The sequence below is a fragment of the Mesorhizobium sp. C264A genome (genome assembly GCF_040324515.1).
Lineage (GTDB): Bacteria > Pseudomonadota > Alphaproteobacteria > Rhizobiales > Rhizobiaceae > Mesorhizobium.
The window spans coordinates 1,973,377-2,028,847 of the sequence record NZ_JAMYVY010000001.1 but is presented as its reverse complement, the minus strand read 5'-3'; the positions used below and the strand labels follow the sequence as shown (position 1 = coordinate 2,028,847).

Here is a 55,471-nt window from a genome sequence, read left to right as displayed (position 1 = left end):
GGGCGCGCCGCAAAACAGCATTATCGGCCATGTCCATCTGCGCGTCGGCCGGCCGGAAGATGCCGAGGCCTGGTGGCACGACGAATTTGGCTTCGACACGGTCGCTAAGTATGGAGGGCAGGCGGTGTTCCTGTCGTCGGGAGGCTACCACCATCATATCGGTGGCAATTCGTGGCACAGCGCCGGCGCCGGCCGCCGCGATCCGTCCCGCTCGGGTCTGGCCTGGGTCGAGATGCGGTCGGACAAGACAACCGCTGAAACCACGCGGGAAGATCCGTGGGGCACGGTTATCCGCACCGTGCCGGGCGCCGCCGGCTGAGCGCCCGCTCGGTTCTTACAAGGAAGTGGCGGCGTAGCCCGTCAGCAGCCCATGCGCCCAGCTGTCGAAGCCGGTGGCTGTCGCGCGGGTGGACGCCTCGGTCCAGTCATAGCTGACCGTATGATGGCTGAACGACCATTGTCTGTCCTTGCGCGTGGCAAGGGCATAGCGGGCATCCGGACTGCCGGTCACAGTCAAACCTGGGAATGCCTGGACGCCGACACTGCCGGGATTGAGGATTGTCCGGTTGTCCGACAAGCGCACAACGCGCGGCGTATGTGTATGGCCGCACAAGGTCAGCCCGGCGCCGGCGCTGCCCAGCTTGTGCCTGATCTGCTTTTCATTGGACGGGTGGAAGTGGCTGCCTCCGTCTTCCTCGAGCAGGAACACGTCGTCGTCACTGGGGCTGCCATGGCAAAGCAGGATGTCCTGGGCAGGCGACAGGGTGACCGGCAATGCGGAGAGCCAGGTCAATGACGCCTGGGACAGGCATTGGTGGGTGAAAGCATCGACGTCTTCCAACCCGGAAGCAGGCGGCTCGACCAGCACACGGTCGTGATTGCCGCGCACGGTCGGCCAATTCTGTGCCATCAGATATTGCGCGGTTTCTTCAGGCCATAGCGGCCCGGAGAGACAATCGCCCAGATTGACGATGATGTCGGGAGAAGCGTCTTTGATCTGCGCATGAACCGCCTCAAGCGCGCGCAGATTCCCATGGATGTCGGAAAGGACAGCCAGCCGCATGGAAGATCCTATCCGAAAACCCGCTTGAAGATCGTGTCGACATGCTTGGTGTGATAGCCCAGGTCGAATTTCTCGCGGATCTCGGCTTCGGGCAGCGCTGCGGTGACTTCCTTGTCGGCCAACAATTCCTCAAGGAAATCAGCGCCATGTTCCCATACCTTCATGGCGTTGCGCTGCACCAGGCGGTAGGCATCCTCGCGGCTGACGCCGGCTTGCGTCAGCGCCAAAAGCACGCGCTGCGAATGCACAAGGCCACGGAACTTGTTCATGTTCTTCAGCATGTTGTCGGGATAGACCAGCAATTTGTCGACGACGCCGGTGAGCCGCGACAGCGCGAAATCCAGCGTTACCGTGGCGTCCGGCCCTATCATGCGCTCGACCGAGGAATGCGAGATGTCGCGCTCGTGCCAGAGCGCCACATTCTCCATCGCCGGCAGCGCCATGGAGCGCACCATGCGGGCAAGGCCGGTGAGGTTTTCGGTCAGCACCGGGTTGCGCTTGTGCGGCATTGCCGACGAGCCCTTCTGGCCCGGCGAAAAATACTCTTCCGCTTCCAGCACCTCGGTGCGCTGCAGATGGCGGATCTCGGTCGCCAGCCGCTCGACCGACGAGGCGATGACGCCGAGCGTGGCAAAGAACATGGCATGGCGGTCGCGAGGGATGACCTGCGTCGACACCGGCTCCGGCTTCAGCCCAAGCTTTTTCGCCACATGTTCTTCGACATAGGGATCGATGTTGGCGAAGGTGCCGATCGCGCCCGATATGGCGCAGGTGGCAATATCCTCTCGCGCGTGCACCAGCCGCTCGCGGCAGCGTGAGAACTCGGCATAGGCCTGCGCCAGCTTGACGCCGAACGTGGTCGGCTCGGCATGAATGCCGTGGCTGCGGCCGATGGTGACGGTGTCCTTGTGCTCGAAGGCCCGGCGCTTCAGCGCGGCGAGCAGGCCGTCGAGGTCGGCCAGCAGGATATCGCTGGCGCGGCCGAGCTGCACCGCAAGGCAGGTGTCGAGAACATCCGATGAGGTCATGCCCTGGTGGATGAAACGCGCATCCGGCCCGACGAATTCGGCGAGATGGGTGAGGAAGGCGATGACGTCGTGCTTGGTGACGGCCTCGATCTCGTCGATCTTGCCGACGTCGAATTGGGCGGCGCCGCCTTTTTCCCAGATGGTTTTGGCGGCTTCCCTGGGAATGACGCCGAGCTCGGCCAGCGCATCGCAGGCATGGGCCTCGATCTCGAACCAGATGCGGAAGCGGGTTTCCGGCGACCAGATGGCGACCATTTCCGGCCGGGAATAGCGAGGGATCATCCGTCAGTCCTGATATGTCGGTGGTTAAGTGCGCCTCCTATCAGAGGCGGACCGAATGCTCAACGCTGCTGGCGTGCAAACCAAACGCTGGCGGCGGCAAGCGCGATGAATCCGAGCGGAAAATAGAGCCTGATACCCAGCACCACGAACTGGTAGAGCGCCGTCAGCGAGGTGAAGACCAGTTCGAACGCCCACCGGGCGGTGAAGGCCTCCGCGTGCCATTCGGCATAATAGGAGCGGTATTGCAGCGCAAACAACCCGCCGGTGAAGGCGAGCGTCGTGGCAAGCAGGCAGACGAAGGCGGCGGCGAACGCCACCTCCCAATGCCGGTCGAGCGAGACCAGCCGCGCCGCGAACAACCCGACGGGAAAGGCCAATGCCGCGCCGGTCGCAAACAGCAGGGCGACGAAGCGGATCTTTTCCGGGGTCTCCCAATTGTCGAGCCAAAGACCGGTCAGCGCGCTGGCGCCCATGGCCATCGCCCACAGCAAGGCGCCGAGAAGCGCGGTGCCCGTCGATGGTACGGCGCGGCTGACGCGATTTCCGGCGCGCTTGCGCCAACTGGATTGATCGAGCGATGTCACAGGCGTCCGGTCACGGCGATCCAGCGAAAATCCGGCCCTTCGAAGCCGTATTGGCGCACCGCGATCAGCACCGCATAGGCGCTGATGCCGTCCATCGAAAATGTCTGCACCGCGCCGATCCTGTAGCCGTTCGGGCAGCCACGGCTTTTCGGGATCGATTTATCCTCATGCAGCAGATGGGTCTGGCCGCCATCCCTGGCCTCGATCCGCAGCAAGCGAAAACCGTTGATCTCGCCTTGGCTCTGGCAGCTTTCGGTGTCGTTCATGCCGATCTCGTCCAGCCGGAATTCCAGCGGCGGGTCGACCGGCGAAAAGATCGGCCGTGGGTTGACCACCATGCGGAACGGGTCGGCCGACAATTCGGTCACCGGGTTGAAGCCGGCGGTGATGCCGCGGTTGGCGGTAAGCTCGGCCTGGGCAATGATTGCTTCGCCTTTTTGCCTGGCTTGCTGACGGGCCGTCTCGAGCGAGGCGGTCTCATCCTCCAGCCGGACCCGGATTGGCGTGCCCTTCAGGAACGTGTCGTCGGCGGTGTTGATGTAGTGGCGATTGGCATAGGGAAAGCCCGAACCGTCTGCCACACCATATTCCTCGAAGGCGAAGACGCTGCCATCCTTGCTGAAGCCGAGGATTTCAAGCTCGGCGACATCGCCCGCTTGGGCGGCCATGGCGGATGCCAGATGGACCAGCAGGCAAACGCCAATCAGGACGAGATTTCGCATCGGGGTTCCGCTCCGCCTGCCGTGGTTCGATCGTTCCCTATCACGAGACAGTCAAAACATCGTGCTATTCGAAAGGCGATGCATCCAATTTCGCCTCTGTTTGTTATCGTCGATCGTTTTCAAAAGGAGAACACCCCATGACTGAGGCCAGCAAGATTCGCGAGCATATGGAAGTGGTCGGCGCCGACGGCGTTCACATCGGCACCGTCGACAGGGTCGATGGCGAGCGGATCAAGTTGACCAAGGCCGACAGCGGCGAGGGCGCCCATCAGGGGCATCACCACTACATTCCCTTGAGCCTGCTTGCCGAGGTCGAGGGCCAGAAAGTCTGGCTGTCGGCAAATTCGGATGTCGCGGTCAGCTTCGAGGAAGAGGAGTCCGACCCGACCTGACTGAAAGTCAGCGCGACGACCACACCGCAAACAGATCGCCATCGGCCGGCGTCGCGGCGTGGATGCCGCGGCTGATGGCGCGCGCCATGGTGGCGCCGGCGGCGGCAAAGAAATCGACGGCATCGTCGGCGCTGAGTTCTATGCCGCTCTTGCCGGTCGCCAGCGCGAACACCAGATCGCCGTCAGCCGGCGTGTGCACGGGCCAGATGGCGCGCACGAAGCCGTCATGCGCTGAAATGGCCAGCCGCTTGGCTGCCGCCTTGGTCAGCACGGCGTCGGTGGCGATGACGGCGATGGTGGTGTTGCCACCGGCCTCGGCTTGTCCACCGACACGCTTGTCGCGGTGTTTCAATAGGATCCGCCTGGCGTCGTCCGGCATCGGCGAGGGATAGCCGAGGCCTCCGAATTCATCGCCGATCTCGAAGGGTGCTGCCCAGAAATAGCGGGTCCGCGCGATCGTTACCGAGCCGGTCGGGTTGGCGGCGGCCAGCGCGCCGATGGTGATGCCGCTGTCGAGCACGGTCGAGGCCGAGCCGAGGCCGCCCTTCAGCCCGGAGCTTAGCGCGCCGGTTCCAGCGCCGATTGTGCCGAGCGGAAAGTCGACTGTTGCCGCCTGAGCTGCTTCGTAGCCGAGGTCGCGGTAGGGCGGATAACGCCCCCAAGCCTTGTCGCCGCCATTGCGCAGGTCAAACAGGATCGCCGCCGGCACGATCGGCACGCGAAAGCCGCCGACATCGATGCCTATGCCGTTTTCACGCAACGCTGCCTGAACGCCGGAGGCGGCGTCGAGGCCGAAGGCCGAGCCGCCCGACAGCACGACGGCATGAACCGCCTCGATGGAATTGTGCGGTTCGAGCAGGTCGGTCTCGCGCGTGCCCGGCGCGCCGCCGAGGATCTGCACGCCACCGACCGCCGGTTCGTCGCACAATACGGTGGTGACGCCCGATTTCAGCCTGGCATCCGACGCGTTGCCGACGCGCAAGCCGGCGACATCGGTGATCAGATTGCGCGGCCCGGTGCGAAACATCAATTCGTCTCCGCCGGCACGAAACGCGTCCCGTCGAAGCGGAAGGCGCGATAGAGGTTTTGGCTCAGATCGCCTTTGTCGTCGAACCGTAGCGGGCCGATCGCGGTGGTGAAATCATGCCCGGTTAGCGCGTCGGCCAGCCCCTTGCCCGAGGTCTCGGGCGCGGCCGAGGCCGTCTTGGCAATCTCCACCGCCGCATAGGCCGGCAAGGCATAGCCATCCGGCGCGATGTTTTTGGCCGTAAACGCCGCCAGCACCTTGGGATCGGCGACATCGGCCCATTCCGGCGGCGCGATCATCAGCGTGCCGATGGCGTAAGGCACATCGCCGGGTGGCGTGCGCAAATTCTCGCCGCCGGCAAAGACGATGCCGGCCTCGAGCTGGCCGGCGTCGCGGCCCATAATGGCGATGTCGTCGCCGTCGCCACCGGCAAAGACATGCGTCGCGCCTGATTTCTTCAGCCGGCCGATCAGCCCGATCTGGTTGTCGAGCTGGGGCCGGAACGTGTCTGTGAAGACCGGCTTCAGCGCCGCCTGTTCGGCCGCTGCGCGCAGCGTCTCGGCGATTTCGCGGCCATAGATGGTCCCGTCATCGACGATGGCGAACAATTCGCTCTGCCACAGCCGGGTCAGGATGCCGGCCACGGCATTGCGCTCGTCGTCGCCGCGTGGCCCCAGCCGGTAGACCGGCCAGCCGGTTTTGGCGCGGCGATCGGTCAGGCTTTCGGTGCGTACGCCAACGGTGATGACCGGTATGTCAGCGTCCTTGAGGATCGGCAGCGCCGCCTGGATCGCCTCGGTGCAGAGGAAGCCGACGACGATATCGACCTTCGCAGCGGCGAATTCCCTGGCGGCGGCAGCCCCGCCATCGGCGGTGCAGGCATCGTCGACCGTCTTGATCTCGGCGCCGTTGGCTTCTGCTGCCAGGGCAGCACCCGCCTCGATCTGCTTGCCCAGGATCGCCGACGGACCGGACAGGGGCGCGGCGACGCCGACAAGCAGCGTCTGCGCGCCGGCGCTTGCCGGCAGCAGCCAGAGCAGTGCCGCTATTACAGCTGTTGGGGGTCGCATTCTGACGACGAATTCCTCCGTGCCGGTCGCATGCTTCCAGCGTCTCTTGTGCCAAGACTTAAAGGCTGCCCGCCCCAGGCGCAACACGGGAATTGCGGATTGGCGTCAACCACTTCGCTTGTGGCCTATTGTGTGCCGCCATATATAACGCTTGGGTTCCCGCTTATGGAAAATCATCGGTGTTGAAGTTGAACGACATAGGGCCTCAGGCCTATCGCGACGCGATGGCGCATTTTGCCGGCCACGTCCATGTGGTGACCACCGACGGGCCCGCCGGCAAACGCGGCACGACGGTGATTGCCGCCTGTTCGGTGTCGGACACGCCGCCGACGGTTCTCGTCTGTCTCAACCGCGAGAATGCCAAGAACGAGCTGTTCGTGCAAAACGGCCGGTTTGCGCTGAACACGCTGGCTTCGCACCAGCAGCCGCTATCAGTGGCGTTTTCAGGCCTGACCGGGCTGTCGGCCGATGAGCGTTTCGCGCTTGGCGAGTGGGATGTCATATCGACGGGCGCGCCTACCCTGAAGGGCGCTCTTGCGGTTTTCGACTGCGAATTGATGGACACCAAGGATCTCGCCACCCATCGTGTGCTTTTGGCAAGGTGACAGGCCTGCGCATGGGCGATAATTTGCGGCCGCTGATCTACCACGCCCGCGACTACCACGTGCTGCAGAGCGGAGCAGAGGCGGCAACGGAGAAAGAATGACCGAGCTGAAACCGCGCCCCGCGCCGCGGACGATCGACGAAACGCTCGATCTCCTGACCGGCGCGGACTATGTCGCGGACCGCTCGCTCGCAACGGTGCTGTTCCTGTCGCTGCGCATGCAGCGGCCGCTCTTCCTCGAGGGCGAGGCCGGCGTCGGCAAGACCGAGATCGCCAAGGTGCTGGCGCAGGCACTCGGCCGCCGGCTGATCCGCCTGCAATGCTATGAAGGGCTCGACGTCTCGTCCGCTGTCTATGAGTGGAATTACGCCGCGCAGATGATAGAGATCCGCATGGAGGAGGCGGCAGGCTCGGTCGACCGCTCCGACATGGAGCGCAATGTCTTTTCCGAAAAATACCTGATCCGCCGGCCGGTGCTCGATGCGCTGACCGGCAAGGCGGGTGCGGCCCCGGTGTTCCTGATCGATGAGCTCGACCGCACCGACGAAGCCTTCGAGGCGTTCCTGCTCGAAATCCTGTCCGATTTCCAGGTGACGGTGCCCGAGCTTGGCACGATCAAGGCGGAGGAGCCGCCGATCGTCATCATCACCACCAACCGCACCCGCGAAATCCACGACGCGCTGAAGCGGCGCTGCCTCTATCACTGGGTCGACTATCCCAATGCCGAGCGCGAGCTGGAGATCGTGCGCCGCAAGGTGCCGCAGGCCAACAGCCGACTTTCCGCGGAAGTGGTGTCGTTCATCCAGAAGCTGCGCCGGGTCGAGCTGTTCAAGGCGCCGGGTGTCGCCGAAACCATCGACTGGGCCGGCGCGCTGACCGAACTCGACAAGGTGGCGCTCGATCCCGAGACCGTCTCCGACACGATCGGCGTTTTGTTGAAATACCAGGACGACATTGCCCGCATCGGCGCGGGCGAGGGCCGGCGCATCCTCGACGAGGTCAAGGCCGAACTGGCGGCGGCGGAGTAGGGCAGTGAAGGCGCCGGGTGCTTACCCCAAAGAGACCGACCCCAGAGAGGCGACGGAAGACGGGCGCATCGCCGACAACATTGTCTATTTCGCCCGCACGTTGCGCAAATCCGGCATGCGGGTCGGGCCGGCTTCGGTCAAGGATGGGATCGAGGCGGTGCTTGCAGCCGGCATCGGTTCGCGCGACGATTTCTACTGGACGCTGCATGCCGTGCTGGTGTCGCGGCACGAGGATCACCCTGTTTTCGACGAAGCCTTCCGGCTGTTCTGGAAATCGCGCGAGCTGATCGAGAAACTTCTGGCGATGTTCTCGCCGGTGGCGCCCGACACCAGGGAGAAGCAAAAGCCGCGCGCGGCAGAAAACCGCGTCAGCCAGGCCATGTTCGAAGGCCACGAGAAGAATCGGCCGGTCAGGGAAATCCCGGAGATCGAAGTCGACGCCCGGCTAACCTTCTCCGGGAATGAAGTCCTGCGCGGCAAGGACTTTGCCCAGATGAATGCCGACGAGATGGCAGACGCCAAGAAGGCGATTGCCCGGCTGCGGCTGCCGTTCGACATGGTCCGTACCCGACGCTTCAAGGCAGACCTGCATGGCCGCCGTATCGATCCACGCGCCATGATGCGCTCGGCCGCGCGCACCGGCGGCGAACTGATCCTGCCGAAATTCCGCTCAGCCCGCGAAGTGCATCCGCCGCTGGTGGTTCTCGCCGATATCTCCGGTTCGATGAGCCAGTACACGCGCATCTTCCTGCACTTTCTGCATGCGCTGACCGAAAAACGGCGGCGCGTGCACACCTTCGTCTTCGGCACGCGACTGACCAATCTCACGCGGCAGATGCGCCATCGCGACCCCGATGCCGCCCTTGCCGACTGCTCGGCGGCGGTGAAGGACTGGTCGGGCGGCACCCGCATCGGCGATACGCTGGCGGAGTTCAACAAGCACTGGTCACGCCGCGTGCTCGGGCAGGGCGCGGTGGTGCTTTTGATCACCGACGGTTTGGAGCGCGACGATGTTTCCGGCCTGTCGGAGGAGATGGATCGCCTGCACAAAACCTGCCGGCGGCTGATCTGGCTGAATCCCCTATTGCGCTTCGACGGTTTCGAGGCCCGCGCCCGCGGCGTCAGAGCGATGCTGCCTCATGTCGACGAGTTCCGCTCGGTGCACAATCTCGATGCGCTGGCCGACCTCTGCGCCTCGCTGGACAAGAAATCCGCCGCTTCGGTCGATCCGCGTCGCTGGCTGGACGCTGGTGTCAGGCGCGCCGCATAGCCATATTGGATTCCGAAAACAGGCTCCCAGAGAAAACAGACTTTGAGGCAAGCGATCATGGACAACAGCATCTATCTCGATGAGGCCCGCGACCCCTTGATCATCGCGGAAGGTTGGATGAAGGACGGCAAGGATGTTGCCATCGCCACGGTGGTCGAGACCTGGGGTTCGGCGCCGAGGCCGGTCGGCAGCCACTTGGTCATCGACGCCGAAGGCAATTTCCACGGCTCGGTCTCGGGCGGCTGCGTCGAGGGTGCTGTGGTGAGCGAGGCGATGGACGTCATCGACTCGGGGAAAGCGAAGATGCTGGAGTTCGGCGTTGCCGACGAAACCGCCTGGCAGGTCGGCCTGTCCTGCGGCGGCCGCATCAAGGTCTATGTGGAGCGGCTTGGTTAGGCATGGATCCCTACGCTCTCAAAACGCTCAATGCCGAACGCCGGGCCCGCCGCGCCGCGATCCTGGTCACCGATCTCGGCAACGGGCGCGACCGCATCGTGCGCGAAGGCGACCAGGTTGCCGGGGAACTCGGGCAAGCGATCGCCAAGGCATTTCGCACCGGCAATTCCGGTTCGGTCGAGGCTGAAGGGCGCACCTTCTTCCTCAACGCGCATTTGCCGCAGCCGCGCCTGGTGGTAGTCGGCGCCGTCCATATCAGTCAGGCGCTGGCGCCGATGGCCAGGATCGCCGGCTATCCCTTGGAGATCGTCGATCCGCGCACCGCCTTCGCCACCCCGGACCGTTTTCCCGATGTAGCCCTGCATGCCGAATGGCCGGAGGATGTGGTGAAGCGCCAGCCGCTCGACAGCTATACGGCGCTCGCCGCCGTCACCCATGATCCGAAGATCGACGATTTCGCACTGAAGGCCGCGCTCGACGCCAACTGTTTCTATGTCGGCGCACTCGGCAGCCGCAAAACACACGCCAGGCGCGTCGAGCGCCTGCTGGCGCTCGGCGCCAGCGCCGACCAGATCGCCCGCATCCACGCACCGATCGGTATCGACATTGGCGCGGCGAGCCCGGCCGAGATCGCCGTCGCCATCCTGGCGCAGACGATCCACGCCTTTCGCTCGCGCGGTCTCGAAGCCAAAGGCGCGGCGGCGTGAAGTTCGGGCCGATCCCGATCGATCAGGCGCAAGGCGCGGTGCTGGCGCATGCCACGACGGCCGGCGAGCGGCGTTTCCGCAAGGCGCACAGGCTGAGCACGCAGGACGTGGCGGTGCTGAAGGCGGCCGGCATTACCGAGATCGTCGTGGCGGTGCTTGCCGCCGATGACCTCAGCGAGGATGCGGCGGCCGAAAAGATTGCTGCCAGCATGGCCCACCGCAACATCGAGGCAAAACCGGCCGCGACCGGCCGCGTCAACCTCCATGCCAAGGCCGCCGGTCTCTTCACCGTCGATGCCGCCATGATCGACGCCATCAATGCGGTCGACCCGACCATCACCATCGCCACGCTGGCGCAGCACGCACCTGTCGAGACGGGGCAAATGGTGGCGACGGTCAAGATCATCCCGTTCGCTGTTGCCACGGCTCTGGTCGACAAGGTGACGAAGATCTGCGCCGGCGGCGAGATCTTCGCCGTCAACGCCTACCATCCGGTGCGCATCGGCGTCATTCAGACGATGCTGCCCGGCATCAAGCCCAGCGTGCTCGACAAAACGCTGCGCGTCACCGAAGCGCGGCTGGCACGCTCCGGCGCCCGGCTGACGACGGAGCGCCGCACGCCGCACGAGATTGCGCCCGTCGCCGATGCAGCGGCCGCGCTGGCGCGCGACAACGACATGGTGGTGATCTTCGGCGCCTCGGCGATGAGCGATTTCAACGATGTCGTTCCGGCGGCGATCGAGGCAGCAGGTGGCACGGTGATCCGCGCGGGCATGCCCGTCGATCCCGGCAATCTGCTGGTGCTGGGCACGCTCGACGGCAAGCGCGTCATCGGCGCGCCCGGTTGCGCCCGCAGCCCCAAGGAGAACGGTTTCGATTGGGTGCTCGACAGGCTGATCGCCGGTCTCGACGTCACCGCCAAGGACATCGCCGGCATGGGCGTTGGCGGCCTCTTGATGGAAATCCCGACCAGGCCGCAGCCGCGCGAGCCGCTGCCGGCGAGAGCCGGGCTGAAGGTCGAGATCGTGCTTCTGGCCGCCGGTCGCTCCAGCCGCATGGGCGGGCCGAACAAGCTTCTGGCGCTGTTCGACGGCAAGCCGCTGGTGCGCCGCACCGCTGAACGGGCGCTCGATTCCAAGGCTTCTGCCACCGTTGTCGTCACCGGCCATCAGCGCGAGCGGGTGCACGCCGCTCTCTCGGGCCTCGACGTGATCTTTGCCGACAACCCGGATTTTGCCGACGGCCTGTCCTCGTCTCTAAAAGCCGGCATTGCCCGCGTTGGAGCCGAGGCGGCCGGCGCCATGATCGTCCTCGGCGACATGCCGGGCATTTCCTCGACCGATCTCGACAGGCTGATCGAGGCCTTCCGTAGGGACGGCGGCCGCTCAGTGGTGCGTGCCGCCCATGACGGCCGCCGCGGCAATCCGGTGCTGCTGCCACGCGCGCTGTTTGGAGGCATCGCCCACCTCGAGGGCGACACCGGCGCCCGCCATCTGGTCGAGGCCGAGGGACTGGATGTCATCGACGTCGAGATCGGCGACGGCGCGTCGATCGATGTCGACACCCGCGAGGCGCTCGAAGACGCCGGCGGCGTGCTGCAGGATTGACAAAGCGAAGCCGAAAAACGCATGCCTTTAGCATGGCTCTCTCTTTACTTGCCTCAGCGCTTCTACCCCCCTCTGGCCTGCCGGCCATCTCCCCCTCAAGGGGAGAGATCAGCAGCCTCGATGGCGGCGTCTATCCTGCAGCTTTGAAGATTGGCGGAAGGCGGCGTGATATCCAATCTCCCCCTTGAGGGGGAGATGGCCGGCAGGCCAGAGGGGGGCGGCCGCGCTCCATAGCCTTCTGATTTCGCTCTTTTTCCTGTTCTCTGCCGCCCACGCCGACGCGCTCGAACTAAAACCCTACAAGGATGACCTCTTCGCCTATCCGGCGACGCTCTCGTCCACGGACAAAGGCGCCTACACCGTCATCGACTATCGCGAGATGCGCGACATCAACGACCGCGACGAAGTGCCGGAAAAGCGCGTGCAGGCTAAGTATACCGACACCGGCGTGCGCAAGGTGCAGCGGGATTTGATGCTGAAAACCGATGCCGGCGATGTCAGGCATGTCGCCGTAGGCAAGACCGAAGGCGCCGGTATCATCGTGCTTTACCTGCACGGGCAGGGCGGCAGCCGCAAGCAGGGCGTCGACGACTTCACCTTCGGCGGCAACTTCAACCGCATCAAGAACCTGATGGCCGGCAATGGCGGCCTCTATCTCTCACCCGATTTCACCGATTTCGGCGACAAGGGCGCGGCCCAGGTCGCAGCGCTGATCGGCCACTATGCCGAGGCCTCGCCGGACGCGAAAATCTTCGTCGCCTGTGGCTCGATGGGCGGCGCGCTGTGCTGGAAGCTGGCCGGCCGCAGCGATACGGGACGGCGCATCAACGGGCTGCTGCTGCTCGGCTCGCTGTGGGATGACAGTTTCCTGTCGAGCCCGGCCTACAGGCGCCATGTGCCGGTGTTCTTCGGCCAAGGCAGCAAGGATCCGGTCTTTCCCGTGGAGAAGCAGGAAGCCTTCTTCCGCTCCATCACTGCGAACTCGAAAGCCTATCCGACCCGATTCGTCCGGTTCGAGACCGGCACCCATGGCACGCCGATCCGCATGGTCGACTGGCGCCAAACGCTGAACTGGATGCTGTCGAAGGCGCCCTAAGGCATATCGCCCAGGGGTGCCCCTTGGTTTTGGCAATCATGGTTCGGCCGATATCCTCTTAGGTGTAGGCTGATATGATCCAACAGATCGGAAGCACAGCGATGGACGCCCACCCCTTCAAGATCCAAATTCCGAACGAACAACTTGAAGATCTCCAGCGCCGGCTTAGCGCAACACGATGGCCAATTTCGCTAAGCGAAGCGGGCTGGAACGATGGGGGCCGACCTGCCATTCATCAAGCGCCTTGCGGACTACTGGCGAGACCGCTTCGACTGGAGAGTGCAAGAGGCGCGGCTGAACCGGCTGCCGCAATATCTGACGAGGCTGAACAACCTAGATGTCCACTTTGTCCACCAGCCAGGCAACGGACCGGCGCCGCTGCCGCTGATCATAACGCATGGCTGGCCCGGCTCGTTCATCGAAATGGAACACGTCATTCCATTGCTGGCAGACCCAGCTGCCCATGGTGGTGACCCGGCCGACGCTTTCCACGTGGTAGTTCCCTCTTTGCCCGGATACGGCTTTTCGCAGGCGCCGACGGAACCAGGCTTCCATTCCGGCCGCATCGCGGAGTTATGGGTACAGTTGATGCGCGGGCTCGGCTACGACCGCTTCGCTTCCCAAGGAGGCGACATCGGCGCAGGCGTTTCCGCCTGGATGGCACGGCTCCATTCCGAAAGCGTGCTTGGCGTCCACGTCAATTACATTCCCGGGAGCTATCGGCCACCCTTGGGTGCAGGTCTGCCACCTGTCACCGTTGAGGAGCAGGCCTTTCTGGAAAAGGCCGCGGCCTGGACGGCAACGGAGGGCGCCTATGCCCATCTGCAGGGCACGAAGCCTCAGACGCTTGCTTATGCTCTGACAGACTCGCCGATCGGTCTCGCAGCCTGGATGATCGAGAAGTTCCGTAGCTGGAGCGATTGCGACGGTGACGTGGAGCGCACCTTCGGCATGGACACGCTCCTTACGGATGTTTCGCTCTATTGGTTCAGCAACGCGCTCACCTCGTCCTTGCGGCTCTACAAGGAGAATCGACTGTTCCCTCTTGCGTTCGAGACGCTGGAACGCGTTTCGCCGCCATTTGGGGTAGCGCTTTTCCCTCGCGAGTTGCCGATGCCGCCTCGATCCTGGGTGGCGCGGGTCTTTGACGTTCAGCGATGGACATCGATGCCGCGAGGGGGCCATTTCGCTGCGCTGGAGGAACCGAGTCTTCTGGTCGAGGACATTCGCGCCTTCTTCCGGCCGATGCGTTCCCGGCCTGAAACGAGAAGGCGAATGTGAAGGACTGCTTGAGCGCGGCGGTTCCTGATAAGATCCCTACGGCGCGGTGTTGTAGTCGACCACCGTCTGCGGGTTCTCCTCGCCATCGTAAGACGCGTCCACATCATATTGGACGAGGGAAAAATCGCCGTTACGGAACAGGTATATCCCCTTGTCCGAGGCGTCGCCGATGCCGCGCCATTTGTTGAACGTGGTCAGCGTCTTGGCGTCTTCGTCATATTCGGAATTGGCCGCCCAGCCGGATGTGCGGAAGCCGATGATATCCATGCCCAGCAGTTTGCCGTCGCTGTCATTGTTCTCGTAACGGATATCCATTTCGGGCTCGGTGAACTGCAACTGCCGCACGCCCGATACTTCGTCGGTCATGTAGTAGACCGAACTTGCGTTATAGGCTGCCGCTTGGCAGTAGAACTCGAAAAGCCGCGTTTCCTTGTCGGGATCGCTGGCAGCCGCGTCCTTTGCCTTGTATTTGATCGAAAAGATGTTCGGCTCCTCGCCGAGAAATTGCTTGTCACACTGATCGCCATAATCGGCGGCGAACAGTTTCTTCACCTGCTCGAGTGCGGTGTCCTTCTTCGGCGGCGGCGGCCCGTCACCACAGCTTGGCGGCAGAGCCTCCTCGAAATCGGCCTTGGACGGCTTCAGCGCGCCCTTGTCGATAAAGATCGGGCGGAATGGCGGGGCCTGGATCTGAGCGCTGACCTGGCGCAGCGTGTAGCAGCCGGCGAAGACCGCCTCGTTGCCGTCCTTGTCGGTGGCGCGGATGGCCACCGGGACGCTGTAATAGATGCTGCCGGCGGCACCTTCATCGGAAATGGCGCCGGTTTCCACGTCGACCTTGTCGGTGCCGTCATAGCCCTTGACGAAAGTGTCGAAATCCTTTGCCGGCTTGGTATCGCCGTAGTAAGCCCAGGCGCGGGCGAATTCGTGCCGGTTGATGGCGCTGTAGAGCGAGCGAATGACGGCTGCGGCATCCGACCTGTCGTCGACATAAGGTGCCTGGTCATCGGTCGCCGGGTCATCATCGGCCAACAAAGCTTGGCTGGATACAGCAAGGGAGAAAAAAGCGGTCGCTGCCAGAAAGACAAGTCTCATCGGGGATCTCCACCACGACAGGATTCTATCACATCGATTGCGGCGACGTGGTGACGCTTGAAAAATCCTCCAGGAAGGCGCTACGTCCCGCCGTCGGCGCTTCAGCCGCAATGGAGATTTGAACGTGACACTATCGATGTATGAAGCCTCGGTGCCAGTGTTTTCGGCCAGGCTGAAGGCGCTGTCCGGCGTGCTGTCGGCGGCCGAACAGAATGCAACCGAGCGCAAGATCGACCCGCAGGTGTTTTTGACCGCGAGGTTGGCGCCCGACATGTACGCGCTGGTCAGGCAGGTGCAGGTCGCCACCGACCACGCCAAGGGCGCGCCATCACGGCTGGCCCGTCGCGAGGTGCCGAAATACGAAGACAATGAAGCGACCTTCGCCGAGCTTCAGGCGCGCCTTGCCAAGACGCTCGAGCTTTTGGCGTCGTTCTCGGCCGCCGAATTCGATGGCTCGGATGACAGGGTGGTCGAACTGAAATTTGGCCAGCGCGAGGCTTCGATGCCCGGCATGCAGTATCTGCTGCATGTCGCCATGCCCAACTTCTATTTCCACGTGACCACGGCTTACGACATCCTGCGCCACAATGGCGTGCCGCTGACCAAGGGTGCCTATCTCGGGAATCGTTGAAGAATTGCGCGTTGCGAGGTTTCCCGGCCGCTGCCGGGAAACTTCGTTTGACGCTGGTTCAGCGCCAAGGCCTTGATCAACGCAGTGACATTTCGCGCGCGATGCGCGGGAAATCGGCCGGCTTGACGCCGATGTCGGCGCGGTCGGCATTGCTCATCGAGTGAAGCAAGGCCAGTGCCGAGCGGTAACGCTGATGCTCCTGCGGACGCGGACGGGCAAACATTTCAGTGAAGAACCCCATGATTCGGCCCCTTGTTGATCCTCCACGGAGCCGAGTATAGGAAAATTGTGAAGATTGTGCAGTGCAGCATTTGCATGGCAGCCATGCCCGGCGAATTTTTTTCGGCACAATTGCCGCGTGCGCTGAAACTTGTGGCGCATCCCCACCGTATGCATAGACGCTGGCACATGGCCGGCTTTTCCTCGCCACTCCTGGCGAATTTCCGGACTGCATGCAAATGCAGTCCGGCTTTTTGTTGAGCTTCCCCCACCAACAACCGATCCGCGCAAGCTTGGCGAACGCCTAAACTCCTTAAGATCAGCGGCATTCATTTTTAACGAGCCGGTTCTATGCTGCGACCGGCTCTGTTCGCACGCTTAAACGAGGGGGAGGCTGACATCGGCGCCAAGCGGGATTTCGCTTCCTTGCTCGACGATCTGTTCGTTGCCTCCGACAAGGATGAGGCGGCGGCGGAAGAGACGAGCGCCCGGCCATCGATCCCGTTCGACTATCTCTCGGTGGCCGACGAGCTTCATTCCGGCCGCATCAAGGTCTCGGGCGAAACGTTCGCCGCCGAATATCGCGAGGCGGGAGCCGATCTGGCCGCCGAATTCGCGGCCCTTCTCGATCATGCCAAGCTGGCGCTGGCCGGCGAGGAGGCAAAGCCCGAGGAAAAACTGCCGCCGATCGATCCTGACGCGATCGCCATCGAGCTCGGCCTCGATCATCCCGTCAAGAGCGCCGATCTCGGCCGCATACGCCGCAGCTTTGCCTTCGCCAACCACCCCGACCGCGTCGCGCCGCATCTGCGCCAGCGCGCCATGATCCGCATGCAGGTGGCCAACATGCTGATCGACGAGGCCAAGCGGCGCGCGCTGGCCGGCGTCCGGCGCTGACTTTTCCAGGGTTCACGCAAAAGTCGGGTTCCCTGAGGGTTGGAGAGCGGCGCCGCTTTCCCTATAGATGCGGCTTCCTTCCCGCGTAGCCGCGCAATTCCCGCCGGAGAAAATTCGATGCATAAACGCCGTCTCGGTCGGACCGATCTTCTTGTGACCCAGATCTGCCTGGGGTCGATGACCTGGGGCGAGCAGAACACCGAGGCCGATGGCCATGCGCAGATGGATCTGGCTTTTGAGCGCGGCGTGAATTTCATCGACACCGCCGAGCTCTACCCGATCCCGCCCAAGGCCGAGACGCAGGGGCGCACGGAAAAGATCATCGGCAGCTGGATGAAGGCCAAGGGCAACCGCGACAAGGTGATCCTGGCCTCGAAGGTGGTCGGCCGCACCGCCAACAGCTGGTTTCGTGGCGACCGTCCGTCGAAATTGGTGCGCGCCGACATCTTTGACGCCATCGACAAATCGCTGTCCAAGCTCGGCACCGACTATCTCGATCTCTATCAGATCCATTGGCCGGAGCGCGACATCCCCTGGGGCGCCAACCCGACCCGCGTGGGTGCTGTGCCGCGCCGTGCCGATGCCGTTGGCGCGCCGCCCGGCGAGACGCCGATCGCCGAGACGCTGGCTGTCTTCGATGAACTGGTGAAGGCAGGAAAGATCCGCCATCTCGGCCTGTCGAACGAAAGCTCCTGGGGCGTCATGCGCTTCATTGCCGAGGCCGACAAGGGCGTCGGCCCGCGCGTCGTTTCGCTGCAGAACGCCTACAATCTGGTCAACCGCACGTTCGAGGTGAACCTCGCCGAGGCCTGCGAACGCGAGGATGTCGGCTTTCTCGCCTATTCGCCGCTGGCGCAGGGCTATCTCACCGGCAAATACGACCACGGCGCACGGCCGCAGGGTTCGCGCTCGCAGCTGTTCAACCGCGGCCAGCGCTACGAGACGCCAAATGCGGCGGAGGCGCAGCTCGCATACAACAAACTGGCGCGTTCCTTCGGCCTTGAACCGGCGCTGTTTGCCAACGCCTATGTCGCCAGCCGGCCTTTCGTCACGTCCAGCATCATCGGCGCGACGACGATTGCCCAGCTTGAGATGGCGCTGTCGTCAGCCGACGTGACCTGGACCGACGAGATGCAGAAGGGCGTGGATGCGATCCACCAGCGCGTCGGCAATCCGTGCCCATAAGCAGACCGTTTGGCCGGGATTGCCGAGCAAAGACAAGGGGAAGGGGACAGCCATGGATTTTCCGATCGAGACCGTCAGGGGAAAATTTCCGGCGCTGGACCTGACCGACAAGGGCCGCCGGCGCATCTATCTCGACAATCCGGCCGGCACCCAGGTGCCGCAAGCGGTTGCCGACGCGGTGGCGCGCTGCCTCCTCACCACCAACGCCAATCTCGGCGGCTATTTCGAAACCACGCTTGCCGCGCAAAAGGTGTTCGACGACGCCCATGCGGCGATGGCCGATTTCCTGGGTGCAGCGAGCGCGGAGGAAATAATCATCGGCGCCAACATGACGACGCTGACCTATCACATGTCGCGTACGCTCGGTCGCGACTTCAAGCCCGGCGACGAGATCATCGTCACCCGCATGGATCATGAGGGCAACGTCTCGCCCTGGCTGCAGCTGGCCGAGGACCTCGGCCTTGTGGTGCGCTTCCTGCCCTTCGACGAGAACAGCTGGCAGGTCGAGGAGGCGGCGCTCAGCGCTCTGCTTACCGACAGGACAAAACTCGTTGCGCTGAACTATGCGTCGAACCTCACCGGCTCGATCAACCGGGTCAAGGCGCTGACGGCCATCGCCAAACAGGCCGGCGCGCTCGTCTATGTCGATGCCGTGCAGTTCGCGCCGCACGGGCTGGTCGACGTGCAGGATCTCGGCTGCGACTTCCTGATCTGCTCGGCCTACAAATTCTTCGGCCCGCACATGGGCATATTGTGGGGACGCCGCGACATCATCGATGCGCTGAAACCCTACAAATGCCGTTGCTCGTCCAATGGCCTGCCGGAGCGCTTCGAACTCGGTACGCCGCAGATCGAACTGATGGCCGGACTTACCGCAGCGGTCGATTACTTCGCCGAACTCGGTGCTGCGGCCGGCGAGGGCGGTTCGCGAAGGCAAAAGATCGCAAAGGCATACGAAGTGTCGATCGCCTACGAAAACCCGCTGGCGCTGAGGCTGATCGATGGGCTGTCCGCCATTGAGGGCCTGACCATCCGCGGCATCACAGATCAGAAGCGTGTCATTGAGCGCGTGCCGACCGTGTCCTTCACCGTCGACGGCATCGTGCCAGAGACGATCGTGCGGCAGATGAATGCCGAGAACATTTTTCTATGGTCGGGTCACAACTACGCCTGGGAGATCGTCCACCATCTCGGCATTCCGGCCGAGCAGGGCGTCGTGCGCATCGGTGTTGCGCACTACAACACGGCGGCAGAGATCGACGAGACGTTGGAAAGCGTGCACCGGGAGATCGCCATGCTGAGGCAGCAGCGCTAGTCAGCTATCGCTGTTTGCCGCCGAAACCGGTGAGGAACGCCGTGAGATTGTCGCCGAGCGCGTCGCAGAGATAGCCGCCTTCCTGGACGATAATCGTCGGCAGGCCAAGCTTGGCAATTGCCTCGCCGATCCGCGAGAAACCGGGCGTGGTCACCGAAAGCCCGCCGAACGGATCGTCCTCGAACGCATCGAGACCGAGCGCCACGACCAGCGCGTCCGGCGAAAAGGCGCGGATACGCTGGAACGCCACTTCGAGGGCCTCCAGAAACGCCGCGTCGGCTGATTTGCGCGGCAATGGCAGGTTGAAATTATAGCCGAGGCCCGGACCTTCGCCGCGCTCATCGGCATGGCCCCAGAAGAACGGATAGAAGCGCACCGGATCGGCGTGCAGCGACACCGTCAGGACGTCGGAACGCGTATAAAAGATGCCTTGCGTGCCGTTGCCGTGATGCAGGTCGACATCGAGGATCACCACCCGCGCTGCCTGCTTGCGCAACACCTGGGCCGCGACCGCTGAATTGTTGATGAAGCAGAAGCCGCCGGCGACATCGGCAAAGGCATGATGGCCGGGCGGCCGGCAGAGCGCATAAGCGGCAGGCGCGCCTGCCATGACAGCTTCCGCCGCTTCGACCGAGCTCCAGGCGCTCCACAGCGCGCTTTGCCAGGTTTCGGCGGAGATCGGGCAAGCGGTGTCGGCCATGTGGTAGCCGGCCTGGCCGACCGCCGAGGCCGGATAGGACCCTGTGCGGGCCAGTGGATGGATGTTGGGGATGACTTCCGCGGATGCGCCCTCGATGCGCTGCCAGCGCGCAAAAATGTGTTCGAGGAAGGCGAGATACTCCGGCGTATGCACGGCCGCCACCGGGCCTAGGCCATGTTCCCTGGGCCGCTCGATCATCAATCCGGCGGATTTTGCGCCGGCTAACAATCGCTCTACCCGCTCCGGCTGTTCGGGATTGGGCTGCGGCGCACCGCTGGACAGAAAGGCCTTCGGGTCGTGGCGTTTCTGCTCCTCGGCAAAGAAGGCTTTCATTCCGCGTCCCCATCCTGCGCTGCATCGGCAAAGGCGAAAAAGGCATCGCCAACAATCTTCTGCGTCTGCTCGTAGCTCGACCAGGCGATGCCCAGCCGCTCATAAAAAGCCTTGGCGCCGTCATTGTCGGTGTCGACGGACAGCCTAAGATAGGCGCCGCCATCCCGGCGGCAGTCGCGCGCGACCCGGCGCAGCAGTCTTTCGCCGATCTTGCGGCCGCGAAACCGGTCCTCGACATAGAGGTCCTGGATATAGACGCCGGGCCGCCCCATCCATGTCGAGAAGATCGGGAAATGCAGGCAGAGCCCCGCAAAATCGCCGCCGATCTCGGCGATCAGGGTGGAGAAGGCGGGTTTGTCGCCAAAGCCGTAGCGGCGGAGATCGTCGGCAGTGGACGTGATCTCCTGATGCGCGCCGATATGGGTGCCGAGCTTGAGCAGCGCGGCATGGATGGTGTCGACGTCGTCGATGGTGCCGGGGCGGAGGGTGACTGTACTCACGATAGGCAAGGCGCCCAGGCACCCCCTCTGTCCTGCCGGACATCTCACCCTCAAGGGGGGAGATTGGCAGCTTTGGCGCTGCCATCCATTTTGCAACGATTGAGATTGGCGAAGGCCGCAGTGACATCCGATCTCCCCCCTTGAGGGGGAGATGGCCGGCAGGCCAGAGGGGGGTGTGCCAGAACGCCATCATCGCAGATCAATCATCTCAAAACGCCACCCTATCGCCACCCTTCAGCGCCAGCATCTCGCGCGCCTCGGTTGGCGTTGCGACTTCCAGCGACAACCCGTCGAGAATGGCGCGTATCCTGCGCACCTGATCGGCATTGGATTTCGCCAATTGCCGTCCATCGTAGAGACTGTCCTCCAGCCCGACGCGGACATTGCCGCCCATCGCCGCCGCGATCGAGATCAGGGGCATCTGATGGCGGCCGGCGGCGAGCACCGAGAACTGGTAGCTGTCGCCGAACAGCTTGTCGGCGATGCGCTTCATATGGATGAGATTGTCGGGATCGGCGCCGATGCCGCCGAGAATGCCGAGCACGAACTGGATGAACAGCGGCCCCGACACCAGCCCGCGGTCGCGAAAATGCGCCAGCGAATAGAGATGGCCGACATCGTAGCATTCGAACTCAAAGCGCGTGCCGCAGCCCTTGCCGAGCTTTTCGAGCACGCCTTCCATATCGGCAAAGGTGTTCTTGAAGATGGTGTCGCGCGTGGCTTCGAGCAGCTTTGGTTCCCACTCGTGCTGCCACTCCCTTGGCTTGTCGAGCATCGGGAACAGCGCGAAATTCATCGAGCCCATGTTGAGCGAGCACATTTCCGGCTCGGCCCGCAGTGGTGCCGCCAGCCGCTGGTCGAGCGTCATCATCGACGAACCGCCGGTGGTGATGTTGATCACCGCATCGGTCGCTTGCTTGATGCGCGGCAGGAACTGCATGAACACCTCAGGATCGGCGGTCGGCCGGCCGTCTTTGGGATCGCGGGCGTGGAGATGCAGGATTGAGGCGCCAGCCTCGGCCGCCGCGATGGCGTCGGTCGCGATCTGGTCCGGCGTCACCGGCAGATAGGGCGACATGGACGGGGTGTGCACCGAGCCAGTGACCGCGCAGGTGATGATGACTTTCCTCGGCGCCATTCTTTAGCCCTCAGCCTTCGACCGGCAGGTCGAGTTCGGCGGCCAGAACTTCCAGCGAATCGCCGATGATGGAAATGATCTCCCCGACCTCTTCAGCCGTGACGATCATCGGCGGCGCCACCATGAAATTGTCGCCGTCGACACCGCCCTTGACCCTGCGGCCGTAGATGATCAGCCCGCGCTCGTAGGCGAGGTCGAGCAGGCGCTGCGTGGCTTTCTTGCCCTGTTCGATCGGCCGTAGAGTTTCGGGATCGGCAACCATCTCGGCGCCGGTGAGCAGGCCTTTGCCTCGGACATCGGCGATGAACGGAAAACGCTTCGCCAGCCCTTTCAGCCCGTCCATCAGCACGTCGCCCATCGCGGCGGCATTGGCGATCAGGTCGAGGCGGTCCATCTCGCCGAGCACGGCGAGCCCGGCCGCGCAGGCGAGCGGATTGCCAGCATAGGTGTGGCCATGCTGGAAGCCGCCCGACGCCAGCAGCGGCTCGACCAGCCGCATCGGGGCGGCCAGCGCGCCGAGCGGCGCATAGCCGGAGCCAAGCCCCTTCGACAGCGCGACGATGTCGGGCTTGCAGTTCCAATGGTCGCCGCCAAGGAATTTTCCGGTGCGGCCGGCGCCGCTCATCACTTCATCATGGATGAGCAGGATGCCGTAGCGGTCGCAGATCTCGCGTATACGCGGATAATAGCTGTCCGGTGCGACGAGGGCCGAAGTCGCCGCACCGCCGATCGGCTCCATGATGAAGGCGAGCACGCTGTCCGGGCCCTCGGCCTGGATCTTCTCCTCCAGCATGTCGGCATAGCGGACGCCGCGCTGCTCCATCGAAAGATTGTCGCGGTCGCGCCATGCCGTCGGCGCCGGCACGGTCGGCATCACCCGCATCATCGGTGTGAACGTTTCGGCCAGCGCATCGTCGCCGGTTATCGAAAGCGAACCCAGCGTGCCGCCATGATAGGAGGGAAAACGCGTGATAACCTTCCAGCGCTTCGGCTGGCCGGTCGCGACCGCCCATTGCCGCGCCAGCTTGATGCAGGATTCCGTCGCCTCCGAACCGCCGGAGACGAAGAAGATTCGGTCCATGCCCTCCGGCAGTTTGCCGGCGAGCTCCCGCGCCAGTTCTTCCGCCGGCTCGTTCTCGAAATGCAGGCGGTAGGCGAAGGTGGCGCGGTCCATCTGCCGCTTCATGGCGTCCAGCACGTTGCGGTTGGAGTGACCGATATTGGCGACCATCGGCCCGCTCGATCCGTCGATGAAGCGGCGGCCGTCCTGCGTCCACATATAGATGCCTTCGGCGCGGTCGATCAGCGGCCGGCGCAGGCTGGAGAGGTAGAACAGGTGCGATGGCGCGCGCGTTTCTGAACCAGTTGATGAGGGCTTCTGCATGTCAGGTCTTTCCGAGATAGCGGTCGATTACATTCCTGGTCACGCGCTCGACCATCGGATCCTGCCTGAGCAGGCCGGCCACCCATTCGCAGCTTCCGGCGTGGAAAACCTCGCCCTTGCCGCGCGGGAAATTGACGATCATGCCGTTGCCGCGTTTGACCTTTTCCAGATTGGCGTCGGTCGCCTCGCCAAACAGCGTTTCGGCCGTAAAGCGGCCATCCTCGTCGGTGAGAAACTGGTCCTCGATCGGGATGTCGGCGCTTTCCTCGACCTGGCTCGCCATGCCGACGGCCAGCACCTGCAGCCCGTCAGGCGCACCGCTGTCCGGTGTCGGATAGGGCAGGCCGCCGCGGATCTCGAAATCGAGCCCGTCGACCTCATAGCCATAGACATGGCTGTCGGCGCCGAGCAGGTCGCCATAGTACATGCCGGTGCCGGCAAAGGCCCAGTGCTCGGGCCGATAGACCGGAAAGCCGCGCACGCCGCGCGGTGCGCATCCGCCCCAGCCGGCATAGACGCCGCGCGTCGCGTTGAGGCCGAACGTCATTGCGCCGGGACGACCGATCTCAGGCGCTTCCCAGGAGTTGGTGGCGCGGGTGACGTCGCCGCCTCGGAAGTAGGCTGGGTCTTCGGCGCGCGCCCGGTATTTGTAGCAGACCTGCCGCCGGCCTTCGTCCTCGAGCCTGGTCTGCCACATGAAATTGCCGGCAAAGCGCGCCGCATGACCGCCGCGCTCGACGTAGTTGTCGACGGCGTCCCGCATTTCCCAGGTCCAGTACTCGTCATGGCCGACGAAGACCACGCAGTCATAGCCATCGAGGATTTCGGGCGAGAAGTGCAAATCGTGCTGGCTGGCGAGATCGACGCCGTAGCCGGCGCGCTCGGCAAAGCGGAAGAAGTGGCAGTCATAGCTCGCCCAGCCGGAGGAGGTGTATTTCTTCGAATGTCCGGTGGCGTACGCCCATTCCATGTGCGGATAGCGCGGCACGGCTTTCGGCGGCACCGCGACCTCCAGGGGCACGCGCGGCGCGTCCTTGGGCAGCACGACAAAGCCGCGGCACCACGGCCGCTGCGTCGACACCATGCGCGCATATTGGTCGCGGCCAGGTCCGGTGATACCCTGATAGGCGTTGGAGCCGCCCCAGGTGTTGTAGGACAGCCAGGTGCCCGTCGCCGCCACCTGCAGCACGCGACCGGGCTTTTTGCCGGGCAGGGGCGCGACGATGATGAGGTGGTGGCAGTGGATCGGCTTGCCGTCGCCGCCGTCCGCGGTCAGCGTTAGCCGGTAGGCGCCGGACGGCCAATCCTTGCCGATGCTGAATTGAAACGACGCCTCCCAGCCGCAGCCTTCGACCGAGCACTGGTCGGGCGTATCCTGCCAGCGCGCCGATAGCCCCGTTTGCTCGAAGACCTTTGTCTCGCTGCCGCCGTCGCGGACAATGACAATGCTGAAGCGCGGCGCCGTCGAGCTGACATGCAGCGTCACGGTCTCGCCGGCGCGGTAGGAAAATCGATCAGAATAGCACCAGATCTCGCCCCGCTCGCCGTCCATTCCCGGCCATTCATAGTAATGGCCGCGCACCGCCTCGCGGCGCTGCTCGGGCGTCAGTCCGAAATCGGGAAATTCGGTTGGCAGATGGGTCATGAACACCGGAAAAGTGACAGGCCGCCATTTCGGCCATCTGCCGGCCAAGCGTCAAATGGAAACGATCGGGCCAGCAATTGCATACGACACAATTGCTTGGCCGCTCTTGGCCGCACCCGGCAAACCGACTATCTCAGGCGAGGCGGTATGTTCCGCCTCGGGAGCCGGCATGCTGAGAGTGCAGAAGGTCAAGGTCGATGACATCTACGTGCCGACGGCGCGCAAGAAGACGCTGCATCCCGAAACGGTCCGGCACCTGGCCGAAGACATACTGGAAAACGGCATGAAGACGCCGATCCTGGTTCGCAATGACGGCAAGCGCCACATCCTGGTCGAGGGCCTGCACCGGCTGGAAGCCGCCAAATGGCTCGGCGAGACCGAGATCGACGCCTATCTGGTGCAGGCCAAGCGCCACTGAGGCGCGCGACCCGATCGAAAACAGCCAAACCGGTCATTCTTCCGCGGATTTTTTCGCAGGGCATGTCGGCATGCGGCGTGCTCGCTCGTCCTTGGGGCGGAACCCGAGGAGACCGACATGTCCAGACCAATCTATTTCGCCATTCTTGCCTCGGTCGCTGCCTTGTTTGCAGCGCCCGGCCCAGCCAATGCAGTGGAGACCAAGCCCGCCATGACCACCGGAGCAACAGCCATGCCGAAGCCGGAAAAGTCCGGCCTGCTGCCGATCGACGGCCTGAATTACTACTATGCCGTCTACGGCAAGGGCGAACCGCTGCTTCTGCTGCATGGCGGCCTTGGCACGTCGGACATGTTCGCGCCGCTGCTGCCGAAGCTGGCGGAAAACCGCACCATCATTGCCGTTGACCTGCAGGGCCATGGCCGCACCGCGCTCGGCGAGCGACCCTTCAGCCTGGAGGGGATGGGCGACGACATGGCTGGTATCGTCAAGGCGCTCGGCTATGACAAGGTCGACGTGCTTGGCTATTCGCTGGGCGGCGGCGTCGCCTTCCGTATGGCCGTTCAGCATCCCGAGACGGTGAGACGTCTGGTCCTGGTCTCGACCGGCTTCGCCGCCAATGGCTTCTATGACGAGATGCGCGGCCAGCAGGCGCAGGTGAGCGCGGCCGCCGCCGATTTCATGAAGGACACGCCGATGTACAAATCCTACGTCGCCGTCGCCCCACGTCCCGACGATTTCCCTAAACTGCTCGATGCGCTGGGCAATTTCATGCGCAAGGATTACGACTATTCCGCCGATGTGGCGAAGCTGAAGATGCCAGTTATGCTGGCCTATGGCGACAGCGACATGTACAAGCCCGAGCACGAGATCAGGTTCTACCAGATGATCGGCGGCGGGCTGAAGGATGCCGGCTGGATGCGTGAGAACCTGTCGCAGAACCGGCTGGCCATCATTCCCAATCGCACCCACTACGACGTCTTCTTCGCACCGGAGCTGACGGCCGCGGCACTGCCCTTCCTCAATGGCGAAACCAAGGTGAAGACCTGGGACGAAGTCCTCAGCGAAACGAAATAGCTTGCCTGAAAATACATGCCGGCCGTCTCGAAGAGGTGGCCGGCTTTTTTGTGCCTGCGAAACCACGAAGCCCTGGCGCAGCCATTAGTCCTATCGGCGCAATCGATGGCGCCATCAGGGCTTTTCAATTGACCGAAAGGTACCTGTCGATATCATCAAGAGACCTTCAGTGTGATGGGTTCGAATGATGACGAAATACCAGGGCGGATGCCATTGCGGGGCAGTGCGCTACGGCACCGAGGCGGCGCCGCTCAACCAGCGCGTCTGCCACTGCCGGCGCTGCCAGAAGGTCATAGGCGCGGCCTTCAACGCCCGCCTTTTGTTTCGCATCGACGATGTCACGGTCGAGGGAGAGGTGGCGACGGTCAACACCTCTCCGGACCTCAAGCGCGGCTTTTGCGCCGCTTGCGGCACCACGCTGTTTTCCCGACGCGACTCCGCCGGCATCGTCGGCATCACCACCGGCTCGCTCGACGATCCCTCGCTGTTCGAGCCGGAAATGCATATGTGGACCGCCTCGAAGCAGCCCTGGCTGCAGCTAGATGACGGCCTGCCGCACCATGAAGGCGCGCCGCCTCCGAACTGACGCCGGCCTTACCGGAAATTAATCCCGAAACCACGACATAGCCGGCAAAGCGTCATTGGCGGGCCATGATTGGCTGCCTATCTATCGTCTGCGGGCCGGTATCGAGGAGACGACCGATGAGCGACAGAATCAGCACCCTGGACGAGCTTTTGAGCGATCCGATGGTCCTCCTCGTCATGGAGCGTGACCGCGTGCGCCCCGAACAGGTTCGCCTGCTGCTCGAACGTGCCCGCCGCCCGGCCGCCGACGCCGTGCCACCGGCGCATGTGGTGGCCAAGACTTGTTTGCAGCAATGGCTGGGAAGGTAAGGCTATGATCCTTCGTCCGGCCAATTCCTAATAACTTGATTCAAACTTTGTTGGTAATTTCTCGTTAGTAATCGAGGCCGGTTTGTCCGGCGGCGTCTGTTTGCCTTCGGTCTGTTGTGTTTTGCGTACAGGTCCAGATGCGGATTTCAGGCGTCGTCAGTTTCATGTTGGCATCGCTGTGGCTTGCCGGCTGTTCGTCCACAGCGGGCGTCGATGGCTTGCAACCGTCGAACGAGACGACCAGTTCGGTCGTGCGTCCGAGCGCGCCGGTCACAGCGGCTCCGGTGGAGACCGCCGACCTCGCGCCGATGCGGTCCGATATGGTGGCCGACAATGCGCCGCCCTTTTCCATGGTCGAGGAAGAAGAGGCCATCGTCGCGGGCACGCCGCAGGGGAGCACCAGACCACAGCTCGAGCCCGCCGCTCTGATGTCTGCGCCGAAGCGGTTGACGCGCGCTGCGCCGGCCATGCTGGCCACGCCGGTCACCCGCTACGGTTTTCGCGACGCCAAGCCGATCAATTTCGGCAAGGCTTCGCCACGCTACCTTGCCGTCCACGGCGTCGACGTCTCGCGCTGGCAGGGCAATGTCAACTGGGGCAAGCTGCGCGCCCAGGGCGCCAACTTCGCCTACATCAAGGCGACCGATGGCGGCGACCATCTCGATCCGATGTTCATGAAGAACTGGCGCAATGCCGACGCCGCCGGGCTGAAGCGCGGCGCCTATCATTTCTTCTACTGGTGCCGCACCGCGGGCGAGCAGGCCGACTGGTTCATCCGCAATGTGCCGAGGGTCGAAGGCGCGCTGCCACCGGTAATCGATGTCGAGTGGAACGGCGAATCTTCCTGCAAGCGGCGGCCGTCGCGGGCCACCGTGCTGGAAAAGATGAAGGTGTTCATGGACAAGCTGGAGCGCCATTACGGCCAGCGGCCCATCATCTACACCGCACCGGATTTCTATCGCGACAATCTCAAGGGTGCGTTTCTCGATTATCCGTTCTGGCTGCGCGCCGTGGCGCGGCATCCCTCAAAGTCTATCCCGGCCGCAAATGGCTGTTCTGGCAGTACTCCGGCTCCGGCCTGTCGCACGGCGTGACCGGCCGCATCGACCTCAACGTCTTCCATGGCGACGAGCGCGCCTGGAGGGCATGGGCAGGCGGGCAGACGACCGTCGCCGACGCCGACTGAACGTCAGGCCGGTGCCGGTGCGCCTGCGCTGCCTGCCGCTGCGCCTTGGGTTGAATTTTCAGCGTCTCGCTAACGATCCGCTCACTGTGTCCTTTAGCGGTATCGCAACAGCCTTCCGGTAACGTGCCCGTGATCGGGTTTTCGGAGGGATCCATGCGCAATCCAGTTGTGGCTGTCGCACTTGCCGCCGCCGTCGGCTACGGGTTTTTCAGTTCGCTCGGCCACATGCCGGGCGGCAGTGGCGCTTCGCTGGCGGAGTCGAAGCAGAACGTCGTGTCCTATTCCACCGAGGACAAGGCGATGCAGGCCGCCAAGGACAGCGGCCGCTCGACCCTCAAGCGCTTCCACGAACTGATGGACGCCGGCACGCCGGGCACCTACACGGTAAAATTCCCGCTGACCCAGAACGGCGCCACCGAGCATATCTGGCTGCAGCTGGTGGGCTACAGCGAAGGCTCCTATATCGGCCTGCTTGCTGACGTGCCGGTCAATGGCAACAAGTACAAGATGGGCGACAGGATGACGGTAACCGAGGCCGACGTCGAGGACTGGATGATCAAGAACGGCAAGGTGATCTACGGCGGCTACACCACGCGCCAGGCGCTTGCGGATATGCCGAAGGAGCAGGTTGCAAAGTACGGGTTGACCTTCAAGGACTGAGGGTTGAGGCGCGGGCGAGTTTTATCGCGGTGCCTAGAGGGCTGTCGCGCTTTTCGCGTTCGCGTATCTCTGCCGTTTGCGCCAGCACCCAGTCGCGAAACACCTTGATTTTGGGCGCGTTGCGGCGGCTCTCCAGATGCACCAGCCAATAGCCGTCGCCGTCCGAGCCAAGCACGTCGAATGGCTGTATCAACTGGCCCTTTTCCAACAGGGCGCTGTAAAGGTTTCTGGTGAGGATCGCGGCGCCCTTGTCGGTCAGCGCCGCCATCGCATCATAGGCCTGCGTACCCAGCTTCGGGCCAGCGATGACGCGATCGGGCTCGAACGGCACGCCGGCAGCCTTGAACCAGATTTCCCACCAGGGATCGTCGGCACAGCATAGCGGCACTTGGTAGAGATCCTCGGGGCGGTGGATGCCGCCGACGCTTTCGGCGAGTCTCGGGCTGAGCATCGGCGTATAGTCCGCCTTGAACAGATAGTGAGCCGTCAGGCCCGGCCATTTTCCACTGCCGGTGCGAATGCCGACATCCATGTCGCCGCGCGTGAAATCGACCAGCCCGTGCGATGTATTCACCTTCACGGCAAGATCGGGATGCATCAGCTGGAATGTTCCAAGCCATACGGCCAGCCAGTTCGATGCGAAGGTTTCCATGGTCGTCACCGACAGCACGCCGGTCGCTCCACCCTTGGTGGCGACCCATGCGTCGGCCAGGGTCGAGAACGCGCCTGTTGCGTGCGGCGCCAGCTGCTGTCCGGCCTCGGTCAGCGCGATCTGCCTTGTTTTTCTCATGAAAAGCGGCGTTCCGGCACGTTCTTCCAGCACCTTTATCTGATAGCTGGCAGCTGATTGGGTCATGCCGAGTTCTTCGGCTGCCTTGGTGAAACTGCCCAGCCGGGCCGCGGCTTCAAAGACCCTGATGGCTCCTAATGGTGGTAGTTCCCAGCTCATGACGCATCAATCCCGCTGATGCATACTACGCGACGTTCGATTGGAAACCAAGCCCGGAAAACGGCATGCTGCATTCATCGGATCAAACCCTGAGGATACGGCAATGACCACCACCATCGCTCTCTACAACACGCTTCGCCGCCCGGTGCTCGACCTCTTCACCGCGCCGTTCAGGCCTCGCAAGCGCGGCCTGCTCGACCGCCGCTCGCTGTCGGATCATTTCCTCAGGGATATCGGTATGCTTGACGGACGCGTGCCTCCCGGCACCATTGGCTAAGCAAGCTCTTTGACCAGGGGAGGGAAAGATGACTGTGCCATCCGAGGATCTGGCGAAGAGCCGCGAAACGATCAACGCCTATGAGGACTATGCCGAACGCTACGACGCTCTGGTGCGGCACGTTCCGAACCAAAGAGAACAGAAATGGCTGAAGCGCCTGGTGAAGATCGCCGGCAAAGGTGGCCGGATTCTGGAAGTCGGTTCGGGACCCGGATACGATGCGGACTTCGTCGAAGGGCTCGGTGTCCAGGTTCGGCGCACAGACGCAACGAAGCGGTTTCTCGAGTTGCAGGCCGCACGCGGCAAGCATGGTGAGTTTCTCGATCTCATCACCGACGATCTCGGCGGCCCCTACGACGCGGTGCTCGCATTGTGCGTCCTGATCCACGTGCCGCGCGAGCAGGCCGACCAGGTGCTTGCCAAGATTGCCGGGTCGCTGCGGCCGGGCGGCGCCTTACTCGTCTCGATGCGCATTGGCGATGGCGAGAAGAGCGGCCAATATCATACGGTCTACTGGCGCAGGGACGACTTCGCGGCCCGCCTCGAAAACGCCGGGCTGGTCCTTGTCGGAGATGAATTCAACGTCGGCCGCGATCGCGAAGAGTGGACCACCTTTCTGGCTGTGAGGCCGTCATGACGCGCCGCGGACTGTTTTTGTTCGTGCTGCTCAGCCTCCTGTGGGGCATTCCCTATTTGTTGATCAAGCTGGCGGTTGCCGAGGTGTCGGTGCCCTTCCTGGTCTTTGCCCGAACAGCCGTCGGCGCCCTGGCGCTGCTGCCCTTCGTCCTTGTCCAGCGCAGTTTCGCATGGCTGAAGACACATTGGCGGGCGGTCGCCGCATTCTGTCTGGTCGAGATGATCCTGCCATGGGGGCTGATCACCCATGGCGAAGTCAGCATCGACAGTTCCACCGCCGGACTGCTGATTGCCATGACGCCGGCCGTAACCGTCGCGCTCTCAAAGCTGATGGGCTCGGATGAGCGGCTGGGGATACGCCGCTGGACCGGCCTTTTCCTCGGTTTTGCCGGTGTCTTCGTGCTGGCGCTGCCGACCTTGGGTGGCGGATTTCTCGCGGTCGTCGAGATTCTCATGGCCGCGGCCTGCTATGCCTCGGGTTCGATCATCGCGTCGCGCTGGCTGAACGATGTGCCGGCAACCTCGCTGACGGCAGTCTGTCTGGCAGGGGCCGCGCTGATCTACGCTGTGCCGGCGGCGTTGGCCATGCCGTCGACAACGGTGGTTGGCGCAATCCTCGGTCTTGGCGTGTTTTGCACGGCGATTGCCTTCGCCACCTACTTCCTGCTGGTGCGGGAGATCGGCCCCGAACGGGCGGTCGTCATCACCTATGTGGCGCCCGCCGTCTCCGTGGCAGCCGGCGTGCTCGTCCTTTCGGAGCCGCTCGATATCGGCATTGTCGCGGCCTTCGCGCTCATCCTGTGCGGATCATATCTCGGCACGTGGCGCGATCCGCCAGAACCGTCCGCGTCCGCGACCTCGGCAAGTTGACCGGCGGCCGCCAGCCGCCGTCAGAAATAAGGGCGCAGGTTCTCGCGAATGCGGTCCAGCACCGTCTTTCCCGAGATATCGGCGGTGAAGGTCTTGCCGGTGATGGTCTCAAAGGCCTGCGTATAGACACGCGACGTCTGCTCGATGAGTTCGGCGGGGATTTTCGGAATACGATCCTTGTAGGGATCGCAGCGCGCGGTCACCCAGGCGCGAATAAAGTCCTTGTCGAAACTTTGCGGCCGCTCGCCTGCCTTGAAGCGCTCCTCATAGCTTGCCGCAAGCCAGTAGCGGCTGCTATCGGGCGTATGGATTTCATCGGCAAGGATGATGGTGCCATCCTTGTCCGTGCCGAACTCGTATTTGGTGTCGACCAGGATCAGGCCGCGCTTAGCGGCCAGCGCCTTGCCGCGCGCAAACAGCGCCAGCGCATAGCGCGAGACTGTGTCCCATTGCTCTTCCGACAACAGGCCGCGCGTCAAAATCTCGTCGCGCGTCAAGGGCTCGTCATGGCCGCCATCGAGCGCCTTGCTGGTCGGCGTGATGATGGCCTGCGGCAGCTTCTCATTGTCGCGCAGTCCGTCCGGCAGGCGGATGCCGTACATATCGCGTTCGCCGTTCTTGTATTTCGTCAGCACCGAAGTGCTGGTGGTGCCGGCGAGATAGTCGCGAACGACGATTTCCACCGGCAGAATGTCGAGCCTGGTGCCGACGACGACATTGGGGTCGGGATAATCGAGCACATGGTTTTGGCAGATATCCGCCGTTTCCTCGAACCAGTAGCGCGCCGTCTGCGTCAGCAGTTCTCCCTTGAGCGGTATTGCGGTCAGGATCACATCGAAGGCGCTCAGCCGGTCGGTGGCGATGATGATGCGACGGCCATCCGGCAGATCGTAATTCTCGCGGACCTTGCCTTTATAGTGGTTCGGGAGTTCCGGAATGAAGGCATCCGAGAGAACGCGCAGTGCTGTCATCCTGGTCTCGTGGCTCCTAACAGTTTGGGCGACTCTTAACAAAGTTGAGGGGGCTTCGATACCCGAGGAAGGGCGGTTCGTCCTTTGCGAATAATCAAGACATTGCCTTCGCCGTGCTATCTATTTGTAGCTTCCGGCACTCCTGGGGGACGCGGTGGACGTAGAGCTCAAATTTCTGATTGTCGGATTTGCCTGCGCGATCGCGGGCGGTCTGTCGTTCATCACCTTCGTCAAATGGCGCGAGGTGCAGGCGATGAGCCACTGGCTGCCGGCGCCGGGCAAGATCATCTCGTCGCGCGTCGAGGCGCGCGAAGTCAGAAGGTCGGGCGTCGGCTCGGACAGCAGCGACACCACCGAGATGCGCAATTTTCCGGCGGTCACCTTCGAATACAAGGTCGGTAAAAAGAAATTTCAAAGCTCGCGCTACAGCGTGAAGGAGAATCTGGGGAATTTCGAAGTCACCGAAACCTTGGCGCAGTTTCCCACCGGCGCTGAAGTGACCGTCTTCTACAATCCGGCCGATCCGGGCAAGGCCGTGATCGAACGCACCCTGCCGGACGGCGCCTTCAAGTTCATGGTCAAGCTCTCGGCCGGGCTGGTGATCGGCACGGTGGTGCTGGTGTTTTCGCTCGGTGGCGTGCTGGAGGCGATCCGGCCGCACCTGCCCAAGCCGCAGAACCTCGGCGCCGGAGCGCTGCTGCTGTTCATGGGCCTGATGATCCTGCGCATGGCCTTCGTCCAGAAGTCGCTTGCCGAGCAGGCGGCAAAATGGCCGGTCGCCCCCGGCCGCATTGACTCCTCGGGCCTGCAGACGCTGCGAAACTACAGCAGCCATCGACGCTGGAGCACCGTCTTCAAATCCCGCATCGTGTACAGCTACGGCGTCGCAGGCCAGCACTACACCTCAGACCGCGTCACCTTCGGCGCCACGGTCACCGCTTCAATGCCCGGCCTCGTCAGCGGCCAGGCGCGCAGCTATGCCGAGGGCGGCAAGGTCGACGTGCATTACGACCCAGCCAACCCCGCCTCGGCAGTGCTCGAATGCAGGGTGCGCGGGCTTTGGCTGCTGTGGGTCTGTTCGGCCGCGTTTTTGGGCGGCGCGGCTTGGCTGGTCGGTTTTATCTGAGGCGCCACTTTCATGACGAGACATCCAATGATCGTTCGCAGGCTGGCCGTCGTTTGCCTGGCTCTGCTCGGCGCCGTGCAGGCAGCGAGCGCAAAGGAATGTCTGCTCAGCCACGCCACCTATCGCGAGCCGCGTTCGGGCGCGGTGTTGCAATTCCGGCCGCTAGACAATGAGCCGGCGGCACTGACGGCCGAAGTGTTTTCGGTGACCGTGCCCAACACCGACACGCGCTTGCCGGCCGACATCGCCTGGACCAATGGCAAAAATTCGTTTCCGCTCGGCACCATCCGCCACGCCTGCACCGACGACGACCGCGAAGCGGGGCTGGAGGATGGCAGCGGTCTCTGCCGGATATGGATGGGCCAGGTCTATGCCTTGACCGGAGGCGGCGCCGAGCAGCTGAATTCGCGCGAAGCGACACCGGCGCCGAAAGGGCTGTTGCTGCCCGATTTCGGCGCGGGCTTCACCGAATTTGCCGATTTCGCCAATGCCAATCCGGACGGCTCGGCGTGGGACGCCTTCACATTGACAGGATGCAGCGATGAATAGCGCCATGAGACCGATTGTCTGGATCTGCACGCTGTTTGCCTCGGCGACGATATCAGCCGCAGCGCGGGCGGACGAGCCGGCGCCATCGCGCCCGCCGATCGACAAATGCGTCTGGGAAAAAATGGCCGACAAGACGGTTGGGCTGGCCGCCTGGGTGCAGCGCTGCGATTTCGGTTTTCGCCAGATCCACTTCGAATTCGTCGGCAACGCGCTCGCCATCAAATACAGCGATGGCGGCGCGCCCGATCCGCTGGTCGAGGTGTTCGACATCAAATCAGGCGAAACCGCCGAGGCCGCGGTGTTGCGCCTGTTGCTGGAAAAGACCGACAAATCAGTCAGCGCCCGCTGCGTGCTGACGCCCTACACCGAGGGCACCGTGCCCGCGGGCGTCAAACGCTACACATTCAGCCCCGATGCTGCCTATGCGAAAGAGCTGAAGGCGCTAGCCAATGACGAAGTTCCCGAACCGCCCTGCGGCGACTGGGGCGAAATGCCGGATGGTATTCAGTATTTCGAGGCGCCGGCGGGTGAGGGGCGGAGGGTGCTGTTCGTTCGGGCGGGGCAGGACGAGCCGCTGTTCGACGATCAGACGCTGCGGGTGCCGGGATAGGATGTTGTCCTGAAGGCTACCGCTTATGCCTCTACGTATTCCGCGAGACTGATTCCTTTGGGCACCTCCAGCCCATCGGCACGCAAGCCCTCGATGTGAAAGCGTATAGCGTCGCGAATTTCGATTTCTACTTCTGGCACGGTAGCACCAGTTGCGATGCAGCCGGGTAGGTCCGGCACATAGGCAGAGAAATTGTTGCCTGCTTTTTCAATCACCACCGCGTAACGCATATAGTCACTCCTTCAAACCGGACTGCTTGAGGCGCCTGGCGCAATTTCCTCAAACGGCTTGCCGGCCGCGGTGACGCGCCCGGCAAACTTCGCCTATCAATGTTACTTCTTGCGCGGCGGTTCGTTCTTGGTGTCCCCGTAGCCGGGCTTGGGGACACGCTCGACTGTGGTCGTGTTCGGGCGGCGCTCGGCTTCTTTCACAGAAATGAATTGGCCGCTCTTTGAGCTTCGTCCAATGTCGAAAGTCTTACGTTCATTGGTGGCCATTTGGGTATCTTTCCTCTGTGTTGCCAGAGCTACCTCGACTCCGAGAACCGACTCCCCATATGATAACCTTGCTAGAGGAGATGGGATTTCGATCTCGTCGCCCCGCGTAGGCTCCGGCCTGTTCGCGGTATCCAAAGCCGGCTCTAACGAGCCGGCTTTGGTATTTCTGCGGCTTTGCTTTGCATTCCTGTAATTGCCGTCTTGACCTGATGCGGAATTATATGTGGCTCTGAGATGCCAAGATTTTGGAGGCGTTTCTCGGCGGCTGTCCTACTCACAGCAAAGAACGGCATGATTTCCAAAACGTCGGTGAAGTCACGAATTAGAGTCTCCGGCATAAGAAAACCGGCGGCAAACGCGTTAGCTTGCCATTCTGCGCTCGCGTACGCAGGTAACTCTTTCATCTGAGAATATCGCCTAGGGGCTCGATCAAGGGGAACGGCCGATTTGTGAAGAACCAAATGCCCTAGCTCATGGGCCACAGTCCACCTGCCGCGGCCTTCAAAGTTCGCGGCGGATTGATACGTTGTGCCTGACAAGACAACGCAAGGCGGATCAAATTCGGTATACCCTTCCGCTCCGTCCATCAGGTGGTCATCTTTGACAACTAGTGCGAAATCGCCAAAAAGCCGGGGCATTTCATTTTCAAGGACACTAACCATATCAGGTGCTTTGGCAAGTAGTGCCTATGCGAAGTGCTTGGCGCCATGCCGCTGCTAATATCTCGATCTCAGCGCGACTCTTGGCGGATACGCAATAGTCATGACTCATCTGTCATCTCCTGGGAGTTCTGCGTCCAGTTTTCGTATCTCGTCTGGGGACATCTTGTTGATCTTCCTAAATAACCTTCTAGCAAGAGCTGCGCGTTCTTTGTTTATTGGCGTAAAGCGAATAACGTTAATGCGGGCATCTGCGAGGGCCTGTAGGTGCTTTCTCGTAACGATGTCCAATTTCAACCAGTTTCCAAAGTTTTCTACGTACCCCTCTGGAACTTGTTTTCCCCCAGTCTCGACAGCGGAGATAAATGACGGCGAACACTTGAACTCCTTTGCTTGATCAATCATCCGCAACCTTCGTGCCATTCTGATTTCCCGGCATGCGGACCCAAATGCCGTCAGAGTTTTTTCGACCATCTTTATGTTTCCCTATCTTTTTCACCTGTAGGTGAAACTCTCCCTCAAAAAAAACCTCTCTGCCGCGTTGGCGGCAGAGAGGTTCGTTCGTGTCAACTGCACCCGCTCGTCGAACCACAAGTATCGCACTTCTCGCAGGTGCCGTTCCGCACCATGGTGAAGTTGTGGCATTCCGAGCATTCGTTGCCGGTGTAGCCTTGCATCAAGGATTGCTGACGCCGCGTAGAGGCAAGCGCCTTTGCCTCGGCCGCTTCTTTCGCTGCTTCGTCGGTGAACAACCCGGTGGGATCGGCTGCCTCCTCGGAAACAATATCTTCGACCAGTTCCTTGGCTCGCTCCTCATAGTCGCGCTTGTAGGCGATGGCTTCGTCGCTTGCTGGTTTAAGCGCCAGCACGTTGGAGCCTGAGAACGCAGTTGGAGTGACCCGGGCAGGGGCCGCGGCAGGCGATCCGGCAAAACCCTTGGGTTCGCCACCTAAGCCAGACACCAACTTGACCGGCGAGGCGCCGCGGGTAAGGCCCTTCGAGAACGGCGTCGCCTTGCCTTCGTTGATGCCGCGTCCGAGCGCCGTCTTGTCGAAATCCGACTGGTCGACATGGGCGAGGTCGTGGCGGCCGAGATAGGACACGGCGAGCTCGCGGAACACATAGTCGAGGATCGACGTCGCATTCTTGATGGCGTCATTGCCCTGCACCATGCCGGCCGGCTCGAATTTGGTGAAGGTGAAGGCCTCGACAAATTCCTCGAGCGGCACGCCATATTGCAGGCCAAGCGAGATGGCGATGGCGAAGTTGTTCATCATCGCCCGGAAAGCGGCGCCTTCCTTATGCATGTCGATGAAGATCTCGCCGATGCGGCCGTCATCGAATTCGCCCGTGCGCAGGTAGACCTTGTGGCCGCCGACGACTGCCTTCTGGGTGTAGCCCTTGCGGCGGTTCGGCAATTTTTCGCGGTCGCGGTAGAGGCGTTCGATGACGCGCTCGACGATCTTCTCGGTGACCTGCACGGCACGCTGTGAAGCGGGCGCCGCGATCAACTGCTCGACCGCATCGTCCTCGTCATCCTCGCTGTCAGCGAGCAGCGACGAATTCAGCGGCTGCGACAGCTTCGAGCCGTCGCGGTAGAGCGCGTTGGCCTTCAGCGCCAGCTTCCACGACAGCATGTAGGCGCCCTTGGCGTCTTCCACCGTCGCATCGTTGGGCATGTTGATGGTCTTGGAGATGGCGCCGGAGATGAAGGGCTGTGCCGCCGCCATCATCTGGATGTGGCTGTTGATGGACAGCGAGCGCTTGCCGATCTTGCCGCACGGGCTGGCGCAGTCGAACACCGCCAGATGCTCGGCCTTGAGGAAGGGCGCGCCTTCCAGCGTCATCGCACCGCAGACATGGATGTTGGCGGCCTCGATGTCCTTCCTGGAGAAGCCCAGCGCCGGCAGCATCTCGAACGAGAAGTCGTTGAGCTGCTCATCGGTGAAGCCGAATGTCTCCTTCACCCAGTCGGCGCCCAGCGTCCACTGGTTGAAGACGAACTTGATGTCGAAGGCCGACTTCAGCGCCGCATTGAGCGCCGCGATCTTGTCGTCAGTAAAACCCTTCGCCTTGAGCGAGCCGGGGTTGACCGCCGGCGCCTGGTTCATGTTGCCGTGGCCGACAGCGTAAGCCTCGATCTCGGCGAGCTGGCTCTCGGAATAGCCCAGCGTGCGCAGCGCTTCCGGCACGGCGCGGTTGATGATCTTGAAGTAGCCGCCGCCAGCGAGCTTCTTGAACTTCACCAGCGCGAAGTCGGGCTCGATGCCGGTGGTATCGCAATCCATGACCAGGCCGATCGTGCCGGTCGGCGCAATCACGGTCGCCTGCGCGTTGCGGTAGCCATGCTCTTCGCCGAGTTCGATGGCGCGGTCCCAGGCAGCCTTGGCGTGCGTGGCCAATTCCTGCTGCTTCAGGTCGGACGCGACCAGCGGCACCGGATTGACGGCGAGTTTCTCGTAGCCCTGTTTCTCGCCATAGGCGGCACGGCGATGGTTGCGCATGACGCGCAGCATGTTCTGCGCATTGCGGTCGTAATCGGCGAAGGCGCCGAGCTCGCCAGCCATCTCGGCCGAGGTGGCATAGGCAGTGCCGGTCATGATGGCGGTGAGCGCTGCGCAGATGGCGCGGCCCTCGTCGGAATCATAGGGAATGCCGGACGTCATCAGCAGGCCGCCAATGTTGGCATAGCCGAGGCCGAGCGTGCGGTATTCGTAGGACTGCTTGGCGATCTCCTTCGACGGGAACTGCGCCATCATCACCGAGATTTCGAGGACGACGGTCCACAGCCGCACCGTGTGCTCGTAGGCGGCGATGTCGATCGTGCCGTCGGCATTGCGGTAGGGCAGCAGGTTGATCGAGGCCAGGTTGCAGGCCGTGTCGTCGAGGAACATGTATTCCGAGCACGGATTGGAGGCCCGGATCGCACCGGCCGAAGCGCAGGTGTGCCAGTCGTTCATCGTCGTGTTGAAATGCAGGCCCGGATCGGCCGAAGCCCAGGCGGCGTAGCCGATCTTTTCCCAGAGGTCGCGTGCCTTCAGCGTCTTCAGCACCTTGCCGTCCTTGCGGGCGGTCAGGTGCCAGTCGGCATCGTCCTCGACGGCGCGCAGGAAATTGTCCTTCAGCGACACCGAATTGTTGGAGTTCTGGCCGGAAACGGTGAGGTAGGCATCGGAATCCCAGTCGGTGTCGTAGGTTTTGAACGACATCGAGGTGTAGCCCTGCTTGGCGAACTGGATGACGCGGTAGATGTAGTTCTCCGGCACGGCCGACTTCTTGGCCGCCTTGATCTCGCGCTTCAGCGCGGTGTTGATCGACGGGTCGAAGCAGTCGTCATCATGGCCTTCGCAGTTGATGCAGGCCTTCATGATCGCTTCGAGATGTTTTTTCACGATCTTGGAGCCGGTGACCAGCGACGCCACCTTCTGCTCTTCATTGACCTTCCAGTCGATGAATTCCTCGATATCGGGATGGTCGGCGTCGACAATGACCATTTTCGCCGCACGACGCGTGGTGCCGCCCGACTTGATGGCGCCCGCCGCGCGGTCGCCGATCTTGAGGAAGCTCATCAGGCCGGACGAACGGCCGCCGCCCGACAGCTTTTCGCCTTCGCCGCGCAGCATCGAGAAATTGGAGCCGGTGCCCGAGCCATATTTGAACAGACGCGCTTCGCGCACCCACAGGTCCATGATGCCGCCTTCGTTGACGAGATCGTCCTGCACGCCCTGGATGAAGCAGGCATGCGGCTGCGGATGTTCGTAGGAGGACTTCGACTTGGTCAGCTTGCCGGTGAACGGGTCGACATAATAGTGGCCCTGGCTCGGGCCATCGATGCCGTAGGCCCAGTGCAGGCCGGTATTGAACCATTGCGGCGAGTTCGGCGCAACGCGCTGGGTGGCGAGCATATAGGCGAGTTCGTCGCGGAAGGCGCTGGCGTCTTCTTCCGACTTGAAGTAGCCGCCCTTGTAGCCCCAATAGGTCCAGGTACCGGCCAGCCGGTCGAAGACCTGGCGGGCGTCGATTTCGGAACCGTAGCGCTCGGCTTCCGGCAGCTTGGCAAGCTCGGCCTCGTCGGCGACGGAGCGCCACAGGAAGGAGGGGACGTCGTTCTCCTCGACCTTCTTCAGGCGCGCGGGCACGCCGGCCTTGCGGAAATACTTCTGCGCCAGGATGTCGGCGGCAACCTGCGAGAACTGCGCCGGCACATCGATATTGTCCAAGCGGAACACCACCGAGCCGTCCGGATTCTTGATCTCCGAAAGCGCCTTGCGGAATTCGATCTCCGCGTAAGCTGATTGGCCTGGCTTGGTGAAACGACGCTCGATGCGCATTGGTCCGGTCCCTTTTGTCTATATATAGCGCTTTTCCCCGGGGATTTCTGCCCCCAATGCGAAACGCGCATGTCCGCCGTCTGCCGGCGTTCGAAAACACCGGCTCTCCTTGTGGCAGTCTTCGTCGCCTTGCTGGTCGAGCTTCTTACGAAGCCGCTGTTCCAACTCTGCGCCGAACCCTGCGGGTCCCTCAAAACTGAATTTTTCCTCGATTCCCTCGACCGAGGGAAATTCACACTATCTAGCGTCGAACCTGCCTGCAAACACTAAATATAGTGTTAACAGACAATTTATTCCAGTCCGACAAATCTCCCTTTTCGCTCCCGAAGCCCCCACGATCCAACGCTTCCGCCAGCCTCGTAAACAGGCGGAAATCATGGCCAAAACGCACAAAATCCGGGAAAAATGACCGGGCTCGAAACTCTCCGGTCGCGCCCTCAACAAGAGCACATGGCACATAAAAGGCGACTCGGTTTGCGTCGTCAAGGATTCGTTTGCGTAGCTTTTGTGACCCCAACATCTTGTGTGTCACATATGTGGATAACGGGGACAAAAAGCGGCTGAGGAAAGCCCGATTCTGCCGGCGTGGACCGCTGGTGAGCGGTTCACCCGAGGCAGGCCCGGCCGGATTCTGGCTCACAGCCTTTTCATTTTAGCTGGCGTGCATTATGTCTTTGGCCTCGCGCGGGGGCGCGTCTTGTCAATTCCAAGAGCATCCGTTACGCCCCGCCCATGACAGTTACCGTCCGTTTTGCCCCCTCACCAACCGGCCGCATTCATATCGGCAATGCCCGCACCGCCTTGTTCAACTGGCTGTTTGCCATGAACAACAAGGGCCGTTTCATCCAGCGCTTCGACGACACAGACATTGCCCGCTCGAGGCAGGAATTTTCCGACGCCATCCTCTACGACCTGCACTGGCTGGGGATTTTTCCCGACGCCACCGAATACCAGTCGCGGCGCTTCGAAACTTACGACGCGGCGGTGGAGCGGCTGCAGAGAGCCGGCGTTGTCTATCCCTGCTACGAGACCCCCGAAGAACTCGACCTGCGCCGCAAGGTGCGCCGCACGCGCGGCCTGCCGCCGGTCTATGGCCGCGAGGCGCTGGCGCTTTCGCAGCAGCAGATCGCCGAATACCGCTCCGATGGCCGCCGGCCGCACTGGCGCTTTCTGCTGCCCAACTTCACCAGCGATCCGCTGCAGCCCGAACGCACCGAAGTGCACTGGAACGATCTGGTGCGCGGCGAGGAAACCGTCGATCTGGCCTCACTGTCCGATCCGGTGCTGCGGCGCGAGGACGGCACTTATCTCTACACGCTGCCATCGGTCGTCGACGACGTCGAGATGGGGGTCACTCATGTTATCCGCGGCGACGACCACGTCACCAACACCGGCGTGCAGATCGCGCTGTTCAAGGCATTGGGCGCCGAGCCGCCTGTCTTCGGCCACCACAATCTCTTGACCACGGCCTCGGGCGAGGGCCTGTCGAAGCGCAGCGGTGCGCTGTCGATCGAAAGCCTGCGCGAGGAGGGCATCGAGCCGATGGCTGTGGCTTCGCTGGCCGTCCTTGTCGGCACCTCGGAAAATGTCGCGGCGGTGCATGACATGCCGGCACTGGCCGCGCGCTTCGATCCCGCCGCCACGTCGAAATCGGCGGCCAAATTCGACCCGGACGAGCTGTTCGTGCTCAATCGTGCGCTCATGCACCACATGCCGTTTTCCGAGGCGCGGGACCGGCTGATCGTGCTCGGCATCTCCGGCGACAAGGCCGAGCCGTTCTGGCTGGCGGTGCGCGGCAATCTCGACCGGCTGAGCGACGCGGTCGGCTGGTGGCGCATCCTTGCCGACGGCCCGCAGCCGGCGCCGGAATTTTCCGGCGAGGATCGCGACTTCCTGCAGCAGGCCTTCGACCTGTTGCCGGAAGAGCCGTGGACCGGTACGGTCTGGAAAGACTGGACGGCCAGGATCAGGGAAGCCAGCGGCCGAAAGGGCAAGGCGCTGTTCATGCCGCTCAGGCTGGCGCTTACCGGACTTGCTTCCGGGCCGGAGCTTGCAGATCTATTGCCGCTGCTGGGTCGGGAAGGAACGCTGGCCCGACGACCCTGACCTTGCGCTGGTCCGGCGGGATCAGCGACACCGGCGACACCACCGGCTTGACGGCAAGGCGCTTGATGGCGGCGCGGTCGAGCCCGCCTTGTACGTTCGCCAGCGTCTCCGGATCCGCGCCCGGATCGGGTTTGGCCGCCGGCACCAGAATGAATGGCGTTGTCTCGGTATCAGGCTGCGATTGCTCGGGCGGTGGCGGGTTGCCGCCGATGATCTCGAAATTTCCGGCCTGCGCATTGCAGCCACAAGCCAGCGGCCGCGACATGTTGGGCTGTTTGTAGAGATAGGCGGTCGGCAACTCGCTGTAGGGCCTGCCGGTCACCGACGACGTCATGTTGGCCGAATCGTCTTCCATGCCGCGCGAATAGAACACCTGCATTTCGGTGCCGGGGCAGCTCGATTCGCAATTCTTCTGGTCGCGCTCGAAATCGCCGAGCGAAGCCGAGTTCGACATCGGGAAGAAATAGCCGTCGCAGGTGCGCACGCAGCTCGTATGGAACTCGCCGCCGACCGTCGGGAAATCCGGCACGCCGGGCTGATTGAGCACCCGGCGCACATTGCGCTCCTCGCCGGGATCATCGGGCTGATCGAGCGTGTCGATCTGCCGGTTGCCGCCGAAAAGCTGGTCGAACAGATTGCCGTCGTCGGGTTCGCGGCTGGCTTCCTGCAGCGGCTCCCGGCGCGGCGCGGGCTCGTCACGGCAGCCATTGGCGTCGAGCGCGGCCAGGATGCGGCCGCGGTCGCCCCGCGAGCCGCCGCCGGCAAGCTGCGCGCGCTTGGCTTGCAACGCATCGAGATTGGCGTTCATGCCATCGATGCTGCTGTTCAGCGCAGCACATTGGCTGACATTGCGCGAAAACAGCGAAAACCCGCAATTCGCATCGCTCGCACGACCGCGCACCTTTGATAGCTGTTCGAACTGGCGGGAGATGGCCTTGTCATACTTCCGCACCATGCTGGAATTGCCGCCGCCATTCGATGAAGAAGCAAGCTCGGCTTCCAGTTGACGGCAAACGCGGGAGGCGGCCTGCGGTTCAGTGGTGGCGACGGCCGAAAGCACAAGCGCGCCGAGCAGCGCAGCCAGATGCTTCAGCCTCCATCGTCCGCCCGTCATTGGCCGAAACCCCGCTTGCCTGCCTGTCTACCGGATTCGCGGTTAACCGTTCCCTCAATCTACAACCAAAGATGGTCTTAGCCCATAGACGCGTTGCAGGAGGCGTTTGGATAGAGCGGCAACTGTGCGATCTCACCGCTGCATGAAAAAGGCGCAATCGCCCCGGAATTATCCCACGATCCAGCAATGCCCCGGGGACCTGGCATGACCGCGATTACCCGTCGAACCGCACTGCAGTTCGGCCTCCTGTGCCTGGCGGCGCCCGCAGCCTTGGCGCAGGAAAATCCAGCCGCTCCGGACTGGCGCAGCAAATTGGTCGAAGCCGCGCGTGAGCAGATCGGCGTCACCACATTCTACGACCCGACCTATGTCCGCCTCGACTATCCCGGCGGCGATGTCGCGCCGGATCGAGGCGTGTGCACGGACGTCATTGTCCGCGCCTATCGCCGCGCCTTCAAGCTCGACCTGCAGAAACTGGTGCATGAGGATATGGCCGCCAATTTCGCCGCCTACCCCAAGACCTGGGGCCTGAAAGCGACCGACCGCAACATCGACCACCGACGGGTCGGCAATCTTGCCGCATTTTTCGGGCGCAACGGAGTTTCCTTGCCCGCCAGCGAGTATCCTCCCGACTTTCAGCCGGGCGATATCGTCACCCAGATGCTGCCCGGCAACCTGCCGCACATCGTCATCGTCTCATCCGAACGCTCGGCGGACGTGCCGGAACGAGCGCTGGTCATCCACAATATCGGGGCGGGCGCCCGCGAGGAGGACACGCTGTTCGCCTTCAAGCAGACCGGGCATTACCGCTTCGCGCCTGCGTGAGAAACTCAGCCGAAATGAACCACCGCCTGCGCCTTGTGCGCCGCCTCGACCACCGCAAGCGCCGTCATGTTGACGACGCCGCGCGAGGTCACTGACGGGGTCAAAATATGCGCCGGCTTGTCGGTGCCAAGCAGGATCGGCCCGACATGCAGCGCGTCCATCATCGTGCGCAGCGCGGTCAGCGTGATGTTGGCGGAGTCGAGGTTGGGGAACACCAGGAGATTGGCTTCGCCCTTCAGCCGCGAATGCGGATAGACGCGCTGGCGCAGATGCTCCGACAGGGCTGAATCGGCATGCATCTCGCCGTCGCATTGCAGGTCGGGCGCAACGCGCGCCAGGATCGCCGCCGCCTGCCGCATCTTCAGCGCGCTGGGAGAATCGCGCGAGCCGAAATCCGAATGCGACAGCAGCGCTGCCTTCGGCTCGATGCCGAAGCGCTGGATTTCCTCGGCCGCCAGAATGGTCATTTCGGCGATCTCCTCGGCCGTCGGGTCGACCGAGACATGGGTGTCGGTGAGGAAGATGATGCCGCGTTGCGAGATCAGCATCGACAGCGTCGACAGGTCGCGGTCCTTGACGCCTGCGCGTGGTCCGATGACCAGCGTCACATTGCGCAGATGCCGCTCGAAACGGCCCTCGAGGCCGCAGATCATGGCGTCGGCATCGCCGCGCTTCAGCGCCAGTGCCGCAATCACCGTATTGTCGGTGCGCACCATGGTGCGCGCGGCCTCCGTCGTCACGCCGCGCCGGCCGGCAAGCTCGATCAACAGGTCGACATAATGGCGGTAGCGCGGATCGTCCTCAGGGTTGATCAGGCCGAAATCGACGCCCGGCTTGATACGCAGGCCGTAGCGCTTCAGCCTGACCTCGATGACATGCGGGCGGCCGATCAGGATCGGCTCGGCAATGCCTTCCTCCAGCACCACCTGGGCTGCGCGCAGCACGCGCTCGTCCTCGCCGTCGGCATAGATGACGCGCTTGGCGGTCGACGCCTTGGCCGACGAAAACACCGGCTTCATCACCAGGCCGGAGCGGAAGACGAAGCGGTTGAGCTGGTCGATATAGGCGGCGAAGTCGGTGATCGGCCGGGTCGCGACGCCGGTGTCGCAGGCAGCCTTGGCCACCGCCGGCGCGATGCGCAGGATCAGGCGGGGATCGAAGGGCGAGGGGATAAGGAAGTCGGGTCCGAAGATCGGCGTCTCGCCGGAATAGGCGCGGGCGGCGACGTCGGATGGTTCTTCGCGGGCAAGCGCGGCGATCGCCCGAACCGCGGCCATCTTCATCTCCTCGTTGATGGCGCTGGCGCCGCAATCCAGCGCACCGCGGAAGATGTAAGGAAAACAAAGCACGTTGTTGACCTGATTGGGGAAATCGGAACGGCCGGTGCAGATCATCGCGTCGGGACGAGCGGCGCGCGCGACCTCCGGCATGATCTCGGGATTGGGGTTGGCCAGCGCCAGGATCAACGGCTTAGGCGCCATATGATCAAGCAATTCCGGCTTCAGCACGCCGGCGGCCGACAGGCCGAGAAAAACGTCGGCGCCAGGGATCACATCGGTCAGCGTGCGCGCCTCGGTGTCCTTCACATAGGGGTCTTTCCAGCGATCCATCTCATCGGTGCGGCCCTTGTAGGCGACGCCGAAGCGGTCGGTGACCCAGATATTCTCTACCTTGGCGCCAAGCGAGACCAACAGGTTGAGGCAGGCGAGCGCTGCCGCACCGGCGCCTGAGGTGACGATCTTGATGTCGGAAATGGTCTTGCCGGCGAATTCCAGCCCGTTGAGCACGGCGGCGGCGACGATGATGGCGGTGCCATGCTGGTCGTCATGGAAGACGGGAATGCCCATGCGGGCCTTCAACTGCGCCTCGACCTCGAAGCATTCGGGCGCCTTGATGTCCTCGAGATTGATGCCGCCGAAAGTCGGCTCCAGCGCCGAGATCGTCTCGACCATGCGCTCTATGCCCGGCGCGTCGATCTCGATGTCGAAGACGTCGATGCCGGCGAATTTCTTGAACAGCACCGCCTTGCCTTCCATCACCGGCTTGGAGGCGAGCGGGCCGATATTGCCGAGCCCGAGCACGGCCGAGCCGTTGGAGACGACGCCGACCAGATTGGCGCGCGCTGTATAATCGGCCGCGGTTGCCGGATTGTCGCGGATTTCGAGGCAGGGCGCGGCAACACCCGGCGAATAGGCCAGCGCCAGATCGCGCTGGTTGCCGAGCGGCTTGGTTGCCTGAATCTCGAGCTTTCCCGGCCTTGGATGCTTGTGGAAGTAGAGGGCGGCTTCGTCGAGGTCCGAACGTGCCGTTTTCTTGTTCTCGCCTTCCATGCGGCCGCTCCCTCAAACCTGCTTTGCAGCCTTTTAGCACGCAAAAATGGTTTTTCGCGACGCCAAATAACGCAAGGGCGGCTAAAACAACCGGGGCCGAAAAGACCGAATTATTTCAAACGGTTGCGCGGAAATCCTGCTGAGGATGCACTGAGCCCTTCAGAACGCGCTGACATAGAGGCCGCCATCGACCGGGATGTTCTGGCCGGTGAGATAACCGGCATGGACCGAGCACAGAAAGGCGCAGATCTGGCCGAACTCTTCCGGCGTGCCGAGCCGCTTGGCCGGAACGTCGGCGCTGATGCGGGTCTTGCGCGCTGCGGCCGCTGCCGGGTCTTCCATCGTGCCGGCCTCATGCGGGCCGCGCAGCCGGTCGGTGTCGAGCTTGCCCGGCAGCAGGCTGTTGATGGTGACGTTGCGGTCGATCACCGTGCGCGCCACGCCGGCCAGGAACGAGGTCAGGCCGGCGCGCGCGCCGGACGACAGATCGAGGCCGGGAATCGGGACGTAGACCGACAGCGAGGTGATGTTGACGATGCGGCCGAAGCCGCGGTTGGCCATGCCGTCGATCACGGCCTGCACCAGTTCGATCGGCGTCACCATGTTCTGCGTCACGCCTTCGAGGATCTTTGCGCGGTCGAGTTCGCGGAAATCGCGCAAGGGCGGGCCGCCATTGTTGTTGACCAGGATATCCGGGTCGGGGCAGGCGGCCAGGATTGCCTTCTGCACCTCGGGTTTCGAGACGTCGCCGACGATCTCGGTCACCTTCACGCCGTAGCGTTCGCGCAGTTCGGCTGCGGTTTTTGCCAGCAGCTCGGCATTGCGGCCGTTGACGACGAGATCGCAGCCGGCCTCGGCCAGCGCCATGGCGCAGCCGCGGCCCAGCCCTTTGCTCGATGCGCAGACGATGGCCTTCTTGCCCTTGATGCCCAGATCCATGACGATTTTCTCCTGTGAATGGCGCGGCACGCTAGCCCTTTGGCTGGCCCAATCGCAACCGTCATACGGTTGTTGCATGAATCGGGGCATAGCCTGCGCGAAAGCAACGGTGACGATCTGATGTCCGGTACAGAAACCCGCACTTTCCGCAGCATGTTCATATCCGACCTGCATCTCGGATCGAAGGCGGCCAAGGCCGAGTTCCTGATCGATTTCCTGCGGTATCACGACGCCGATATCATCTATCTCGTCGGTGATATCATCGACGGCTGGCGGCTGCGGCGCAGCTGGCATTGGCCGCAGAGCCACAATGACGTCGTCCAGAAACTGCTGCGCAAGGCGCGCAAGGGCGCCTCGATCACCTATATCGCCGGCAATCACGACGAATTCGCGCGCCAGTTCCAAGGCGTGCATTTCGGCGGCATCGTCGTTGCCGACCGCGCCATCCACGAAACCGCCGATGGCAGGCGCCTGCTGGTCATCCACGGCGACCAGTTCGACACCGTCGTCCACAATGCACGCTGGCTGGCCTATCTCGGCGACTACGCCTATGACGCCGCGATGATGGTCAACCGCGTGGTGACGAAGCTCCGCCATTTGCTGGGTCTCCCTTACTGGTCGTTCTCGTCCTGGGCCAAGGTCAAGGTCAAGAACGCGGTCAACTTCATCGGCTCGTTCCAGACGGTGCTGACCGAGGAGGCCCGCCGCTCGCATGTCGACGGCGTCATCTGCGGCCACATCCATCACGCCGCCATCGAGACTTATGAGGATGTGCAGTACATCAACACCGGCGACTGGGTGGAGAGCTGCACGGCGGTGGTCGAACATTTCGACGGCAAGATGGAGATCATCCACTGGGCGCTGGTGCTGCCCGAAGCACCGGACGAGCCGTTCATCCCGCTGCTCATCGAAGACAGGGTCGTCGAAGCGGCATAACCCTCCTGTTAATCGACTGGTCCAGGCAGTTTCGGACCGCTTTCGCGCATGTTAAGGGATCGATCTGCGTTGCAGCCCTTTGTGCAGCGTAATTGGATCGATTCATGTCGCTGCCGCCGCTCTCGCCCAAACAACTCGTCAAGCCGCGCCATTTCGAACTGCGCATGAGCCTGATCTTCGCGACATTATTCATGTCCCTGGGAACGCATGTGCCTTATTTCCCGCTGTGGCTGCATGCCCAGGGTTTCCACGCCGAGCAGATCGCCATCATCCTGGCGGCGCCGATGTTCCTGCGCGTGGTGACGACGCCGCTGCTGACCGCGCTGGCGGACCGGGCGAAGGACAGGGCCGATGTCTATATCGCGCTGGTGGCCGCGACGATGGTGCTTTCCGCCGGCTATTTCCTCACTCCCACCTATGCGGCGGTGCTTGCCGTATCGCTGGCGCTGACGGTGGTGTGGACGCCGCATTCGCCGATCGCCGATTCGCTCGCGCTGTCGGGCGTGCGCCGCTTCGGCTCGAACTACACCGCGATGCGCAAATGGGGCTCGATATCCTATCTCTGCGCCAACGTCGCAGGCGGCTTTATCCTGGCCTGGACGAGCCCGGAGGCCGTGCCGGTAATCATCTTTGCGGCGCTGTCTGCCGCGCTCGTCGCCGGATTGCTGGCGCCGCGGCTTGGCCGCCCGCGCCGGGCTTCGCCACTTTCGGCCGCCGACATCCAGCATCAGGCGCCGAGCCTTCTCAATCCGTATTTCCTGTATTTCACCCTCGGCGTCGGAATCATCACCGCCAGCCATGCCTTCCTCTACGGCTTTGTCTCCATCTACTGGAAATCGGTCGGCATCAGCGATTCCGTCGTTGGCTTGCTGTGGGCCTGGGGCGTAGTGGCCGAGGTCTGCATGTTCTTGTTTTTCAACCGTATTTTTGCCTCGGTCTCGGTCGTCAAGGTGATGCTGATCGCCGGCATCGGCTCCATCGTGCGCTGGATCGCCTTTCCGCTGATCTGGCCACTCGGGCTTGGCGTCGCCGGTTTCTTCGGCGTCCAGACCCTGCATTCGGTGTCGGTGGCGATGGTGTTGATCGGCCTGCAGAAGATGATCGGCGAAACGGTTTCGGAAGAACGCACGGGTGCGGCGCAAGGCATTGCCTATTTCTTCAACGGCTTCTTCATGGCGGCGGTGACGCTGGCGTCCGGCCCAATTTATGAGCGCTACGGCGTCGACGGCTTCCTGGCGATGATCCCGATCGCCATCGTCGGCCTGGCGCTGATCGGGCTCGCCGCGCGTTCAGCCCCACAGCATCCTGTCAGGCGGTAACACCAGCGACCCCTGGTACACGAGGCCGGGCTGGCGGTCGCGGGCAAGCAGCAGCGGACCGTCGAGGTCGACGAAGTCGGCGCCTTGCGCCAAAAGCACTGCCGGCGCCATCGCCAGCGACGTGCCGACCATGCAGCCGACCATCACGCCGAATCCCAGCTCCCGGGCGCGGTTACGAAGGGTAAGGGCGGCGGTCAGGCCGCCGGATTTGTCGAGCTTGATGTTGACGGCGTCATACAGGCCGACAAGCGCTTCGAGGTCCTTCGCCTCGTGGACGCTTTCGTCTGCGCAGATCGGCACGGGATGCGCGATGTGGCGCAGGATGGCATCATGGCCGGCGGGAAGCGGCTGTTCGATCAGGGCTATGCCATGTTCGGCGGCGAAAGCGAAATTCTCGATGATGTTGGCATCGGTCCAGCCTTCATTGGCGTCGAGGATGATGCGGCTGTCGGGCGCCGCTTCGGTCACGGCGCGGATGCGGGCCATGTCGTTGTCGCCGCCAATCTTGACCTTGAGCAGCGGCCGCCCGGCATTGGCGCGGGCTTGCGCCGCCATTGCCTCCGGCTCGCCCAGCGACAGCGTGTAGGCGGTCTCCAGCGCCGACAAGGGCACAGCGTGGATGGCGTCCGCGACCGCAACGCCGCTGATCTTGGCCTCCAGGTCCCACAAGGCGCAATCGATGGCGTTGCGGGCAGCACCCGCCGGCATCGCATCGAGCAGGTCCTTGCGGCTGATGCCGCCTTCCATCTGCCGGCGCATGGCCTCGATGGCGTCGCGCACCCCCTCCATAGTCTCGCCATAGCGCTTGTAGGGGACGCATTCGCCCCATCCGCGATTGTCCCCATCACTGATCGTGCAGGTAATGACTTCGGCTTCGGTCTTCGACCCGCGCGAGATGGTGAAGGTGCCGGCAATGGGAAAACGCTCGGCCTCAACCGAAATGACACGCGCCATAATTTTCTGCTCCGGCTATGCGACAACGCGTCGTCGGCAAATCGACAGGTACGACCCGTCAGGCTAAACAGGACGCCATGTTGACCATCGGCAAACGCGACGCAAGCGGCAACGCCGCCAAGGAGGCCGACCACCAGCCCCGCGTTGCGGTCGGCGAGGAGGGCGGCGTCCTCGGCTGCGCTTTCTCCGGCATCTGGACGACGACGACAGTGGCGCTGATCGACGCCGAGATGCGCAAGATCGAGCAGCGCAAAGGCTTCCAGACGCTCGCTTTGGATCTCTCCCACATCGAGAAGATGGACACCGCCGGCGCCTGGCTGATCGATCGCCTGGTCAGCGTCTTCGAAAAGAAGGGTGTCGAGATCAAGATGCAGGGGCAAAGCGATGTCGCCTCGATCCTGCTCGGCGCCGTTGGCGAAGCTGTCCGGCGCGAGCCCGAATCGCGCGGCGTCCGGCGCCCCAACATCATCCTCCGCGGGCTGGAGGCGGTCGGCCGCCGCATCTATGAGATGCGCGACGATTTCCTCGCCTCGATGAACATCCTCGGCGCCACCATCGGCGGCGCCCAGATGAAGCTCGGGCGCGGCCATGCGATCAATCCGGCGGCGATCTTCAACCAGATCGATCGCATGGGGGTCGGCGCCATCCCCGTGGTGGTGCTGATGTCGGCGATCGTCGGCGCCATCGTCGCCCAGCAGGGCGCCTACCAGCTCAATTATTTCGGCGCCAACATTTTCGTTGTCGATCTGGTCGGCGTGCTGATCCTGCGCGAACTCGGCGTGCTGATGACCGCCATCATGATCGCCGGCCGCTCCGGCAGCGCCATCACCGCCGAGATCGGCTCGATGAAGATGCGCGAGGAGGTCGACGCGCTGAAGGTCATCGGCCTCAACCCGATCGGCGTGCTGGTGTTTCCGCGCCTGGTGGCGCTGGTGGTCGCGCTGCCCTGTCTCACCATCGTCGCCAATTTTGCCGCTCTTGGCGGCGGCATCCTAGCCGCCTGGCTTTATTCCGGTATTGCGCCGACGGCCTTCATCGACCGGCTGCGCGGCGCGATCGATATCAGCACCATCTTCGCCGGGCTGATCAAGGCGCCGTTCATGGCCATGATCATCGGCACCATTGCTTCCGTAGAAGGCATGAAGGTCGGCGGCAGCGCCGAATCGCTGGGTCTGCACGTCACCGCCTCGGTTGTGAAATCGATCTTCGTTGTCATCATCCTCGATGGCCTTTTTGCCATCTTCTACGCATCGATCGAGTTCTGACATGATGCGCAGAAACTCAAAGGCGACCAAGGCTGTGCAGGGAATGGAAGAAGACGATATCGTGCTGTCGGTGCGCGATATCACCGTTGCCCTGGACGACAAGCTGATCCTCGACAAACTGGCGCTCGACATCAAGCGCGGCGAAATCCTCGGTTTCGTCGGCGCCTCGGGCGCCGGCAAATCAGTGCTGCTGCGCACGATTCTCGGCCTGCTGCACAAGCAGTCCGGCACGATCAAGCTGTTTGGTCTCGACCTCGAAAAGGCCAGCGACATCGAGCGGTTGCGCATCGACATGCGCCTTGGCGTGCTTTTCCAGCACGGCGCCCTGTTTTCGGCGTTGACCGTGCAGGAAAACGTGCAGGTGCCGATGCGCGAATATCTCGATCTGCCGAAGAAACTGATGGACGAGCTGGCCTTGCTCAAGATCGAACTGGTCGGCCTGCCGTCGGACGCCGCGCAAAAATTTCCCTCGGAGCTTTCGGGCGGCATGATCAAGCGCGCCGCCCTGGCGCGGGCGCTGGCGCTCGACCCCGACATCGTCTTCCTCGACGAGCCGACGTCCGGCCTCGACCCGATCAGCGCGTCCGAATTCGACGAATTGGTGGTGAAGTTGCGCGATACGATGGATCTGACGGTCTATATGGTGACGCACGATCTCGACACGCTGTTTACCGCTTGCGACCGCGTGGCGGTGCTCGGCAACAAGAAAATCCTGGTCGAAGGCACGATCGACGACATGCTGAAAAGCGAAGAACCGTGGGTCAAATCCTATTTCCGCGGAAAACGCGCTCGGCAACTTGATCTTGCCGCGCGCGCATAGACATAAGTGGGGCAATGGAAACCAGAGCCAACTACGTAATTGTCGGCATTTTCACCCTGGCTGCGATCCTGGCGGCGTTCGGGTTCGTCTATTGGACCGCCCAGATCGGTGATCGCGGCGAGACGGCGGAGCTGCGCGTGCGCATTCAGGGTTCGGCCTCCGGCCTCGGCCCCGGCAGTCTGGTGCTGTTCAACGGCGTCAAGGTCGGGGTGGTCAAGCGCGTCTATTTCGACCGCAATGACCCCAATGCCGCCATTGCTACGACCGAGATCGACCAGACAACGCCGCTCACCAAATCGACGCAGGCCGATATCGGCATCGCCAGCCTTGCCGGCCAGGTCAACATCGAATTGAAGGGCGCCGATCCCAAGGAACCGAACCTGCTGGAAGAGGCGGCAAAGGAAGGCAGGACCGCCGAGATCATCGCCAATCCGTCAGCGGTCACCAACCTTCTGCAGACGGCGCAGAACATCTTCACCCGCGCCGACAAGGTGCTTTCCGACCTAGAAGGTTTCACCAGGGATGTGCGCGGGCCGCTGACCCAGACCGTCAAGAACGCCCAGACATTTTCCGATGCGCTGGCCAGGAATGCCGACGGCATCGACAAGTTCCTGACCGCCGTCAGCGCGCTGTCGGACGAGTTGAAGGGTGTTTCCGGCAAGCTCGACGGCACACTGAAGGCTGCCGAAGGCCTGCTCAGTGCCGTCGACAAGGACAAGATCAAGAGCATCGTCGCCAATGTGGACGCCGTCACGGCCAATCTGAAGGAGACCAGCGGACAGCTCGATGGCGTGATCAAGAACGTCGATACCGCGGTCGGCTCGGTCAACGATTTCGCCAAGCGCACGCAAGGCACGCTGGCAAAGGTCGACAATGTGCTCGACGGCATCGATCCGGCACAAGTGCGCGTGGCGCTCGCCAACATTCAGAAGGCCAGCGAAAATGCCAACAAGGCCGCCGCCGACATCGCCAAGGTGACCGACAAGTTCGCCGACCGGGCCGACGACATCGACGAGACGATCAAGGACGCCAAACAGCTTGCGTCGCGCCTCAACGATGCCTCGGTGCGCGTCGACGGCATCCTGAAAAGGGTCGATACGCTGCTCGGTTCGGGCCAGGCCGACGGCGTCATGGCCGATGCCAGGGACACGCTGAAGTCGTTCAAGCAGGTCGCCGACACGCTGAACGCCCGGCTTGGCACGATCACCGACAACATCGCGCGCTTCTCGGGCCAGGGCCTGTCGAATGTCGAGGCGCTGGTCCAGGACAGCCGGCGTTCGATCAGCCGCATCGAAGAGGCGGTGACCGATCTCAGCCGCAACCCGCAGCGCATCCTGTCGGGCGGCGACGGCGAGGTCCGGCAGTTCGATGGCAGGGCACGGCGTTGACTTCCGTGCCCGCCCGCAGCAATTACATGGATCGCGGATGCGGATTCATCATACGATCCGGGGACAGTGGGGATCACGCGTGACGTTCGGGTTGGGTGGGTATAGATCGGCAGTCGTTTTGCTTGGCTTGACGCTGGCTGGTTGCGCGGCATTGGGAGGCAAGCCGGCGCCGCTCGATACGTTCGAGCTGTCCGCCCCGTCGATCGACGCCCATGGCCACAGCCGCCGCCAGATCCTGATCGCCCAGCCCTCCGCGCTCAAGGCGCTGGACAGCCAGAACATCGTCATCAAGCCGTCAGACCGCTCGATCCAGTATCTCAAGGGCGCGCAATGGGCCGACCGGCTGCCGCTGATCGTGCAGGCGAGGCTCGCCGAAACCTTCCAGCGCTCCGGAAGCTTTGCCGGCGTCGGCAAGCCGGGCGAGGGGCTGGCGATCGACTACCAGGTGATCGTCGAGATCCGCTCCTTCGAAGTCCGCGTCAATGGTGGCGAGCATGCCGAGGTCAATCTCTTCGTGCGCATCCTGAACGACCGCAACGGCGAGGTGCGCGCCTCGAAGAGCTTCACCG

Annotated in this window: 56 protein-coding genes and 3 pseudogenes (2 of these 59 running past the window's edge); 35 read left to right on the top strand and 24 right to left on the bottom strand. The window is 63.0% G+C overall.

Annotated features, from left to right (window positions below; genetic code table 11):
• A protein-coding gene (locus NKL04_RS10020) for a VOC family protein (protein ID WP_023700851.1) crosses the window boundary here: on the top strand, positions 1-319 show its 3' portion. 497 nt of this gene lie to the left of the window's left edge; 319 of the gene's 816 nt are visible here — the last part of the coding sequence; the start codon falls outside the window, past its left edge; its stop codon occupies positions 317-319.
• A gap of 15 nt (positions 320-334) precedes the next feature.
• Here NKL04_RS10020 and NKL04_RS10015 read toward each other — a convergent pair whose 3' ends face one another.
• The 4 genes from NKL04_RS10015 to NKL04_RS10000 form a co-directional block, all read right to left on the bottom strand.
• Complete coding sequence (locus tag NKL04_RS10015; protein WP_023694134.1) at positions 335-1,063, bottom strand: metallophosphoesterase family protein; 729 nt, start codon at positions 1,061-1,063, stop codon at positions 335-337.
• Between the two features lie 8 nt (positions 1,064-1,071).
• The gene (purB, locus tag NKL04_RS10010; protein ID WP_023694135.1) at positions 1,072-2,373 is read right to left on the bottom strand and encodes an adenylosuccinate lyase; all 1,302 of its coding nucleotides are present in this window, start codon (positions 2,371-2,373) and stop codon (positions 1,072-1,074) included.
• 59 nt (positions 2,374-2,432) lie between these two features.
• Positions 2,433-2,852: a hypothetical protein gene (locus NKL04_RS10005; RefSeq protein ID WP_245261354.1), complete on the bottom strand. Its 420-nt coding sequence runs from the start codon at positions 2,850-2,852 to the stop codon at positions 2,433-2,435.
• Between the two features lie 101 nt (positions 2,853-2,953).
• Complete coding sequence (locus tag NKL04_RS10000; protein ID WP_023694137.1) at positions 2,954-3,679, bottom strand: DUF2259 domain-containing protein; 726 nt, start codon at positions 3,677-3,679, stop codon at positions 2,954-2,956.
• Between the two features lie 137 nt (positions 3,680-3,816).
• Between NKL04_RS10000 and NKL04_RS09995 the strand changes: the two genes are divergently transcribed.
• Positions 3,817-4,071, top strand: coding sequence for a DUF2171 domain-containing protein (locus NKL04_RS09995; RefSeq protein ID WP_023669083.1), 255 nt, complete (start codon positions 3,817-3,819; stop codon positions 4,069-4,071).
• A 7-nt stretch (positions 4,072-4,078) separates the two neighbouring features.
• Here NKL04_RS09995 and NKL04_RS09990 read toward each other — a convergent pair whose 3' ends face one another.
• Both NKL04_RS09990 and NKL04_RS09985 read right to left on the bottom strand, forming a co-directional pair.
• Positions 4,079-5,098, bottom strand: a complete 1,020-nt coding sequence (locus NKL04_RS09990; RefSeq protein WP_023700850.1) for a P1 family peptidase — start codon at positions 5,096-5,098, stop codon at positions 4,079-4,081.
• On the bottom strand, positions 5,098-6,168 hold the full coding sequence (locus NKL04_RS09985) for a branched-chain amino acid ABC transporter substrate-binding protein (protein WP_023700849.1): 1,071 nt from the start codon (positions 6,166-6,168) through the stop codon (positions 5,098-5,100). Before NKL04_RS09985 ends, NKL04_RS09990 begins: the two co-directional genes overlap by 1 nt.
• 179 nt (positions 6,169-6,347) lie before the next feature.
• Here NKL04_RS09985 and NKL04_RS09980 point away from each other — a divergent pair.
• From NKL04_RS09980 to NKL04_RS09940, 9 genes and pseudogenes are all read left to right on the top strand, one after another.
• Positions 6,348-6,874: pseudogene (locus NKL04_RS09980) on the top strand (flavin reductase).
• Positions 6,871-7,800: an AAA family ATPase gene (locus NKL04_RS09975; protein ID WP_023700847.1), complete on the top strand. Its 930-nt coding sequence runs from the start codon at positions 6,871-6,873 to the stop codon at positions 7,798-7,800. The pseudogene NKL04_RS09980 and the gene NKL04_RS09975 overlap by 4 nt, the downstream one beginning before the upstream one ends.
• Before the next feature lie 4 nt (positions 7,801-7,804).
• Positions 7,805-9,070, top strand: a complete 1,266-nt coding sequence (locus NKL04_RS09970) for a vWA domain-containing protein (protein WP_023700846.1) — start codon at positions 7,805-7,807, stop codon at positions 9,068-9,070.
• A gap of 57 nt (positions 9,071-9,127) precedes the next feature.
• A complete protein-coding gene (locus tag NKL04_RS09965) occupies positions 9,128-9,466 on the top strand; it encodes an XdhC family protein (RefSeq protein ID WP_023700845.1) in 339 nt (112 codons plus the stop codon).
• Between the two features lie 2 nt (positions 9,467-9,468).
• On the top strand, positions 9,469-10,173 hold the full coding sequence (locus NKL04_RS09960) for an XdhC family protein (RefSeq protein ID WP_023700844.1): 705 nt from the start codon (positions 9,469-9,471) through the stop codon (positions 10,171-10,173).
• Positions 10,170-11,780, top strand: coding sequence for an NTP transferase domain-containing protein (locus NKL04_RS09955; RefSeq protein ID WP_023700843.1), 1,611 nt, complete (start codon positions 10,170-10,172; stop codon positions 11,778-11,780). Before NKL04_RS09960 ends, NKL04_RS09955 begins: the two co-directional genes overlap by 4 nt.
• A gap of 238 nt (positions 11,781-12,018) precedes the next feature.
• On the top strand, positions 12,019-12,876 hold the full coding sequence (locus NKL04_RS09950; RefSeq protein ID WP_031209338.1) for an alpha/beta hydrolase: 858 nt from the start codon (positions 12,019-12,021) through the stop codon (positions 12,874-12,876).
• Positions 12,877-12,950: 74 nt separating this feature from the next.
• Positions 12,951-13,043 (top strand): annotated as a pseudogene (locus NKL04_RS09945) (hypothetical protein); the annotation flags it as partial.
• A 46-nt stretch (positions 13,044-13,089) separates the two neighbouring features.
• Entirely contained in the window at positions 13,090-14,157 is a 1,068-nt protein-coding gene (locus tag NKL04_RS09940) for an epoxide hydrolase family protein (RefSeq protein WP_245271383.1), read from the top strand.
• Between the two features lie 36 nt (positions 14,158-14,193).
• Here the strand turns inward: NKL04_RS09940 and NKL04_RS09935 are convergent, their stop codons facing one another.
• Positions 14,194-15,252: a DUF1176 domain-containing protein gene (locus NKL04_RS09935; protein ID WP_023700841.1), complete on the bottom strand. Its 1,059-nt coding sequence runs from the start codon at positions 15,250-15,252 to the stop codon at positions 14,194-14,196.
• Positions 15,253-15,376: 124 nt separating this feature from the next.
• On the opposite strand from NKL04_RS09935, the gene NKL04_RS09930 reads away from it, so the two are divergent.
• A complete protein-coding gene (locus NKL04_RS09930) occupies positions 15,377-15,883 on the top strand; it encodes a DUF1993 domain-containing protein (RefSeq protein WP_023700840.1) in 507 nt (168 codons plus the stop codon).
• A gap of 76 nt (positions 15,884-15,959) precedes the next feature.
• Here NKL04_RS09930 and NKL04_RS09925 read toward each other — a convergent pair whose 3' ends face one another.
• Positions 15,960-16,124, bottom strand: a complete 165-nt coding sequence (locus NKL04_RS09925) for a hypothetical protein (RefSeq protein ID WP_023690170.1) — start codon at positions 16,122-16,124, stop codon at positions 15,960-15,962.
• Positions 16,125-16,453: 329 nt separating this feature from the next.
• On the opposite strand from NKL04_RS09925, the gene NKL04_RS09920 reads away from it, so the two are divergent.
• The 3 genes from NKL04_RS09920 (at position 16,454) to NKL04_RS09910 (ending at position 19,499) form a co-directional block, all read left to right on the top strand.
• Positions 16,454-16,999, top strand: a complete 546-nt coding sequence (locus NKL04_RS09920) for a hypothetical protein (protein ID WP_245271382.1) — start codon at positions 16,454-16,456, stop codon at positions 16,997-16,999.
• A gap of 117 nt (positions 17,000-17,116) precedes the next feature.
• Positions 17,117-18,184 (top strand): aldo/keto reductase, encoded by a 1,068-nt coding sequence (locus NKL04_RS09915; protein WP_023700838.1) that lies wholly within the window; start codon positions 17,117-17,119, stop codon positions 18,182-18,184.
• A 52-nt stretch (positions 18,185-18,236) separates the two neighbouring features.
• Complete coding sequence (locus NKL04_RS09910; RefSeq protein WP_023700837.1) at positions 18,237-19,499, top strand: cysteine desulfurase-like protein; 1,263 nt, start codon at positions 18,237-18,239, stop codon at positions 19,497-19,499.
• A 4-nt stretch (positions 19,500-19,503) separates the two neighbouring features.
• Here NKL04_RS09910 and NKL04_RS09905 read toward each other — a convergent pair whose 3' ends face one another.
• The 5 genes from NKL04_RS09905 to NKL04_RS09885 all read right to left on the bottom strand — a co-directional run bounded on the left by NKL04_RS09905 (position 19,504) and on the right by NKL04_RS09885 (position 25,199).
• The gene (locus NKL04_RS09905) at positions 19,504-20,532 is read right to left on the bottom strand and encodes a histone deacetylase family protein (protein ID WP_023700836.1); all 1,029 of its coding nucleotides are present in this window, start codon (positions 20,530-20,532) and stop codon (positions 19,504-19,506) included.
• A complete protein-coding gene (locus NKL04_RS09900) occupies positions 20,529-21,032 on the bottom strand; it encodes a GNAT family N-acetyltransferase (RefSeq protein ID WP_031196820.1) in 504 nt (167 codons plus the stop codon). Before NKL04_RS09900 ends, NKL04_RS09905 begins: the two co-directional genes overlap by 4 nt.
• Positions 21,033-21,240: 208 nt before the next feature.
• Positions 21,241-22,170, bottom strand: a complete 930-nt coding sequence (kce, locus tag NKL04_RS09895; protein ID WP_023669064.1) for a 3,5-dioxohexanoate:acetyl-CoA acetone transferase — start codon at positions 22,168-22,170, stop codon at positions 21,241-21,243.
• 10 nt (positions 22,171-22,180) lie between these two features.
• Positions 22,181-23,554 (bottom strand): aminotransferase family protein, encoded by a 1,374-nt coding sequence (locus tag NKL04_RS09890; protein WP_023690163.1) that lies wholly within the window; start codon positions 23,552-23,554, stop codon positions 22,181-22,183.
• 1 nt (position 23,555) lies between these two features.
• Positions 23,556-25,199 (bottom strand): N,N-dimethylformamidase beta subunit family domain-containing protein, encoded by a 1,644-nt coding sequence (locus NKL04_RS09885; protein ID WP_023700835.1) that lies wholly within the window; start codon positions 25,197-25,199, stop codon positions 23,556-23,558.
• Positions 25,200-25,368: 169 nt separating this feature from the next.
• Here NKL04_RS09885 and NKL04_RS09880 point away from each other — a divergent pair, with 169 nt between their 5' ends.
• The 6 genes and pseudogenes from NKL04_RS09880 (at position 25,369) to NKL04_RS09855 (ending at position 29,431) form a co-directional block, all read left to right on the top strand.
• Entirely contained in the window at positions 25,369-25,617 is a 249-nt protein-coding gene (locus NKL04_RS09880) for a ParB N-terminal domain-containing protein (RefSeq protein ID WP_023700834.1), read from the top strand.
• Between the two features lie 117 nt (positions 25,618-25,734).
• A complete protein-coding gene (locus tag NKL04_RS09875) occupies positions 25,735-26,691 on the top strand; it encodes an alpha/beta fold hydrolase (RefSeq protein ID WP_023700833.1) in 957 nt (318 codons plus the stop codon).
• 187 nt (positions 26,692-26,878) lie between these two features.
• Positions 26,879-27,277 carry a GFA family protein gene (locus tag NKL04_RS09870; RefSeq protein ID WP_023700832.1) on the top strand — a complete coding sequence of 133 codons (399 nt, stop codon included), beginning with the start codon at positions 26,879-26,881 and terminating at the stop codon, positions 27,275-27,277.
• Between the two features lie 116 nt (positions 27,278-27,393).
• Entirely contained in the window at positions 27,394-27,585 is a 192-nt protein-coding gene (locus NKL04_RS09865; protein ID WP_023700831.1) for a hypothetical protein, read from the top strand.
• A 137-nt stretch (positions 27,586-27,722) separates the two neighbouring features.
• Positions 27,723-28,771, top strand: a pseudogene (locus NKL04_RS09860) (glycoside hydrolase family 25 protein).
• Between the two features lie 153 nt (positions 28,772-28,924).
• The gene (locus NKL04_RS09855) at positions 28,925-29,431 is read left to right on the top strand and encodes a DUF2314 domain-containing protein (RefSeq protein ID WP_023700830.1); all 507 of its coding nucleotides are present in this window, start codon (positions 28,925-28,927) and stop codon (positions 29,429-29,431) included.
• Here NKL04_RS09855 and NKL04_RS09850 read toward each other — a convergent pair.
• Positions 29,421-30,380 carry a LysR substrate-binding domain-containing protein gene (locus NKL04_RS09850; RefSeq protein WP_023700829.1) on the bottom strand — a complete coding sequence of 320 codons (960 nt, stop codon included), beginning with the start codon at positions 30,378-30,380 and terminating at the stop codon, positions 29,421-29,423. The two genes, NKL04_RS09855 and NKL04_RS09850, sit on opposite strands and share 11 nt — an antisense overlap.
• Before the next feature lie 103 nt (positions 30,381-30,483).
• Between NKL04_RS09850 and NKL04_RS09845 the strand changes: the two genes are divergently transcribed.
• Genes NKL04_RS09845 through NKL04_RS09835 form a run of 3 tightly spaced genes read left to right on the top strand, consistent with a single transcriptional unit; the run spans position 30,484 to position 32,163 of the window.
• Positions 30,484-30,657, top strand: a complete 174-nt coding sequence (locus NKL04_RS09845) for a hypothetical protein (RefSeq protein WP_023669054.1) — start codon at positions 30,484-30,486, stop codon at positions 30,655-30,657.
• A 28-nt stretch (positions 30,658-30,685) separates the two neighbouring features.
• A complete protein-coding gene (locus NKL04_RS09840; RefSeq protein ID WP_023700828.1) occupies positions 30,686-31,294 on the top strand; it encodes a class I SAM-dependent DNA methyltransferase in 609 nt (202 codons plus the stop codon).
• Entirely contained in the window at positions 31,291-32,163 is an 873-nt protein-coding gene (locus NKL04_RS09835; RefSeq protein WP_023700827.1) for a DMT family transporter, read from the top strand. Before NKL04_RS09840 ends, NKL04_RS09835 begins: the two co-directional genes overlap by 4 nt.
• A gap of 20 nt (positions 32,164-32,183) precedes the next feature.
• Here the strand turns inward: NKL04_RS09835 and NKL04_RS09830 are convergent, their stop codons facing one another.
• Positions 32,184-33,125, bottom strand: coding sequence for a phosphoribosylaminoimidazolesuccinocarboxamide synthase (locus NKL04_RS09830; protein ID WP_023700826.1), 942 nt, complete (start codon positions 33,123-33,125; stop codon positions 32,184-32,186).
• Positions 33,126-33,288: 163 nt separating this feature from the next.
• Here NKL04_RS09830 and NKL04_RS09825 point away from each other — a divergent pair, with 163 nt between their 5' ends.
• The 3 genes from NKL04_RS09825 to NKL04_RS09815 are packed head-to-tail and all read left to right on the top strand — an operon-like array spanning position 33,289 to position 35,419.
• Complete coding sequence (locus NKL04_RS09825) at positions 33,289-34,260, top strand: DUF3592 domain-containing protein (RefSeq protein ID WP_023700825.1); 972 nt, start codon at positions 33,289-33,291, stop codon at positions 34,258-34,260.
• Between the two features lie 27 nt (positions 34,261-34,287).
• Positions 34,288-34,809 (top strand): hypothetical protein, encoded by a 522-nt coding sequence (locus tag NKL04_RS09820; protein WP_023700824.1) that lies wholly within the window; start codon positions 34,288-34,290, stop codon positions 34,807-34,809.
• A gap of 4 nt (positions 34,810-34,813) precedes the next feature.
• Complete coding sequence (locus NKL04_RS09815; RefSeq protein ID WP_245259856.1) at positions 34,814-35,419, top strand: hypothetical protein; 606 nt, start codon at positions 34,814-34,816, stop codon at positions 35,417-35,419.
• A 23-nt stretch (positions 35,420-35,442) separates the two neighbouring features.
• On the opposite strand, the gene NKL04_RS09810 is transcribed toward NKL04_RS09815, so the two are convergent.
• From NKL04_RS09810 to NKL04_RS09790, 5 genes are all read right to left on the bottom strand, one after another.
• A complete protein-coding gene (locus NKL04_RS09810; protein WP_023669048.1) occupies positions 35,443-35,649 on the bottom strand; it encodes a type II toxin-antitoxin system HicB family antitoxin in 207 nt (68 codons plus the stop codon).
• A gap of 102 nt (positions 35,650-35,751) precedes the next feature.
• Complete coding sequence (locus tag NKL04_RS09805) at positions 35,752-35,916, bottom strand: hypothetical protein (RefSeq protein ID WP_023700822.1); 165 nt, start codon at positions 35,914-35,916, stop codon at positions 35,752-35,754.
• Positions 35,917-36,059: 143 nt separating this feature from the next.
• Positions 36,060-36,578 carry an ImmA/IrrE family metallo-endopeptidase gene (locus NKL04_RS09800; RefSeq protein WP_023700821.1) on the bottom strand — a complete coding sequence of 173 codons (519 nt, stop codon included), beginning with the start codon at positions 36,576-36,578 and terminating at the stop codon, positions 36,060-36,062.
• Between the two features lie 105 nt (positions 36,579-36,683).
• Positions 36,684-37,049, bottom strand: coding sequence for a hypothetical protein (locus NKL04_RS09795; RefSeq protein ID WP_156951450.1), 366 nt, complete (start codon positions 37,047-37,049; stop codon positions 36,684-36,686).
• Positions 37,050-37,141: 92 nt separating this feature from the next.
• Positions 37,142-40,906 carry a vitamin B12-dependent ribonucleotide reductase gene (locus NKL04_RS09790; RefSeq protein WP_023700819.1) on the bottom strand — a complete coding sequence of 1,255 codons (3,765 nt, stop codon included), beginning with the start codon at positions 40,904-40,906 and terminating at the stop codon, positions 37,142-37,144.
• A gap of 732 nt (positions 40,907-41,638) precedes the next feature.
• Between NKL04_RS09790 and gltX the strand changes: the two genes are divergently transcribed.
• Positions 41,639-43,012: a glutamate--tRNA ligase gene (gene gltX / locus NKL04_RS09785; RefSeq protein WP_023700818.1), complete on the top strand. Its 1,374-nt coding sequence runs from the start codon at positions 41,639-41,641 to the stop codon at positions 43,010-43,012.
• On the opposite strand, the gene NKL04_RS09780 is transcribed toward gltX, so the two are convergent.
• On the bottom strand, positions 42,930-44,126 hold the full coding sequence (locus NKL04_RS09780) for a DUF2865 domain-containing protein (RefSeq protein WP_352723675.1): 1,197 nt from the start codon (positions 44,124-44,126) through the stop codon (positions 42,930-42,932). The two genes, gltX and NKL04_RS09780, sit on opposite strands and share 83 nt — an antisense overlap.
• Positions 44,127-44,330: 204 nt before the next feature.
• On the opposite strand from NKL04_RS09780, the gene NKL04_RS09775 reads away from it, so the two are divergent.
• Entirely contained in the window at positions 44,331-44,951 is a 621-nt protein-coding gene (locus NKL04_RS09775; protein WP_023703272.1) for a DUF1287 domain-containing protein, read from the top strand.
• A gap of 5 nt (positions 44,952-44,956) precedes the next feature.
• On the opposite strand, the gene NKL04_RS09770 is transcribed toward NKL04_RS09775, so the two are convergent.
• Both NKL04_RS09770 and NKL04_RS09765 read right to left on the bottom strand, forming a co-directional pair.
• Positions 44,957-47,281: an NADP-dependent malic enzyme gene (locus tag NKL04_RS09770; protein ID WP_023703271.1), complete on the bottom strand. Its 2,325-nt coding sequence runs from the start codon at positions 47,279-47,281 to the stop codon at positions 44,957-44,959.
• Between the two features lie 159 nt (positions 47,282-47,440).
• Positions 47,441-48,220, bottom strand: coding sequence for an SDR family oxidoreductase (locus tag NKL04_RS09765; RefSeq protein WP_023703270.1), 780 nt, complete (start codon positions 48,218-48,220; stop codon positions 47,441-47,443).
• A gap of 120 nt (positions 48,221-48,340) precedes the next feature.
• Here NKL04_RS09765 and NKL04_RS09760 point away from each other — a divergent pair, with 120 nt between their 5' ends.
• Together NKL04_RS09760 and NKL04_RS09755 are read left to right on the top strand one after the other, a co-directional pair.
• A complete protein-coding gene (locus NKL04_RS09760; RefSeq protein ID WP_031210007.1) occupies positions 48,341-49,156 on the top strand; it encodes a UDP-2,3-diacylglucosamine diphosphatase in 816 nt (271 codons plus the stop codon).
• 104 nt (positions 49,157-49,260) lie between these two features.
• Complete coding sequence (locus NKL04_RS09755) at positions 49,261-50,475, top strand: MFS transporter (RefSeq protein ID WP_023703268.1); 1,215 nt, start codon at positions 49,261-49,263, stop codon at positions 50,473-50,475.
• Here the strand turns inward: NKL04_RS09755 and dgcA are convergent.
• The gene (dgcA, locus tag NKL04_RS09750; protein ID WP_023703267.1) at positions 50,446-51,429 is read right to left on the bottom strand and encodes an N-acetyl-D-Glu racemase DgcA; all 984 of its coding nucleotides are present in this window, start codon (positions 51,427-51,429) and stop codon (positions 50,446-50,448) included. The genes NKL04_RS09755 and dgcA overlap by 30 nt on opposite strands.
• A gap of 77 nt (positions 51,430-51,506) precedes the next feature.
• Here dgcA and NKL04_RS09745 point away from each other — a divergent pair, with 77 nt between their 5' ends.
• The 4 genes in view from NKL04_RS09745 to NKL04_RS09730 are tightly spaced (at most 37 nt apart) and all read left to right on the top strand, a layout consistent with a single transcriptional unit that may run on beyond the window.
• Positions 51,507-52,694 (top strand): MlaE family ABC transporter permease, encoded by a 1,188-nt coding sequence (locus NKL04_RS09745; RefSeq protein ID WP_352723671.1) that lies wholly within the window; start codon positions 51,507-51,509, stop codon positions 52,692-52,694.
• 1 nt (position 52,695) lies between these two features.
• The gene (locus NKL04_RS09740; RefSeq protein ID WP_023703265.1) at positions 52,696-53,514 is read left to right on the top strand and encodes an ABC transporter ATP-binding protein; all 819 of its coding nucleotides are present in this window, start codon (positions 52,696-52,698) and stop codon (positions 53,512-53,514) included.
• A gap of 14 nt (positions 53,515-53,528) precedes the next feature.
• Positions 53,529-54,902 (top strand): MlaD family protein, encoded by a 1,374-nt coding sequence (locus tag NKL04_RS09735; protein ID WP_023703264.1) that lies wholly within the window; start codon positions 53,529-53,531, stop codon positions 54,900-54,902.
• 37 nt (positions 54,903-54,939) lie between these two features.
• Positions 54,940-55,471 carry the 5' portion of an ABC-type transport auxiliary lipoprotein family protein gene (locus NKL04_RS09730; protein WP_460221573.1) on the top strand. The gene runs 110 nt beyond the window's last position, so only the first 532 of its 642 coding nucleotides appear in the window; it begins with the start codon at positions 54,940-54,942; the stop codon falls past the right edge of the window.

Bases quoted from the DNA above. Each gene is read 5' to 3' on its own strand.
- NKL04_RS10015 (WP_023694134.1), bottom strand. From the start codon at position 1,063: ATGCGGCTGGCTGTCCTTTCCGACATCCATGGGAATCTGCGCGCGCTT.
- purB (WP_023694135.1), bottom strand. From the start codon at position 2,373: ATGATCCCTCGCTATTCCCGGCCGGAAATGGTCGCCATCTGGTCGCCG.
- NKL04_RS10005 (WP_245261354.1), bottom strand. From the start codon at position 2,852: ATGGCCATGGGCGCCAGCGCGCTGACCGGTCTTTGGCTCGACAATTGG.
- NKL04_RS10000 (WP_023694137.1), bottom strand. From the start codon at position 3,679: ATGCGAAATCTCGTCCTGATTGGCGTTTGCCTGCTGGTCCATCTGGCA.
- NKL04_RS09995 (WP_023669083.1), top strand. From the start codon at position 3,817: ATGACTGAGGCCAGCAAGATTCGCGAGCATATGGAAGTGGTCGGCGCC.
- NKL04_RS09990 (WP_023700850.1), bottom strand. From the start codon at position 5,098: ATGTTTCGCACCGGGCCGCGCAATCTGATCACCGATGTCGCCGGCTTG.
- NKL04_RS09985 (WP_023700849.1), bottom strand. From the start codon at position 6,168: ATGCGACCCCCAACAGCTGTAATAGCGGCACTGCTCTGGCTGCTGCCG.
- NKL04_RS09975 (WP_023700847.1), top strand. From the start codon at position 6,871: ATGACCGAGCTGAAACCGCGCCCCGCGCCGCGGACGATCGACGAAACG.
- NKL04_RS09965 (WP_023700845.1), top strand. From the start codon at position 9,128: ATGGACAACAGCATCTATCTCGATGAGGCCCGCGACCCCTTGATCATC.
- NKL04_RS09960 (WP_023700844.1), top strand. From the start codon at position 9,469: ATGGATCCCTACGCTCTCAAAACGCTCAATGCCGAACGCCGGGCCCGC.
- NKL04_RS09940 (WP_245271383.1), top strand. From the start codon at position 13,090: ATGGGGGCCGACCTGCCATTCATCAAGCGCCTTGCGGACTACTGGCGA.
- NKL04_RS09935 (WP_023700841.1), bottom strand. From the start codon at position 15,252: ATGAGACTTGTCTTTCTGGCAGCGACCGCTTTTTTCTCCCTTGCTGTA.
- NKL04_RS09925 (WP_023690170.1), bottom strand. From the start codon at position 16,124: ATGGGGTTCTTCACTGAAATGTTTGCCCGTCCGCGTCCGCAGGAGCAT.
- NKL04_RS09920 (WP_245271382.1), top strand. From the start codon at position 16,454: ATGCTGCGACCGGCTCTGTTCGCACGCTTAAACGAGGGGGAGGCTGAC.
- NKL04_RS09915 (WP_023700838.1), top strand. From the start codon at position 17,117: ATGCATAAACGCCGTCTCGGTCGGACCGATCTTCTTGTGACCCAGATC.
- NKL04_RS09910 (WP_023700837.1), top strand. From the start codon at position 18,237: ATGGATTTTCCGATCGAGACCGTCAGGGGAAAATTTCCGGCGCTGGAC.
- NKL04_RS09905 (WP_023700836.1), bottom strand. From the start codon at position 20,532: ATGAAAGCCTTCTTTGCCGAGGAGCAGAAACGCCACGACCCGAAGGCC.
- kce (WP_023669064.1), bottom strand. From the start codon at position 22,170: ATGGCGCCGAGGAAAGTCATCATCACCTGCGCGGTCACTGGCTCGGTG.
- NKL04_RS09890 (WP_023690163.1), bottom strand. From the start codon at position 23,554: ATGCAGAAGCCCTCATCAACTGGTTCAGAAACGCGCGCGCCATCGCAC.
- NKL04_RS09885 (WP_023700835.1), bottom strand. From the start codon at position 25,199: ATGACCCATCTGCCAACCGAATTTCCCGATTTCGGACTGACGCCCGAG.
- NKL04_RS09880 (WP_023700834.1), top strand. From the start codon at position 25,369: ATGCTGAGAGTGCAGAAGGTCAAGGTCGATGACATCTACGTGCCGACG.
- NKL04_RS09875 (WP_023700833.1), top strand. From the start codon at position 25,735: ATGTCCAGACCAATCTATTTCGCCATTCTTGCCTCGGTCGCTGCCTTG.
- NKL04_RS09870 (WP_023700832.1), top strand. From the start codon at position 26,879: ATGACGAAATACCAGGGCGGATGCCATTGCGGGGCAGTGCGCTACGGC.
- NKL04_RS09865 (WP_023700831.1), top strand. From the start codon at position 27,394: ATGAGCGACAGAATCAGCACCCTGGACGAGCTTTTGAGCGATCCGATG.
- NKL04_RS09855 (WP_023700830.1), top strand. From the start codon at position 28,925: ATGCGCAATCCAGTTGTGGCTGTCGCACTTGCCGCCGCCGTCGGCTAC.
- NKL04_RS09850 (WP_023700829.1), bottom strand. From the start codon at position 30,380: ATGAGCTGGGAACTACCACCATTAGGAGCCATCAGGGTCTTTGAAGCC.
- NKL04_RS09845 (WP_023669054.1), top strand. From the start codon at position 30,484: ATGACCACCACCATCGCTCTCTACAACACGCTTCGCCGCCCGGTGCTC.
- NKL04_RS09840 (WP_023700828.1), top strand. From the start codon at position 30,686: ATGACTGTGCCATCCGAGGATCTGGCGAAGAGCCGCGAAACGATCAAC.
- NKL04_RS09835 (WP_023700827.1), top strand. From the start codon at position 31,291: ATGACGCGCCGCGGACTGTTTTTGTTCGTGCTGCTCAGCCTCCTGTGG.
- NKL04_RS09820 (WP_023700824.1), top strand. From the start codon at position 34,288: ATGATCGTTCGCAGGCTGGCCGTCGTTTGCCTGGCTCTGCTCGGCGCC.
- NKL04_RS09815 (WP_245259856.1), top strand. From the start codon at position 34,814: ATGAGACCGATTGTCTGGATCTGCACGCTGTTTGCCTCGGCGACGATA.
- NKL04_RS09810 (WP_023669048.1), bottom strand. From the start codon at position 35,649: ATGCGTTACGCGGTGGTGATTGAAAAAGCAGGCAACAATTTCTCTGCC.
- NKL04_RS09805 (WP_023700822.1), bottom strand. From the start codon at position 35,916: ATGGCCACCAATGAACGTAAGACTTTCGACATTGGACGAAGCTCAAAG.
- NKL04_RS09800 (WP_023700821.1), bottom strand. From the start codon at position 36,578: ATGGTTAGTGTCCTTGAAAATGAAATGCCCCGGCTTTTTGGCGATTTC.
- NKL04_RS09795 (WP_156951450.1), bottom strand. From the start codon at position 37,049: ATGGTCGAAAAAACTCTGACGGCATTTGGGTCCGCATGCCGGGAAATC.
- NKL04_RS09790 (WP_023700819.1), bottom strand. From the start codon at position 40,906: ATGCGCATCGAGCGTCGTTTCACCAAGCCAGGCCAATCAGCTTACGCG.
- gltX (WP_023700818.1), top strand. From the start codon at position 41,639: ATGACAGTTACCGTCCGTTTTGCCCCCTCACCAACCGGCCGCATTCAT.
- NKL04_RS09780 (WP_352723675.1), bottom strand. From the start codon at position 44,126: ATGACGGGCGGACGATGGAGGCTGAAGCATCTGGCTGCGCTGCTCGGC.
- NKL04_RS09775 (WP_023703272.1), top strand. From the start codon at position 44,331: ATGACCGCGATTACCCGTCGAACCGCACTGCAGTTCGGCCTCCTGTGC.
- NKL04_RS09770 (WP_023703271.1), bottom strand. From the start codon at position 47,281: ATGGAAGGCGAGAACAAGAAAACGGCACGTTCGGACCTCGACGAAGCC.
- NKL04_RS09765 (WP_023703270.1), bottom strand. From the start codon at position 48,220: ATGGATCTGGGCATCAAGGGCAAGAAGGCCATCGTCTGCGCATCGAGC.
- NKL04_RS09760 (WP_031210007.1), top strand. From the start codon at position 48,341: ATGTCCGGTACAGAAACCCGCACTTTCCGCAGCATGTTCATATCCGAC.
- NKL04_RS09755 (WP_023703268.1), top strand. From the start codon at position 49,261: ATGTCGCTGCCGCCGCTCTCGCCCAAACAACTCGTCAAGCCGCGCCAT.
- dgcA (WP_023703267.1), bottom strand. From the start codon at position 51,429: ATGGCGCGTGTCATTTCGGTTGAGGCCGAGCGTTTTCCCATTGCCGGC.
- NKL04_RS09745 (WP_352723671.1), top strand. From the start codon at position 51,507: ATGTTGACCATCGGCAAACGCGACGCAAGCGGCAACGCCGCCAAGGAG.
- NKL04_RS09740 (WP_023703265.1), top strand. From the start codon at position 52,696: ATGATGCGCAGAAACTCAAAGGCGACCAAGGCTGTGCAGGGAATGGAA.
- NKL04_RS09735 (WP_023703264.1), top strand. From the start codon at position 53,529: ATGGAAACCAGAGCCAACTACGTAATTGTCGGCATTTTCACCCTGGCT.